This is a genomic window from Lactobacillus sp. UMNPBX12 (assembly GCF_002553955.1).
GTDB classification, from domain to species: Bacteria; Bacillota; Bacilli; order Lactobacillales; family Lactobacillaceae; genus Lactobacillus; species Lactobacillus crispatus.
This window is the reverse complement of the sequence record NZ_PCYY01000010.1, coordinates 1-57,671: the sequence shown is the minus strand read 5'-3', so window position 1 is coordinate 57,671 and position 57,671 is coordinate 1. Positions and strand designations below refer to the sequence as shown.

The following is a 57,671-nucleotide window of genomic DNA, read 5'->3' as shown; positions in this document are numbered from 1 at the left end:
ATCCATTGAACCATTGTTACCATGCATTTCAACTAACGGTTCGCGCATCTTCCAGTCTTGTGATAAGTGCACTAAAGCCCCATAGATTGAGCTGTCACCGTGAGGGTGAAAGTTACCCATGATATTACCGACAGCCTTAGCAGCCTTTTTAAATGGTTTATCATAAGTATTACTATCTTGATACATTGCATAAAGGATACGCCGCTGAACTGGCTTTAAGCCATCTCGAATATCAGGCAAAGCACGTTCTTGAATAATATATTTTGAATATCGTCCAAAACGTTCACCCATTACTTGTTCAAGTGGCATTTCTCGAATTCGTTCTTTTGTGGCCATTAAATTTAAAACCTTCTTTTATTCATCTTCGGATTCTAGAATTGAGCCGTCTTCGCCCATTCTGAATTTAACATTTTCTTCAATCCACTTTCTTCTTGCGGCTACTTTATCACCCATTAAGGTAGTAACTCGTCTCTCAGCAAGAGCAGCATCGTCAATTTTAACTCTGATTAACATTCTCGATTGAGGATCCATAGTAGTAGCCCATAGCTGTTCCGCGTTCATTTCACCTAAACCTTTGAATCGCTGCAGCGAATAGCCACGTCCCATTTTCTTTTCATCATCAGCTAGTTCTTCATCAGTCCATGCATATTGAACTTGCGTCTTTTTACCTCGACCTTTTTGTAAGCGATAAAGCGGTGGCAGAGCAATATAAACTTTTCCGTGTTCAATCATCGGCCGCATATAACGATAAAAGAATGTTAATAGCAAGATCTGAATGTGAGCACCATCATCGTCGGCGTCAGTCATGATAATGACTTTATCATAATTAGAGTCATCAACATTAAACTCGGCTCCTACACCAGCACCAATGGTATAAATCATAGTATTAATTTCTTCGTTTTTAAAGATATCCTGCAATTTTGCCTTTTGAGTATTTAATACTTTACCACGAAGAGGCAAAATTGCTTGAAATCTTCTGTCTCTACCTTGCTTAGCAGATCCACCAGCTGAATCACCTTCGACCAAGAATAATTCATTCTTTTTAGGATTTCGTGATTGAGCTGGCGTTAATTTACCAGACAAAACTTCTTTTTTTCGTCTCTTTTTACCATTTCTGCTTTCATCACGTGCCTTTTTAGCTGCTTCACGTGCATCCCTAGCCCTTTGAGCCTTCTTAACTAGTTCCTGAGCCAGCTCACCATTTTCCATTAAATAGTAAGACATTTTCTCATAAACAAGTGAATCTACAGCAGAACGTGCTTGTGGAGTACCTAATTTGCCCTTAGTCTGTCCTTCAAATTCAAGTAATTCTTCAGGGATTTTAACAGATAAAACCGCGCTAAGCCCTTCACGATAATCAGAACCATCAATATTTTTATCTTTTTTACCTAGTAGACCCTGCTTTTTAGCATAATCGTTAAATGCACGTGTAAATCCACTACGAGCACCTGACTCATGGGTACCACCATCACCAGTTCTAACATTGTTAACAAATGAAACTAAATTTTCTGAATATCCATCACTATATTGACCTGAAAATTCAATTTCCATGCCATCTTGCTTGCCTTCAAAATAAAAGACATCACTAATTGTGCCTTTACCTTCGTTTAAATACTTAACAAACGATTTAATTCCATCATCATACTGAAAAACATCATGATGTTCTGGCTCACGCTCATCTGTTAAGACAAATTTAACCCCTTTAAGTAGAAAAGCAGATTCACGAATTCTCTCCTGAATTGTCTCATACTTATACTTCGTGGTTGAAAAGATAGTCTCATCTGGCTTAAACGTAATGGTAGTCCCTGTTGGCTCTTTTGTCTTTCCTACACACTTTAATGTACCTACCGGATGCCCACCATCTTTAAATTCTTCTTCATAAGCTTTACCATCGCGAACGACTCTAACCTTCATATAACTTGAAAGTGCATTAACAACGGATGAACCTACGCCATGCAACCCGCCTGAAGTTTTATAATTTTGTTCAGTAAACTTACCACCAGCATGTAATACAGTTAAAATAACTTCAATTGTGGGCTTACCCGATTTGTGCATTCCTGTCGGCATACCACGCCCAAAGTCTCTTACAGTAACACTATTATCTGAATGAATGGTTACATCAATTTCTTTACCAAAACCAGCCATGGCTTCGTCGACAGAGTTATCGACGATTTCATACACTAATTGATTAAGACCATGAATATCAGTTGAACCAATATACATACCAGGTCTTTTACGAACGGCTTCTAGGCCATGTAAAATTTGAATTGAAGAATCATCATAAGTATTAGCTTTTGCCACTAAAATTCCTCCACTTGTTCATTAATTTAACCAGCACCATATATTTAAAAGATAATCTTTGCTAAAATAGCGATAGATTAATAGGAGTGTTGTTAAATATGTTTGCATTAAAATTTGCATCGTTGTTTATTTTAGCATACTTGATTGGATCATTCCCAACAGGTGTGTTAGTGGGTAATATCTTTTTTCATAAAGATATTAGGAAATACGGATCAGGAAATATCGGAACGACTAATACCTTTAGAGTATTAGGACCAGCTGCTGGAATCATTGTCTTTATAGTAGATTTTCTCAAAGGAACTTTTGCTACAGTATTACCAATAATTTTTAAACTAGGACCACATTATCTTTGCTTGATTTTTGGCTTAGCTGCAATTTTAGGCCATGCTTTTCCTGTCTTTTTAAAGTTCAAAGGAGGCAAGGCAGTAGCAACTTCCGCTGGATTTTTACTAGGATATAATGTCCATTTTTTCTTGATCTGTGCGTTAATCTTCTTCCCTATCTTATTTATTACAAGTATGGTTTCATTAACTAGTTTGATCTCAGTAGTTCTAATCTTTATTGCTTCATTCTTTTTCCACGATCTTGCCTTGAGCATTATCAGTGGATTGCTCGTAATCTTAATTTACTGGAGTCACCGAAGCAATATTATTCGAATCGAACATCACCAAGAGAATCTGGTTCCATTCGGTCTAGTGTATTGGTATAAAAAGAAACATACTAACTCAAACTAAAATTATAAAACCAGCAAGCATTTAGCTTGTTGGTTTTTGTTTACCTAAATATTATACTTTTGCAAACAATAGTTCGCAAGTGCAAACAAATATTTTTATTTTATTATAATGATCTATTTATTTCAAAATCTTAATTAAATCGTCTTTACTCATTGTTGCATCAGCAATCTGATCATTTTGCAAAATTATATCAGCTAATTCTGCTTTCTTTTGCTGTAAAGCAATGATTCTCTCTTCAATACTGTCTTCTGTAACCATCTTATAAATCTTAACAGAATGCTTTTGACCAATTCTATGAGCTCGATCCGTCGCCTGTTTTTCTGCGGCCAAGTTCCACCAAGGATCATAATGAATTACAACATCAGCACCAGTCAAGTTAATGCCTGTTCCGCCTGCTTTTAATGAAATCAAAAAGACCCCTGGTTGAGCCATTTGATTAAACTTTTGAACTTGTTCTTGACGCTTAGTTTTAGGTGTTGATCCAGTAATAGTAAATAAAGGTAGTCTTAATCTGGCAAGGTTTTCATACAAAATATCTAGCATAGCTGTGAACTGTGAAAACAATAAAATTTTATGTCCATTTGCTAGATTATTCTTAATCAACTCAATTGTAGCAATTAATTTATTAGACTTGCCATGATAGTTTTCATAAAGCAAATGAGGATCACAACAAATTTCACGTAATTTATTAATCTGAGCCAAAATTTGAAAACGCGATCTCTTAAAGTCTTCATCCCCCTGTCTATTTAATTGAGCGATAATCTTTTGCGTCTGCATATTATACAAATCAGCTTGTTTCTTATTCATTTTAACAGGCACAATTTCTTCATCTTTGTCGGGTAAGTCACGTAGCACATCTTTTTTTAGACGCCGCAAGATAAAGGGTATTACCATATTAGCTAATTGATCTTCGGCTTCTTTATCTTGCTCTTTAACAATCGGTAATTCATACTTTTTCCTAAAGTCAGGATATGAACCTAAAAAACCTGGCATTAAGTAATCAAAAACACTCCATAACTCGCTCAATTTATTTTCAATCGGTGTTCCTGTTAGAGCCAGTTTATGATGCGCTTTAATGACTTTGACTGTCTTGGCGGTAACTGATTGCTGATTCTTAATATTTTGTGCTTCATCAATTACTTCTACATCAAAAATTAGATTTTGATACGCTTCTAGATCTCGATTAAGCGATTGATATGAACTGATTAGCAGATCATACTTTTTAGCATCTAAAATCAATCTCTCTCGTTCTTTTTTAGTGCCATCTAATAGAGCCACATTAAGGCTAGGTGCGAACTTTTTAACTTCTGCCTGCCAATTATAGATAACAGAAGCAGGCGCAACGATTAAGCTAGGTAACTGATTTTGCATTTTTTCTTTGCGAGCTAAAAGAAGACTAATAATCTGCAAGGTTTTACCTAATCCCATCTCATCAGCAAGTAGCCCGCCAAATTTATAATTAACGATAGTGCTTAGCCAATTAAAACCTATCTTCTGATATGGACGCAAAATATTTTGCAAACTAACTGGTATTTGATTTTGCTTCAACTGATTCTTAGCTAAATCATTAATCAGAGTATTAAAGGATTCATTAGTTGAGAAATGCAGTGCATTAGCAGCTTTCATTTGCTTAGCAAAATAAAAGGCACGATATGCTGGTAAATGTAATTTACCGTGAATGAAATCCTTAAAACTAATACCTAAATCATGCAAAGTTTGTGCCAATTGTTCAATTGTCGGTTGTTCTGCCTTAGCTAGCATTCCATTTTTTAAAACAAAATATTTTCGCTTTTCTTGGTAGGCTTTCAAAGCCGCTTGAATGTCTTCCCAGCTCATCTTTTGATCAGCAAGATCGATATCTAATAATTCATTAGTCAGGTTGATACCTACTCCAACATCCAAATTAATCTTTATTCCCTTTAAAAGTGATCTAAAGTTAGCTGTAATTTGTACTTCGCCTAATCGTTTCAACTCATTGATACCATCATCTAGAAAAGCTTGTACGACATCCGATTCTTCATTGGATAAAACATACCGCCCATGCTGATAATCACTAAAATATGTATTAATGTGCTTCCATGCTGCGGTCTCTTTTTCAACATCGCGTCGGTCCTCTTCAGTATATCCTTGATTTAACTCGTATTGTGCATCCCCATACTGTACTCGAGCCATACATAAAATACTGCCTACACGATAATCTAATTTAAACAAAAAATGGGCCTCTGGTGGCAAAATAGCTTTCAATTCATCAGTACCAGACACTAATATAAACTTTGTTTGCTCAAATTTAGGCAAAATATTATGTGCAAACTTAGCAACGGTCTTTTTACTAAATTGCATTTCAGCACCAGGCTGCAATCCTAAATTATGCAAAGAAGCAGGCGTAAGACCTATATATTTGATCCATACATCTTTGTAATAGCCATAATACGCATGACTCCCAGTAATTATAGTAGAAACTGGAAGATCCTCTACACTAACTAAAGCAGATGACTTTTGAGTTTCAATTTTAATGTTTAAATCTAGTTGATCAGTTGTATATCCTATAGGCTGCTCATTTGAGTACAACTTTACGTCTTGATAAAGTAAATCATTAACTTCATCGGCCACAGAGTTCTCTAGTGTAATGCGACCAACCTGACTACTGTAATTATAATAAAATTCTTCGTTTAGATTACGAGCATCTATAATTTTTTCAATAAAAGATAACCAGTGTTGACTATCAATATCCATTTTAGCCTGATTTATAGGCTCGTTGAAAAATTTACCTAGCTTTAGAGAAGAGCTGTGTCGGGATGCATCTACTAGTTGATTAAGATCTTTAACTTTATAAAGATGCTTGTTCTTTCCTAATTTAAACGTCAAACTAGGGATGTTATTATACTTATCAATACTTGCCCGCAAAATAATCGGCTCATCATTTTGGGTAGAAGCGTCACTATAAAATTCAAGTAGATCTTCAGCGGCCTGGTTAGTTAAATCAAATGGATCGTCATCAAGATACTCATTAATAAAGTAAAACAGAGCTAATATTCTAACACTATCTTTTTCAATACGGGAAAAATCACTATCAAATTTAATTGATATAATTTGCCAGCGAGTAAATTGCACAGATAATGTAATTAACTCATTGTCCTCTGTTACTATCTCCCAAAAATATTCATATTTACGCATCTTATCATCAAAATGCCGACAACTACTAATCGACCAGTGATCATTAAGTTCCAGTGCCTGATCATAACTTTTTTTGGTAAATTTCATATTGCCAATCAAATTTAAGGGGTTAAGTACTGGGCTTTTATGTGCGATCATTTGCTTAAGATGTTCAGAAATTAAGTCAGCAAAAGGGACTTTAACGTTATGTTCATTTTCTTGTTCGTTTTCTACTGCAAGTAAAGCCGCAACCTCGTGTTTACAGTGAAAATAATATTGAATACAATCATAAATTGCAAAATTTCTTAAGTGTTCATTCAGAGCCTTATCCTGATGCGGATACATTAGTTATTTTCTTTACTAATACTAAATAAAAGACATTGGCCGTATTTACCAATGTCTTTTATCATTTTTCGTTTTCATTAATTCTTAAAGGATATAACCTATCATCATGTCCTGCAGGAGCATCTTCTTCGAATAACAAATCATGATTAACCAATTCTTTCTTTAGTCGTTTCACCGTATAAGAATTGCAATGCATGTCATCCATTAGCTCTTGATTAGAATAAATAATATACATATTACCGTCAGCATCTACCCATCCATTGGTTTGTGAATCAATCATTCTCATCGTAAATATCATGTATAGGTATCATGCATCGGGGCTTAACTTCTTATACTTGGGATTATGAAAAAATGCTTGTGGTAGCCCATTTTGCTGTTCCGGGTAGTTTCCGCCCTTTTTAAACTTACGAATATTTGTATACATTTTGACCTCTTTAGTAAATTATGCAGGCCATTAAATTAATCAGCAATATTCGCACCTAATGCATTTTTAAAGTGAGCCATTGCCCATTCATCGCCATTTGATGTAAAAGTAGCAACAGCAGAACGTGGAATTGTAATTTCATAGTCTAAATTATATGCCGCAATCGCTGTGTGCAATACACAAATATCAGTACAAACACCAGTTAGTGTCAGGTCATGAATATGGCGTTCACGTAAATAATTATCTAAATTAGTATTTTGAAAAGCTGAATAACGATTTTTATCCATTAATAAAACATGATCATTATCTTTGTTTTCTAAATACCATTTACCCGTTTGACCATATACTTCACGGCCAGCAGTTCCAATAATATTATGCGGTGGATATAATTTAGTTTCAGGGTGATATGGATCATTTTTTAAGTGCGCGTCCATCGGGAAAATCACACAATCTTTATTTTGTAGAAACTGTTTACACAGTTCTGTAATACGTTGATCAATTGCTTGAGCAGGCTTGCCACAAGTAAGAGCTCCATCATCAGCTACAAAGTCTTTACTATAGTCGATAACTAATAACGCTTTTGCCATTATTTTCTCCTTTATAAAATAATATTTAAAATATACATAATTAAATTAATTATTGCTAAAATTACTATTGATATAATGAATACCAAATAAATCCAGACAGTAATATTAACTAAAAACGGTAATAATGCAGCGTGAAAGCCTAGAAAAGAAACTAAGAGAAGCATGATAAAGGTTATACCAATTAATCCTAAAAAAGCATATTTGCCACTACTTATATCAGCCTCGCTTAAATCGAATCCACCAAAACATAGACTGATTACTAGCAATAAAGCAACAATTGAGTGCCATATTGAATCAAAATTAAGCTGAAATAATTCAAAAATATAAATCCAACTATGAGTTAAGAAATTCCAGTTAGGTGCATTACCATTACTTAATAACTGAGTAGTAAGCTGATTCTGAACCAATGAAATAGGTGCATTCAATGTACGCATGATTATGTAAATCAGCAAGGTGCATCCTAATACAGGTGCAATGCCAATAAAAGCATTACCCACCTTTTGATAAGTAGATGTAGGAGACCAAGTATGTTTAACATAGCCAAGTGACATATCATTGGTATTACTAGGGATGCGCAATAAACTAACCGCATTAATATGATGACCAAAAATTATAGCCATAATCAAATGACTAAGTTCATGAACAATAATTCCTAATCCGCCAGCAATAATTTGACTATTAAAACCAAATGTATTTACCAATTTTTGGTTAGCTTCATGGCTTAATTGTCGTAATGCTAATACAAATAAAGCCGGAACGAGTAACATGAAAAAAGTCCCATTAAGGGCATAAAGAATATGTTTCATCTCTGATTTAAATTTGTTTTACATATTGAGTCAATAATGTTAATGCCGCAAAAAGCTGATCAATTACGCCATCAGTTGCACTGAAATCAGTTTTAACAAACTGAATAACCCAATTATTTTTAATTGGAATTAAACGAACAACTTCATCTTGACCATAATTAAGCCGTAAACTATTGGCTAAAATCACTTCACGATAACGATGTCCATCACTTCCTAGCCACTGTGTTGTTTGATCAGTACTTTGCTTAATTAGGCTATAAGCTTTGGATATTTTTCGCAATTTATTGCGCAGATCAAACCAGGACTTTATTTCTACTAACTCACTATTTTTAACATATTCAGATAATTGCATGCCTTCTTGACTTTGCGCAATTCTTTCTAATGTAGTTAAGGCAATCGCCATAGATTTGAGCGAATTAATTGAAAGTTGCGGCATTAAAATTTGGATTAGCCAATTGTGACTGAATTCATCAGGTGGATACAGTCGACTAACTTCAAGATTATTTTCAAAAAATACACGATATGTATTCTTACTTAGGCTTTCATATTCTTTTTCACCATCTTGAGTGCGATACGTCAAAATGACATTATGTTTAATTTTTCGAATGGCAAAATTATCGTCTGATGAAAAAATTGTACTTTCAAATTCTGTAAAATCTGTCATTAAATTCTATCTTTCGTCTATAATTTTATTTATCGTGTTTACTAAAATATATTGCTCTACGCTTTTTTAAACTAGCAATAACCTTATCAATGTCTTCATCAGACATTCCCCTGCGTTTGGCATTGTTTCGCCATTGTAATTCACTGATTGGAACACAACTAAGAGTATTCAAATTCATCCATATCCAGAGCGATAACAAACTACCTGCAAGACCTACTAGCACAAATGTACCAGTAATAAAAGTTAAAGATCCTACGAAATGTGATACGCTCCAAAGCCAACCGAACAAGGTTATGATATATAAAATAGGCAAAATAGCTGGACGATGATTTTTTCCATATTCAGCATTCGGGCCAAAGAAAGTTTGCCAATAACGAGGTATTGAGCGATTAATTACTAAATTTGCTAATGCTAATAGTAAACAAATTAGTACAGAAACATTAGACTTAATTAATAAAATACTAATAGCTGACAGAATGATTACATAAAATGTAGCAAAATTAGTAGAAAAGAAAACCCAACGTCGAAATTTAGCACCATTGCCAATGATTATTGCTTGCTTAGGATTTAATGTTGTCTGGAAAAACATTTTATCAGTTGAGACAGTTTTTCGATTAAAGATATCAAAGTGCATCTAATTCTCCTTACAAGCTTAATTTTACTACATTTCTAGCTATGACTTAAATTTCAAAAATAAAAGCGGCTTACATCTCGTAAGTCACTTCCGTTAACTAATTTTCAAACCAATTCCAATCATCGCCAACCACGTCAACTTTAGCATCATCGGCAGCTGCTGATCTGATTTTTTCTGCTTGAGTTGGGCGTTCAATTGTGAAGCCATTGTTAGAATCTTTTTCAACCATGCCTTCAAATTCAACTACATCGCCCCTCTTCAAATCAAGGTCTTTGAAAGTTTTCAAGTAATGCAGTGCTAACTGCTTAACAATTGGATTGCCACCAGCACCTGCAATACGCAAATCCTTAAAAATAGCTAAGCGATCGTTTAATCTATCAAAAGTACCACTAAATTTATGACGCTTACCATCGTCGTATGGTTCAAGTTTTTCATTGTAAATATCTACAGACATATGTACATAATCTTCTTTCTACCTCTCTAATATAACATTGATTTTGATAAAATAAAGAGGCTAGATAAATAAAAATCACTCTTTAATCCGATTTTAACGTATACTTTTAACTGTAACTTAGGAGAGAAAATGAGCATTTATTATCAATTTGGAATTATTATAGGCTTGGTTCTGTTGGCTTTCGCCATTCACATCGCAATGAAACAACATAAAACTACCTTTCCATTCAACATTGTCAACTTAGGCATTGCATTCATAATCTCAACATTAGCAATTTATATTATTGTAGCCTGTCTAGGAGCAATTCAACCGCAAAACTGGTACACTAATAATGCATTATGGAAATTTTTAATAGCTAGTTAATCATAATTGAGAAAATCTAAAAAAGATTTTCTCTTTTTTATTAAAATACAATTTTATTTTTTTCGCCGATTGTAAAATCAAATTGAACACTTTAGAAAAATAAAAAGTCCATCTGGACCCGTTTGATAGAATGTAATTACCACAAAACATCTTGAAACGAGGTCACAAATGGACTCTTTACATTCTATCATGCCTAAGCACAAAAAAGGAAAACATTTGTCATTAGAAGAGCGAGTTATTATCCAAACTCGTATCAAAGATGGATTTTCTCTTAGAGCAATTGCTCGTGAGATTGGTTGTTCTCCTTCTACGATTAGCTATGAAATCAAACGTGGTACAGTTTTGCTTTATCACGGTAAACAAAAGCGGTACAAAGCAGAACGTGGAAATGAAGTTTATCAAGCTAACCGACGCCACTGTGGTCGCAAATCAGACTTCTTGAAGAAATCTGACTTTATCAAGTATGTCAATAAGCATTTCTTTGAAGACAATTGGTCACTTGATGTATGTGCCAATCGCTGCTTGGCTGTGGGTGAATTTAGCAGCGACCAGATAGTCTGCACTAGAACTCTATATAACTATGTAGATCAAGGCTTGTTGGCTATCAGAAACTCTGATTTGCCTGAGAAGTTAAAGCGTAATACTAAAATTCATCGTGTTCATAAGAACAAGAAGAAATTAGGTCGAAGCATTGAAGAACGCCCTAAAGAGATTAATGATCGAAAAGAGTTTGGTCACTGGGAATGCGACCTAGTCTTAGGACATAAGACTAGAGATGATCAAGTACTGCTAACTTTGTCTGAGCGAATGAGCCGTGAGTTTCTAATCTTGCGTATTCCAGACAAGACAGCTGCCAGTGTTATGAGCGCTTTTCAAACTCTACATAAGCAGTATAGTGAGCACTGGAATGAAATCTTCAAGACAATTACAACTGACAATGGTTCAGAGTTTGCGGATCTTTCCAATCTAGAGGAAGTATCTAATACCATAGTCTATTACGCCCATCCATATACTTCTTGCGATAAAGGCACTGTTGAAAGACATAATGGGCTCATTCGCAGATTCATTCCTAAGGGTGATTACATCAATAACTATTCTCTTCAGGAAATCATTGACATTGAAACCTGGTGCAATTCGCTACCAAGAAAAATATTGGCATATCATACACCAGATGAAATTTTTGAAAGAGAATTAGATCGCATCTATCAAGCAGCTTAAGTGTTCAATTTATTATTGCAATTTACGATTTTATTTTTTTATTAATTGATTAATCACTCTATCTTGTGTAATTTGATACAAGTTTAGTGTGATAAATATATTTCGTTTTTTCATATAAAAAAACAACCTCAGAGAAATTATATATCAAAAGGTTATACAAGATTGGTATAAATATAAAAGTAATCTAAATTGAAATGAATTCATATTATAATTTTCACAATCTTAGTCATTAAAAATAACATTATTCAGTTTAAAAACCTGAAGTATATGGACTTTTTGATAAAAGCTATTATCTATGCTTGACTTTACTTCACAAAGATAAGACAATGACTGTGCAGTATATGAAAGCGGATACACTATAAATGGTATATCTATTTTTGAAAGCATGGGGAAAATAATGGATAGTTTATTATTTACAACATATGACCAAAATAAAATTAATGAATTACAAGATAAACTTAACCAGCTTAGTCTTCCTATCAAAGTAGTTGGTTTAGCTGAAGTAGATTATGCACCACAAAAGTCATATTCTGAGGCAACATTTTTAAGTAATGCTAGAGCTACAGCACATCGTTTAGCTGAATTTACCAATTTGCCTACATTATCAGAAAGCTCAGGTCTAAGTGTTGATTATCTACTTAACTCTTTAGGAATCTTGCCTTACCACCATAATGGTCAAGATGATAAAGCTAAATTATTAGGCTATTTAGGTGGAGTTTCTAGTGAAAAAAGGACAGCTAGCTACTACACTACCTTTGTCTTTACTTGGCCAGGTCAAGAAAGCAATGATATTGTTAGTGCTGGTAGGATCAGTGGATTAATTGCTAAGTATCCACATGGTAGCAGTAACTATGGTTACGATGCTTTATTCGTAGTTCCAGAACTAGGAAAAACCTTTGCAGAAATGAATCTCAATGAGAGAAACTCAATTTCGCACCGCAATAATACATTAAATAAGTTATTGTGTGATTTACCCGATTGGTGGGATGCTCAAAAATCTGCTCAGGCAATTAATAACTAGCTCACTTTGAAAATTAAACTGGTTAAATAATATCTACTTACTTAATTCAATAACTTCTTAATACTCATAAATAAATCCTAAAAAAGGTAGGTCAAAATTGACCTACCTTTTTGTTTAAGCTTTACATAATTAAAAATATTTTTATAAATCTTGATCAGTCTTGGTCAAATCACTACGATCTGAAATCCAAACATATAGCGGCAAATTAATCTTACCTTTTTCATCGATTGCATCAACGACTTTTTCAATCAAAAATTCTTGCCATTTCTCTGCAGGTTGCATCCCTGGGTGACCCAATTGTGGTACCAACCATCCATTTGCTAATGGCTTACCTGTAGTCAAATCTACAATCATGCCGACAGTATAATTATAAAAATCAAAACTACCTTCAACTACAATCCAATTACTACTATTCATCAATTCAGATTGCAGCTTAGTTAACATTTCCGGCGGAATCTTTCCTTCTGTAACCATCATTCTGCCCTTAATTGGACCATTTTTCTTTTCGAAGTCTTGCAAAACACCTTTCATAAAAAGCTTTTGCCCTAATCGATCAAATTTTGTTTCATCTTTTAACATAATCATGTCCGCTTTCTTTAGAATCAGTATCCATTATACTAAAATTTGTTTAGTATCGTATCTTCACTTGTAAATTAGAGTGATCACTTGTGTCGTACAGCGTCTTTAGATATAACCGATACTCAGGATGGTGCTTAATCAAAACTTGATATTCTTTAGAAGCATGGATTTTATTCAACTCGCTAGCCTTTATATGATTATGACCATTAAAGAAATGATAGTTCATCCAGCCAAACAAATTCCCCATCGCCCTAACTAACTCGATGTCTTCGTGATACTGATTTAATTCACTTTGCATCATATCCGCAGAAATACTACCAAGCTGTAGATCTTTTAAATACTTATGATAATGAACTAAAGTATAATTTTCCTTTTCCTCATCCGTTAAATATCTTGTCATATCAAAATTACGCCGCACATATGTAATGTGCCGTGAATGAACTCGCACTACTCCATAGCCTTGATCATTAGAACAAAAACTTGATGTAACGATCTCAGTTGTAGGCGTCATGTCTTGTGGTCCCATAATATTTTGAGCATGAATATGACCAGAAAAAGCTAATTTCACGTTGTAACGCGCACACAAACGTCGTAGCTCAACAGCGTCATCAACTACATAGCCCTTGTTAACTGCTGGATTATGTGCATATAAATTATGATGCATAAATAAAACCGGACGTAACTGATGTTCCTGCGCATAACGAAATTGTTTTTCAATCCATTTTAATTGTACTTTTCCAATCTCGCCGTGAGTGTGCGGTGCTTCTGTTGTCTCTTCTTTTCCATAAATATTTGAATCCGCTAAAACTAAAAGATATTGCGGATTCAGTTGGACACTGTAAGCCAATGAATTATCGTCTTCATCTAAGGCCTCACGATATGATTTATCAAAGATCGAGCGCCAAAACATTGGGCTAATTTCACCAGCATAGAACTGTTTTTTACCACGAAATTCTCTAGCCCACCCATCAAAAATGTCGTGATTTCCAGGTAAAACTAACACTTTAGTTTCTTTCAACGGCTTAAAAATTTGGGCAAATTTCTCAGCAGAAACTCGTTCACCGTTAAATGTCACATCACCAGTTACAATAATTGCGGCAGGCTTTTTTCTTTGTGCCATTCGCATAAAAGCAGAAAGGGCTATTTCTTGATAATACAAATCCTTACCTTGACTAGTTTTTTGCATGCGTGAAAAGGCTTGTCCTTCATCATGTAAACTATCTGCGATTAGGTGCGTATCCGAGATCACCCAAAATTCTGTGTTAAGCTCTTTTGTAATCATTTCTTACCTTCTGTTAGCCCAATACTGATAGAAATCAACCCGCAAATTTCCGTTAAATAGTTTGCGCTTCTTAGTAGCTTTTGCACCAAAACATTTTTCAAAGTTAGGATCTGCAGTTAAGTAATACTGACTGAACGAACTAAGCGGTCTAAGTACTTCTCCCATTTGGCGATACAGCTCTTCTGCCGACTCACGATCCTTCAATCGCTTACCATAAGGTGGGTTCGCAATTATAATTCCATTTTCTAGATCAGTAGTAAAGTCTTTAACTGCGATTTGTTTAAAGCGAATATCTTGCAATACACCTGCATTGTGAGCATTTAATTTAGCTACTTCAAGAACAGACTGATCAATATCACTAGCCCAAATCGGTGCTTCAAGCGGCTTAACTTCACTCTTAGCCTTTGCCAATACTTCATTATGTAGTTTAGGGTTAAACCAGTCAAAACCATCAAAGGCAAATTTACGCCAGGTTCCTGGTGCTATATTTTTAGCAATTAATGCTGCCTCAATAGCTAAAGTTCCTGAACCAGTCATAGGATCAATTAAGGGGTGAGTACCATTATATGGAGTTAGTTTTAATAGCCCGGCCGCAAAGTTTTCTTTCATAGGGGCTCCACCATGCTCTACTCGATAGCCACGTTTAAACAAACTAGCGCCTGTAGTATCTAGCGAAATTCGAGCTACATTTTTATAAATATGAATATCTAAGGGATATTCATTACCAGTTTCTGGCAAAAAGCCACGACGATGGTACTGGTCAACCATCTTATTAACAATTGCCTTTTTTACAATTGACTGTACATCTGGTTCAGAGTGCAATTTGGATTTTACAGCTCTACCTTGAACAGGAAACTTAGCGTCAACAGGCAATAATTCAGCCCAATCAAAATCATAAATCTCATTAAATAAGGTATCAAAATCTGTTGCTCTAAACTCTTTTAGCAAAATTTTAATTCGATCAGCTGTTCTCAGCCAAAGATTAGTTCTAACTATATCTTCTTGACCACCCTTAAAAAAGACACGACCATTTTCAACACGGGTCTTATACCCCATAGACTGTAATTCTTTATTAACGACACTTTCAAAACCAGCGCCCATAGTTGCGTAAAGTTGGTATTCTTTCATTGTTACTCTTTCATTTTCAAAATAAAAAAGAGCTGGACCTAAAAGCCCAACTCTGCCTGTGTGAATTTCTATAAGCCACGTTTTGTTCCAATAATCTCTGGCAAAGATTACCTTCAGTAGTCATCTATCTTTACTGCTTAAAGCAATAATCCGACCTTTAGTTCATTTCCTTAGGCCGAAACTCCCCCACCAAATTTGGGTTTCACACTCGCAGGGTTTACCTCGTTCCACCAAAGTCATTTCTGACCTTGCTTCGTCACTGTGGCACTTTTCAGGATAGTAATGCATGTCCGAAGATTTAGCACTTTTTCCGCCGTGAAGACTAACGTCCCCCTCCAGCTTGTTAGGCTGAATACGATCACTACAAACATCGCAGTCTGTGTGTGCGTGGACTTTCCTCAGCTAACATAAGCTAGCCGCGCCTACTCAAAATTCACACTGTTAATCATTATAGCAAAAATTAATGCTTTAATCCATAAACGTGTTGTTCTAGATTATAAACTTTTCTTTCCAAAGTTGAAATCCGTTGAATAATAGCCATATTAGTCGAAATTTCACCTTGAGTATCATCTGCATCTTCTGCAAACTTCACAGGCGCACTTCTTCTATGCGTTGGCATATAAGTCTTAACCTTTTCTTCTTCAGCCTCAACTGTTTTCTTTGCTTTTTGCTTTTCATCCATTAATTGACGTTGGAGCGTACCGATCTGACCATACAAATCTTCGATAATTTGTTGAAAAGTAGTATAATCAGAAATTACTTCATCTAAGTATGCATCAACTTCATCGGGATCATATCCCTTTACTTTACTTTTGAATTGTTTCTTTAATATATCTTGTCCTGATAATTTTATATCATTTAAATTTGCCATCTTACTGACAACTCCTTTACATTCCACCCTATTTTAGCAAAAACAACGCTGACTGAAAATAAAGAAACAGACTTTAATAAAATTTTTACCATATTATTCAGAAAAATGATTTATTTGATGATTTTCTTGGTATTCTTCAGCTGCATCTTGTAAATCATAAAAATCAATTAAATCTAATGGATATTCTTTAGTTTCCTGGTATTTTTGGATTAAATTATAATCATATTTAGGTTTACCTGGGTGCTCTGAATCATAGATCATCAATGCTCGATCAGTATGCTGAATCATAAAATTTTGATAATTACGTAATTGAAGTGGACTTTGATAAGGGGTATTAGAAGTTGAAGCAAAAAAGTCCACTTTTTCCTTCAAATTTAAGAATTTAGCTTTGTTACTATCATTCCATCGATTAGCAAATTCTTCATATGGAATCATTATTGATGTTCTTACCGGATATTTTTCTCCTAATTCAAGTCCAACCTCAGCTGTCCACTGTTCGACACCGAGGTTAGCTCCAGTAATAATCCAGTCCAATTGCCCATCATCCAGTAGACTTGTCAGGTAATTTTTTAGGGCATATTTAATGACAGTTATCTTGGGATCACGATCGCCAAAAACATTTAATTCATAGCTGCGATAGCCAGTCACCCATAAACGCTGCATTTGTTTAAGCCCCCTTTATGTTCAAAAATGTAGTCTTTATTGCTATAATGCTAACAGGAGTGAGGACAATGGTCAAATATCCTAGCGGTAGTTTAGCCGCATTTAGAAAACCTGTAACTAAAAAAGATGAACATCCAGTTCACCGATCATATCATCATAAAAAAGGTGTTAACTTTTCTGATCGTGGGATGACACTTGAGCAACAAATCAATGAATCTAATAAATATTATTTAATGGAAGAAATTGCAGTTGTTCATAAAAAGCCAACCCCAATTCAAATTGTTAAAGTTGATTATCCCAAACGTTCTAAGGCGGTCATTCGTGAAGCTTACTTTAGGCAAGCTTCAACAACTGACTATAATGGTGTTTATAAAGGGTACTATCTCGATTTTGAGGCAAAAGAAACACGGAATAAAACTAACTTCCCATTAAAAAACTTTCATGAACACCAAATTTTTCACTTGGACGAATGCTTAAAACAACAAGGAATTTGTTTTACAATTATTAGGTTCGCTAGCTTAGAGCGCTACTTTGTTACTCCAGCTAGTTTTGTAATTCGAGCTTGGCGAAAAAAAGATAAAAGCTCAATGACTTTAAAAGAAATTGAAAACAATTCTTTTGAAATCAAAAGTGGCTTTCGTCCTACACTGCCTTATCTTAAGGCGGTAGATAAATTCATTGCAGATAGGAAAAGATAATCATGGCAGATAATAACAATAATATGAAACGAGAATCACGAAGAGACTATCATGGTCGAAGGCCAAGTAGTGGCCACTTATGGATTAGAATCATTAAATGGATCTTTTTGCTGATATTTTTAATAGTAATCTCTGGAATCGGGCTTTTTGCTTTTTATGCCAAAGATGCTCCTAACATTAGTCAGGACCAATTGCAGAGTGGTAAATCTTCAAGTCTATATACTAACAATGGTAAGTTTTTACTATCACTTGGTTCTGAAAAAAGAATTTATGTTAAAAATAAAGACATTCCTCAGCAATTAAAAGATGCTGTAGTTTCAGTAGAAGACAAACGTTTTTACAAAGATAAGTTAGGCGTTGACCCAATTAGAATTATTGGTTCTATGTTAACTAATGCCAAAAGTAATAGTATTGCTGCAGGTGGTTCTACTATAACCCAGCAGTTAGTTAAGCTAACGGTCTTCTCTACTGCCGCTTCTCAACGTACTCTGAAGAGAAAAGCTCAAGAAGCTTGGTTAGCTATGAAAGTCCAACATGAATTCAGTAAAGACCAAATCTTAGAATTTTATATTAATAAAGTCTTTATGAACTATGGAAATTATGGCATGGGTACTGCTTCTAACTACTACTATGGTAAGCCACTAAGTAAGTTAGATTTGGCACAAACTGCATTGATTGCAGGGATGCCGAATGCACCTGTTGCATATGATCCATATCTTTATCCGCAAAAGGCCAAATACCGGCGTGATATTGTTTTAAAGACTATGCTACAAAATGACAAAATTACTAAAGCTGAGTACAATCAAGCAGTTGCTGAACCAATTAGTAAGGGACTTAAATCACATCGAAATAATAACGAGTCTAAGCTTAGAAAAATTGATGATCCATACATTAAAGAGGTAATTTCTGAAGTTAAGAGCAAAGGCTTTGATCCATATCACGATAATTTAAAGATTACTATTAATATCGATCAAAAAGCTCAAAACAAGCTGTACGAGTTAGCTAACAACGGTTCTGTACCTTTTACAAACAATAAAATGCAAATTGGTGCAACTGTAGTTGATCCAAACAATGGTCATGTTGTTGCAATCTTAGGTGGACGTCACTTACCTTCTGTTCAATTAGGATTAGACCGGGCTGTTCAAACTGTACGCTCTACCGGTTCGTCAATTAAGCCAGTACTTGACTATGCACCTGCTATTCAATACTTGAATTGGTCAACAGCAAAAATGTTTGATGACAGTAAGTATGTTTATCCTGGTACCAATATCCAATTATATGACTGGGACAACAAATACGACGGGATGATGACTATGCGACATGCATTGGAGCAGTCACGTAATGTTCCAGCTGTTAAAACTCTTGCTGAAGTTGGAGTAAAACGGGCTTCAGCTTTTGCTCGCCGAATGGGCGTTAATGTTTCACCAAAATCTGGTTTATCAGTAGCAATTGGCGCTAATGCGTCTAGTTTACAAATGACTGGTGCTTATAGTGCTTTTGCCACCATGGGCGTATACCACAAGCCGCAATTTGTTTCTAAGATTGAAACACCAGATGGATTAACCAGAAATTATGATTCAAATGGTGTACGTGTAATGAAGAAATCAACTGCCTATATGATTACCGATATGCTTAAAGGCGTAATCAAACGAGGCTCTGGTACTAATGCAAAAATTGCAGATCTTTATCAAGCTGGTAAAACCGGTACTGTTAAATACTCTGATGAAGATCTAGCTAAGTACCCAAGCTATAATTCAACTCCAAAAGATTCATGGTTCGTTGGTTATACCAGATCATATGTTATGGGTGTTTGGACTGGTTACGATAATTTAAAGGACGGTACTATTTCTGGAATAGGTCAACAATCTGCACAGCTAATGTATAAGAGTATGATGACCTACCTAATGAACAATAAGCCTAACCTAGACTGGAAACAGCCTAGCTCAGTTGTAAGAGCGAAAATTGTAAATAACTCTAATCCTCCAGAATTAGCAACTAGTGGCGGCACTTGGCAATTATTTGTTCGAGGCCATGCCCCAGCCGGAATTGGTAATAGTGCAGCAAGTTATGATGAAGACGACGAAGAAACTGATACTTCAAGCGATAATACTGGAACTACTCCTTCATCTTCTAGAACTGCAGTTACTCAATCATCATCAAGTCGTGAAAATGGCTCATCATCTCAATCCAATAGCAGTCAGCGAGCCTCTTCCTCTCAAAGAAGAACACAATCTTCTTCAACACAACAAAGTTCATCAACGAGAAAACCTGAGGAAGAATCACATGAACGTAATGATGATTCGGATAATGACTAGGCAATAATTAAATATATTTATTAACAGATAGCGTTTTGTTATCTGTTTTTATTTTGGCCGAAACGTAGTTGAGGCCTGAAATTGTAAAATTAAAATTTAGTAACAACAGATTATATAAAATTATTCAATAAAAAAAGCCGAATTTATTTCGGCTTTACTTTTCGGAATTTAAATAAGAATACGGATCGCCTTTAGCTCGAGCTGGCATTGTATAACGACCAAATAGAATCATCGCATGGTGCGTTTTTATCCATTCACTTTTAGGTAAAATTGCTTCTAATCGCTTCTCTACTTCATGTGGAGTAGCTTTGTCATCTACAATATGGAACTTTTTAGAAATCCGTGACACATGAGTATCAACAGCAATAGCTGGCACACCATAGCCTTCAGCCAAAACAACGTTAGCAGTTTTCTCTCCCACCCCTGGTAAGGTCATCAATAACTTTTTATCCTTAGGAACCTGTCCATTATATTTGTCGACCAAAATTTGCGCAGTGGCCTTTAAATGTTTAGCTTTTGAACGAAATAGACCAATAGTTTTTATCTCATGCTCAATCTCTTCAATTGGAGCTTTTGCTACTACTTCTGGGGTTGGGAACATTTTACTAAAACTAGGCATAACACGATTAACCATCTTATCAGTCGTTTGTGCGCTCAACATAACCGCACAAAGTAAATGAAAGTTAGTATCCCATTGCAATTCACCTTGTGCGTCAGGATACAATGCTAAAATTTTTTTCAAAACTCTACGTGCTTCTTCATCACTCAATAAATCTTCTGTCATTTTTATCGATTCCTTTTCAAAAATCTCTCAACTTCATCAGTTGTTTTCAGACTATGCCTTTGCCAATTAAGTAAAACACGATCAATATACTTTAAAGAATATGCCTGAGACAATACAGCCTCTCGCAAAGCAAGTTCAATTAATTCAGGAGCATAGTGATCCACACTTAACCATTGCGCAATCTCTTCTCGTTCAATTGGACTCAGATAGCGACCAAATTCAACTTCTACTTTTCGTGACAAATAATTTAACGGATTATTTTCTAAATTATTAGCAACTGAAACAGTTTTATCTTTTTTCTTATCTTTGATCAAGACGTTTTGATCAATATAGTGATCAAGTGCATTATACAACTTATTGAGACTATATTTATTACCAATTTTATCCTGACTATCAGTCATTTGTTCAATAGTTAAATAATTTCGTTCAATTAGCCGCTGAATAAGATTACCCACATCACTAACCGATAAATTAGTATTAGCGGCAATCTTTTCATTAGATGGAAAACTCTCACCTCGTTGGCTAAATGCTTCCAATTGGATTATCAAAATTAGTTCAGCATCACTAATGCCTAATTGAGGGTAGTAAGCGATCAATCCATTTTGTAAGGTTGTAAAGCCTAATGCCCGATAATCATTAAATTCCAAAATAATTTCCTTTCAAAAACAAAAGTTGAACTAATAACTAGTCCAACTTTGTGTATCAATATTTAATTATTAACCAAATTAAGGTTGCATTCTGTTAATCAATCTTGGGAATGGAATTGCTTCACGAATGTGGTCAAGGTGACAAACCCAAGCAATAGTACGTTCAAAGCCCATACCGAAACCTGAGTGAGGAACTCCACCAAATTTACGTAAGTCAAGGTACCATTGGTAGTCCTCCAAATTCAAACCAGCGTCAAGAATTTGTTGCTTAAGGATTTCGTAATTTCCTTCACGTTCTGAGCCACCAAAAATTTCACCATAACCTTCTGGTGCAATTACATCAGCACATAAGTATTCCTTAGGATTATCAGGATTCTTCTTCATATAGAATGGCTTAATTGAGGTTGGATAGTTGACAATGAAGACTGGACGATCATATTGTTCTGAAATATAGCCTTCATCTGGAGCACCAAAGTCATCGCCCCACTTAATATCACGTCCAGCATCTTGAAGCATTTTAATTGCATCATCGTATGGAAGACGAACGAAGTTACCTTCAGTAGTTGGGCGAAGTTTTTCAGGATCTCTACCAAGAATCTTAAGTTCATATTCATTATTTTCTAGAACTTGCTTCACCATGTAGGCAAGATATCTTTCTTGAATATCTAACGATTCATCTTGATGCATCCAAGCCATTTCTGGTTCCATCATCCAGAATTCAGTCATGTGACGACGACCCTTTGATTCTTCAGCTCTAAAAGTTGGACCAAAAGTAAAGATCTTACCATAAGCCATAGCACCGGCTTCACCATACAATTGACCTGATTGTGAAAGATATGCATCGTGGTCAAAGTATTCTACATGGAATAATTGAGTAGTACCTTCTGGAGCTGAATGCATAAAGATAGGTGCATCAAATTTGATAAAGCCTTCTTTTTCAAAGAAATCTACAGTAGCCTTAAACATGGTATTTCTAATTTGCATAATAGCAAATGGTTTCTTTGATCTTAACCATAAGTGGCGGTGATCAAGTAAGAAGTCAACACCATGTTCCTTATTACCAATTGGGTAACCTTCATTGTTTGAAACCACTTTTAAATCAGTGATTTGAATTTCATAACCAAAGTGTGAACGTGCGTCTTCATGAACAGTACCAGTAATGTAAAAACTTGCTTCTTGTCTAAGTGACTTAGCAGCATCAAATACTTCTTCTGATACATCATTCTTACGTACTACCCCTTGGAAAAATGCAGTACCATCACGTAATTGCAAAAAGATAATCTTTCCGCTTGATCGTTTATCTGTTAACCAAACATGCATCTTGACTTCTTCATCAACATGTTTAGAAGAATCTTTAATTGAAATCAATTCTGTCATAAAATCCTATCCACCTTTTCATCAATTATACAGTTTCCATAATACCAAAGTTTCTATAAATTATCGACTTCTGAGATATCATTTCCATTTTTGAATTCATACAAAGTATAACCTAGATTGCCGTTTTGTTTTTTGTAGGCCACTTCCCAAACGGCCTCACCCTTATACCAACCAAGATTAATATTATTTATTGTAGCATCCGTATGGATAGATTTAAACTTATTTTTAATCTTAGATTCAGTGATTCCTTTGGCCGCAGGATATAGATATGCCTTTTTAGAATTTGGCAAATAAATAAAGTAATATTGTTTTCCCTTATTATTGGTGCCTGCTATAGCATAGCTGCTAGTGCCGCGATCTAAATGATAATAGTTTTGAATCTTTCTAATTGGTGTTTTACTAGTAGCCAATTGCGTAACTTTTTGATCATTGCCCCGACTTCTAGATCCAGCATAATAAAAGATAGCAATGCTGGCTAGAAAGGCAACTATTATCAAACCAATTACCCAACTCACAAACTTGATTGTTTGTCTTGTATCATCTTGTAACATAATTATTTATTTTCTAATTTCTTTTTTAATTCTTCTCTAGTAACCTTTTCAACTTTGACAGGAATCGTTTGAAGAAACTCTTGACCATAATCTTTAGTCCATAATCTTGGGTCTAAAATTACAAATTGACCATGATCCTGTTCTCCTCTAATTAAACGGCCCATTCCTTGTCTAAAACGAATGACAGCTCTTGGTAAACTATCTTTAGTAAAAGAATCGATTCCCTGATCTTCCAATTTCTTCTGCCTTAAACGAACTTCAGGTTGATCAGGAGATTCAAACGGGATTTTTGCCGCAAAAACAGTATCAATCCCACAATCATGAAAATCAATTCCCTCCCAAAAACTATCAGCACCAATTATAATTGACTTTTTAGCAATTACAAACCTCTTAGCAATTCGGTTATTGGAACCAGACAATCCCTGGGCCAAGATTTCAAAATCTTTTAGCTGTGGCTCATTCATAATCATGGTAAAAACAGTTTTAATTTTTTCTAAATTAGTCATCAAAACAAGTACATGGTGCTTATCTTGAATGTCACTAAGTAAAATTTGTGCAATAGTCTTTTCAAATTCTTCACTATCAGGGCTAGGCATATTATTAACTGCCAGTACCTGCAAATGCTTTTTTATATTAAAAGTACTTTTACCAATATATTCAACCGGATGTAATTCTGTTAAAGCTAACTGGTTGATTGCATATTCAAAATTTCGATTACTGGTTAAAGTAGCACTGACGAAGGCAATATGGTCAAAACGACTATAGATTTGTTTTAATACTTCACCAGCATCAAGCATTAACCAGTCTAAATTGGTACTTAGTGGATCATCAGGATTAGTAATCATCAAAATAAAGCCATCTTGCTCTAAACCTTTTTGATCAGAAAGCAAATCAGCCAATTGATAGCCCTTTTCAGAGTAATAATCTAGGCGATCAATTTGTTCCGTAATCTCATTAACTAATACCTCAACATTAGCCAGCATGCGTTCTTGTTCATTATATAATTCAAATAAAACCTGATTAGTTAAGTCCCTAACCTCTTCTAATTTTTGTTGGAACTTAGGTAAAATCGCTTTAAACTTGCTATTTCCGCCAAATAAACTTTTTCCTTGAAAACTAAGTTCTAGATTACCATTAGCTAAAACTGTCCGATTAACAGCATTATCTCTTTGAAAATAAAGTTGCTTTTGTAATTCATTAATTAACTGAATTAATTCCAAAATTTTAGGATCTATTTTCTTTAGTAAAAGGTTCAGCTGCACATCATCATTAAATTGCGCTTCAACACTTTCATCTGAGAAATAAAGCAAATTACGGAGATGACTTAAAACTCCCCACAAAGCTTCAAAACGCAAAGAATCATTACGCGAACTTACGACATTGTCTGTGAAACGATGAGCTTCATCAATGACTAAATACGGATTCTGACCCCAAATTGTATCCATATAGTGGTTAGCCAAATAAGCATGATTAGTCACCAATATATCCGCTTCTTCTTGTCGTTTACGCGCTAAATTCCAAAAATCGACCCCTGCAAAACGGCTACCTACTCTTGCATCCCCTGGATGTTGAATCTGTGCAAAGAGTGGTGCATTATAGTTAGTTAAATTTAATTCATCTAAATCACCAGTTTTAGTCTTAGTCAGCCAAACCAGTATCTGCATCTGTAATATCAAGGTTTGCTTATTCGGTGTACCTTGAAAAATCGTCTGTACAAATCCGTCAAGGTCAAGGTAACGACTACTTGACTTAACTACTTCTGCAGTCAAATCCAACTTAGTCACCTTAAATAACTGCGGAATTTCATGTTCAATCACTTGTTCTTGCAACACTTTAGTTGGTGTAGCTACAACTAATTTTCTACCAGAATAAAGCTGATAAGCATAAGCAAAAAGATAAGAAAAAGTTTTCCCAGTCCCGTTAGGTGCTTCAATTAGCATCGCTCTTTTATCTGGATCATTAATAAACTGATGCAAATGATTAATTAGGTCGACTTGAGCTCTACGAAAGTGTAAACGACCTTTAAATAGCTTTTGTTTCTCTGAGTCAGTCTTTGGGAATTTAGCATTCCCACCATGTGCTTCAGAATTATCATTTTGTTTTTGCAGAATAATATTACGCACTTGCATATATTCTTTACCTAAAGGCCGTTTTTCTTGACGTAAATTATCTGCAATCGTTGTAATCACCCAAGATGTATCCCGAATAAGCCCATGAGATAATGAACTGAGGGTATTCAGTGTAGCTTGAGGTAGACTTTCTAATTTATTAAAAATTTCAAGCAATAAAACTGCAGTCCCATAAGCATCAGAATCTGCCTTATGTGGATCTAAATGTTTAATCCCCAATTGTGTTGTCAAATCACTCAACTTATAAGATGGAAAAGTCGGAAAAGCAATCTTAGCCAGTTCTACAGTATCAATTGCTTTATTTGTAAGTGCCTCATAACCATGTTGCACTAGTTCATAATTCAAAAAAGGCAAATCAAAGTCAACATTATGAGCTACGAAAACAGTATTTTGCAAAATTTTAGTAATTTTGGGTGCATAATAATCAAAATCTCTTTGTTTTGCTACATCTTGATCATTAATTCCGGTTAAATTAACAACTGATTGTGGTATTTCACGATGCGGATTGATCAAAAATGAATAAGTTTTAACTACCTTGAGATTTTTAATAATAGCACACCCAAACTGAATAATATGATGCCCATTCTCACGTTGCGTTCCTGTAGTCTCTAGATCAACTACAGCAAATGTATCTTTAGTAAAACTTTTTGCCATAATTTCCTCCTTCCTCTATTTCACTTCAACCGCTTGTTTAGCATCAAGCAGAATTAAATATTTTCCAATAACTTTTTTTTGACTAAATTCATTGATAGCTTGTTCATATAGTCTAAGCTGACCTGTATATTTTTCTTTAATCAATTCAATTGATTCAGATAAATGCGATTGATCAACGTGGTCAGTTTTGTAGTCAAACAAAATAATACCATCATTTTTGACAAAATAGCCATCAATTGTACCATGAACCAAAATTTTGGCATTAGGATCTGAAAAGTTTTTAAACAAAGTTTTAGCGGAGATTAAACTAGAAAAATCTATTTCTCGCTTTAAATTCTCTGGCTTTTGCCAAAATTCCTCGGCAAAATTGCTATGAACAAACCACTCAATTTGGTCTTTCTTTAAACTAGAAACAATTTCTGGATTCAGTTTCTTTTGCTTAATCAATTCTTGAATTTCTACTTCTAGTTGATCTTCAGCACCATTGCCTTGATAATCATAATACTGCAAAATCATGTGTGTAGCAGTTCCAATTTCTGCACCAGTAAACTTAGTTTGATACAAGAAATTAGGTTTAGTATCAATCGGTTGTAAATAACGATTAGTCGATGTCAATAAGTGAGCATTCTCTAATTCGGTCTCGATCGGATCGTTGAATGCTTTTTTTATTTCAGATACCGCCTGATAAGCTGTAGTTTCACTAGCATCTTTAAACGGATAATTAAATTGATAAAGCCGTTTCGTGGTTTGATTTAAAAGGTTACTTTGCGTTTTATCATTACTTGTCTCCGCTTTCTGATAATCAGGTAGTTCACCGTTAGCATTTTCATAATTAATATACAAAAACGACTGACTCTTATCCAACGAATTAGTAATATCAGACATTTTCACAGCTAGGTGACGATCTAAAGCCAACGCAGGTCCCATAAAACTCAATGGACTAGTGGAAGATAACTTATCTGCTAATGATAATTGACCAATCTGATTTAGTTCAGTCGACCATTCTTTAACTCGTTTATCCAGATTAGGAACATCGCCAACCAAAATTAATTTCTGCTTAGCCCGCGTTAATGCTACATAAAGAATTCGCGCTTCTTCTTCTAATAATTGTCTTTTTTTAGTTACATTTCCCATCGCTTTAACTAAAGAGTCAATCCGATAATGTTCTTCACGGAGCGTAATTCCTATACTATCTGAGCTAATCACATAGTTACCTTTTAAATCACGCATTTGATATTTATGCTGCATCCCCACATAAAACACGATCGGAAATTCTAGTCCCTTAGAACCATGAATAGTCATTAATCTGACCGCATTACCAGCTTCTTTAGTTAATAAAGGCTGTGCCAAGTCCTTCTGACTTTGCCGCATCCGATTAATAAAATTGATAAATTGGTATAATCCCTTGAACCCTGCACTCTCATATGAAGCAGCACGTTCATATAAAGCTTCTAGATTAACTCGTCGCTGTTCACCATTAGGTAGTGCGGTCATTATCTCTAATAAATTTGTCCTAGCATAAATGCTCCAAATCAATTCAGAAATACGATGTGCCGTGGCAAACTTGCGCAAATCAGCTAGTTGATTTAAAAAATCTTTGATTCGAGTACTTAATTCATCTCCTACACCTACATAAGAAGTCAATGCACTATAGAAAGTAGAGTTCTTACTCTTGATACGAATTTTAGCTAAATCCTTTTCACCAAAATTAAACAAAGGCGAACGTAAAACTGAAACTAATGGAATATCCTGATCGGGATTATCAATGATCTTTAAGTAGTTCATCATAACAGTCAATTCAAAAGTTTGAAAATAATTCTTCGCATCAGTTACAAATAATGGTATATCCTGCTTAGCAAATTCCTGCATTATTTCCAAATTATCACTACGACTTCTAGTCAAGATAGCAATATCACTGTAACGTAACTCTCTCATTCCTGTTTTACTATCAAAGATTTGTACACGCTCTTCTTTTAGTTGCTTAATACGTGCTAAAACCATTTGAATTTCAGAAAAATCTATCTCATTTTCATCTTCATTACTGCTATTTTTCTTTTCATGAACAATTACTTCACTAGCTTTAGGAGTGTTTTCAGGATAATACTTAGCACCAAAAATCAATTGTCCTTCTTTTTGATAGTCAATCCCGCCAAAATCTGAACTTAGCACACTTTTAAATACTTGATTTACAATTTTGGTAACCGGCTCAGTAGAGCGGAAATTATCTGACAACAGAATTCTTTTGGTTTGTTTATTATCATCATTGGCAAAATCATGGTATTTTTTCAAAAATAAGCTTGGCTCTGCTTGTCTAAAGCCATAGATCGACTGCTTTACATCACCAACCATGAAAAGCGTATTTTTATCTTTATTTTTGATTTGCTGGATGATATTTTCTTGCAAAGCATTAATATCCTGATATTCATCAATCAAAATCTCTTTGAATTTATTTTGATAAAATTCACGAGCCATTTGAGAATTCGATGTATCTTGACTCAAAATCTGATAAGCCAATTGTTCCATATCACTATAGTCAAGCAAATTTTCACTGCGCTTCAGCTTATTAAACCGATCAATCAAGGCTAGCTCGGATTTAGCAATTGCAGCAACAATCTTTTGGCCGCGCTGCATGACTTTAATTTGTTCTTGTTCATCAACAGCAAAAAATGAAGTAAAAGTATCAAAAACAAAATTTTTTGCTTCATCTTTTAACTTTTGTAGGTCTTCATAAAAATTTAGAACATCTTCATCCCATTTACTTGACTTACGATAATTCACTGTAAAAACACACGAACGTAATAGTTCTCGTTGTTTATCGTAGTCTGCATCATTTTCTAAAGCAAAAACAAAATGATCTAAATTTTGTGCAAACAAGGTAAAAGCTTCCTTAGCCTTAGCTAGCTCTTTTGTTTCTATTACTGGATTTTCTAAATAATCATTAATTTTCCCTTGTAAGTCGCCAATACTAGTAAGCAAGTATGGCTTAATCTGTTTTTGCCACAAATCAGATTCCACGATACTGCCATTAACCACGTAAACATCAACCAATTTTTTTAACCATGAGCGATACTCAGGTTTGGCCATGGCAAAATCATACAAATCTAGCAACAAGTCGCGCGGGCTATCCGCATCTCGATCCCCTGCAAAGTTATCATAAAAATGCCTAAAATTTACGTCTTTCTCTTCTAGAAACTCCCCTTCAATTTCACGTAATGCACGTTCTTTTAACAATGCAGCTTGAGTATCATCAGTTAGAATACTAAAACTTGGATCTAAGTTTACAGAGTAATAAAAGCGATGGATTACTTCTAGACAAAATGCATCAATTGTAGAAATATTAGCAGTATCCACTTGATTTAGCTGCTCACGTAAATATCTGCGATTAGATCCCGGCTTTGCTAATTCAGCTGATAATGCCTGTTTAATTCTAGTTTTCATTTCTTCAGCTGCTGCTTTGGTAAATGTAATTACTAATAATTCATCAACTTGGGTTCCCGAAAGAATCTCCCTTAAAACGCGCTCAACAAGAACAGTTGTCTTACCACTACCTGCAGAAGCAGAAACCAGAATATCATGACCACGATCATCAATTGCTTGTTGTTGCTCTTTAGTAAATTGAGACAATTTTATTGTTCCTTTCCTAATTTCTCTTTGATCTTAAGAATTAATTCTTTTTTATTCAGATTGTTTATTTCATGATATTGATTTTGACGCAGCATCGCATCAAAAAAGAATACATCACGATAATCAGAATAAGTTAAGGCATTCTTCGCTTTGCCATAACGATATGGATTAAGTTCAATTTTTCCAGATAAAATTTGGCTTGATGCTTGTCGAATAAGATACTCATCGTATTCTAGCAGTAATTCAATTTCTTTCTCACTAAAGTTGCGGTCACGTGGCAAGCTAAAGCCACCTCTAGCCTTAGTTTTAACCCCAGTATACAGTTCAGAAGAATAGCTAGGATGATCATCAAGTAATGGCTCAGCTTCTACTAAGATTTCTGGATCATTGCTGATTAAGCCAGTATACATCAGCTTGGGTTTACTATCAGTTGCTCCCTTTTTCAAATTTAAACTACTATCAATTAGTTTATTGCTATTCAAACGTTCTAATTGTCTAGTAACAGTTTGATAAAAAGCACCCAATAATGAAAGACGATCTTTTCCAGCAAAAAATTGATCATTTTTAGTCAAAACATCCAAATAAGAAACCATCTGTAAAGCAATTCCGTTATAAAACATCCCAAGATCAAATTTTTTAGCTGATGACTTGTAATCAATAACCTGGGCTAAAACTTGATCCTTATCATTGAAATTGGCCAAATCAACCCGGTCCATTTTACCGCGCAAATCAACTTTATGTTGACCTGATATATCTGGCACTTCTAAGCTTAATCCTTTGATTTTTTCGCCTAACCCAAAACTTAATTCAGAATACTTAGCCCGTAACGGGGTTTCCTTCAAGGAGCGCCGCCAATTATGAGCTACCTTAGAAGTAGTATGGTCTAGACACTTGAAAAGATATTGATTAAAAGGATCATTCATTAATTGAGAATATTTTCCTTCATCCTTCATCACATTTCGCACCGAATTAAGCATTTGTTCCAGTTCTATGCTGCTTAAATCTGCTAAGTCGGTATGCTGCTTGTTTAGTTTTTTCACTAAACGGTCAAAAGTCTCGTGAAAATAGTTTCCAGCTTGAATAATATCAAATTCATTTTCAAACCGTCGCCGCAGCTTAAGCCCATAATTCAAGAAATATTCATATGAATTTTCATAAAAAGTTTCCAGTTGTGACACAGATGAATTCAAGTTTTGACCATACAATTGACTAGCCAAGTCCTGACCAATATTTTCTGGCTGGTTATCAAAATCACTTGCTTCAAGCACTGTCTTCGTTTTTTGAGGTAATTGCTCCTGTGTGATTTTTAATAACTCTTGCACAGCAAGACCTGAATTTATTGAATTCATATAGGTTAAATAGCCTAAACTTGCATCAGGGTTAGTAATGAAAGACAAAAGATCCTGCATCTTTTCTGGCAAATCATGTTGAACAAATTGCTGAGCACCATAATCCTTTAAACGTTGATAATAAATTGAAGGATCAAGTTCTTCATTTGAAGCATTAAGCACTGGATAAGATACATATACCCTATCTTGTGCTAAAGCTAGCGACAAACCAAACTGATAATTTTGGTCTAAGTTATTAAGCTGTTGACTATCTTCTAAGTAAGATTCTGAATTAAAACTATTTTGTAGCTGATTCAAGTTTTCAGTAGTTAAAAAACCTGGCATTTTCTGAATTTGGGGTAAATTACTAGCAGTAGCGCCAATGATAAACACTTGCTTATAGCCGCTAGTTTGTACCATCCCCATTTCAGAAAGGTTTACCGCATCAAGTGTTGAAGGAATTTGGGAAAAATTTGCTTCTCGGAAAGCACTAATTAACATATTAAAGAATTCATTTAAATCAAAAGTTTCAGGATTAATTGCTAAATAGTCTTGCAACAGCTGCATTAATAAATCCCATAATTGCTCTGGTTGCTGCGCCTGCTGTAAATCACCGGCTGCATTCGCCTCATCACGCCATTTTTCTAATCGGTCGGCAATTCCGTTCTTAGTTAAGAACTCAAAAAATATCGTTAACGCCTTTTGACTATCTTTTTCTTGCTCTATTATTTTGAAAAATGTTGAAATCTTATCAACCAAGTAGCTGCGCAAACGATCGATCTTAGCTACTTCATCATCCATTTTGTCTAAGCGGATCACTTCAGCATTCACAAAATTATCAAAGTGTTTTTTCCATAAATTATGATTAATACCATGAGCCAGAACAAAATTCTCTAGTTCATCAACATCATGAATATACTCCGCCTCTTCCTTATACCAAGAAGGTATTAACAAGTGTGTCTTTAGGATGGCTAGCATATTTTGTGTTTGAAACGGATTCTCATGTAAGTTAAATAAGCTTTCAATTAAAACAACCAGAGGATGATACTTCATTTCCTGTTGTAAATCATTAAAAAATGGAATCTGATTTTGACGTAAAATTGGCGTCAAATAAGTCTCGTATTCCTTTAAATTTGGAGCTAAAATCAAAAAATCATGATAGCGATAGTTGCTTAGTGCTACCTGTTGATAAATAGTCCGCGCTACAAAATAAGCCTCTGCATATCGAGAGTCTGCTTTAACTAATTGTACCTGCTTCAATTCGTCAACTTTAGGAATTGTCTCCGTCCAAAGACTATTTAATATTTCACGACCATTTGGTTGCGAATTAAGCGGAAAAGTTGCTGTCACGTAGTCCATTTTTCTCTCTTGTAAGAACAGCGTTAAGCGCTTAATAGTTTGCTGGATTACATAATCATAATCTCCTTCTTCCGCACTAGAATTAATTTCACCTAAGCGCGTTTTAAACGCAAGGATTACATCTTTTGCTTTACGCATCAAAATTTTAATCGTTAGTGTTTCCTGTAATGAAAAATGTGAAAAATCACAGAAATAAAAACTGGCTTGCTTTAAATTTTTACTTTTAGCTAAAATTTCATTTAGTTGCAGCTGAACCTCATTCTTAGTAGAGAATTTACCCGCAATTTCTTTAATAAAGGCATCATAGATAATCCGCAAATCATGTAATTTATTTTTAGTTTCTTGATCTAAATTATCCTCTGATATCTCGTCTAAATCTAAATTTCCGTCATAAACTTGCAAAATTGTCTGATAAAGCTGATTTACTAATCCAGAATTAACATTAACATTTTCAAAAATAGTCAATTCATCTTTTTTGTTCTCAATAATATGAGCTAAGAGCATTGCACTAGCTGCATCATCTAGTTGATTAGGCAATCCTTGTTCGGCATCTTTTAAGAAAAACCAAGCTAAACGCGAAAAAGACAAAACATGCAAATTTTTAACTGCAGTCTCAGTTTGTTGTTTGCTTGTTGCTAATTTGTTAATTGCCCTAACTTCTGTGGTAAACTTAATATGATTAGGAACGATGATAAAAGTTTCTTGTTCTGGGTGTTGCTGATAGTTTTCAACTGCTTCTTCCAGAATTTTTTCTTGTAATGGGTCGGTTTGTCGTCCTGTAAGAATTTTGATCATTTGTTCGCACTCCTTGCTTTTTATTTTATCATAGCAAGGGCAATCTTTTGTATAAATCTATTTTAAGGATGATTAAAAATGAAAAGCAGCTATTTAGCTCATGGCAAGGTAATTATTATTGGAGAGCATTCAGTAGTTTATGGATATGATGCTTTAGCTATGCCAATTAAGGCTTTACACATTAAAACTACTGTTGAATCTGCTTCTCAAATGTGGATGGATACCGCTCGCTACCACGGTCCATTATTTGAAGCACCGGCAGAATATGATGGCCTAAAATACGTAGTTAAACATATGCAAAAAAAGGCTGGCAATAACCATCCACTTAAAATTACATACACTGGTGAAATTCCAATGGAACGTGGTTTTGGTTCAAGCGCTACTGTTGCATTAGGTACCACTAAGGCAATGAACCAATTCTTTCAGCTGAATATGACTGAAAAAGAAATTATGACTGTAACTAATCATGCTGAAATGATCAATCATGGTAAAGCTTCTGGTCTTGATGCAGCCACTGTTAATTCAGATTATCTAGTTTTTTTTAATAAAAAAATGGGGCCTAAAATATTACAAACCAAATTAGGAGCTACCCTGTTAATCATGGATACTGGTCAACTAGGCAATACAAAGGAAGCTGTTTTTTTAGTTAAAAAAATGCTTGAAAAGTCCGACTATGCCAAGAAAAAAATAGCTCGCTTGGGTGAATTAGCGGATCTTACTAAAAAAGCTTGGATCAAGCACGATCGTCAAGCAGTTGGACAGATTTTTAATGAAGCACAAGAAATTTTGCACTCATTTGATCTTTCAACAAATAAAATTGACCAACTGCAAAAAATTGCCTTGTCAAATAACGCTTTAGGCTTTAAATTATCAGGCGGAGGTCTTGGCGGCATTACTATTTCCTTGTGCGATAACGAAACTGTCGCCCAAGAAATTGCCGCTAAATGTAAAGATTTAATTAGTGACTACTGGATTGAGGAGATTTAATGAATAGAACCGCACGAGCACATACAAATATTGCTTTAATCAAGTACTGGGGCAAAGCTGACGACAAATTACGTCTTCCTTTAATGTCCAGTTTATCAATGACTTTAGATGCTTTTTATACTGATACTAGCGTTGAAAAAACAGATGGTGAAAATCAATTTTTCTTAAATAATCAACAGCAAACTGCTGCAGCTAGTCAACGTGTTTTTGCTTATCTAAAAAAATTGCAGGCTCGTTTTCACGTCACTGGCAATTTAATCGTTAAATCTGTCAATCACGTCCCTACTTCTGCAGGATTAGCATCATCTAGTTCTGCTTTTGCGGCACTAGCTGCTGCTTTTTGTCAATGCTATGACATCAACATTGATCTAGAAGATTTATCTCGTTTAGCCAGGATTGGATCTGGTTCTGCCAGCCGCTCCGTTTATGGCGGTTTTGCTGTTTGGCAAAAAGGTAATAGCGACGAAACATCTTACGCATATGCACTAGATGAAACACCAACGATGGATCTTCACCTTTTAGCAGTTGAATTAAATACCAAACAAAAAAAGATTTCTTCGACTTATGGTATGAAAGATGCCCAATCTTCTCCATTTTTCAGGCCCTGGCTTGAACGCAACGATTCAGAATTAAATGAAATGATCAAAGCTATAAAAAGTAATGATTTCACTGCCCTAGGCCAGTTAGCTGAGTTAAATGCAAATGAAATGCATGCAATTAATTTAACTGCACAGCCTGAATTCACTTACTTTGAGCCGCAAACCATTCAAGCTATTAAATTAGTTGAACAACTTCGTACTGAAGGAATTGAATGTTACTATACAATTGATGCAGGACCAAATATTAAGGTACTTTGCCAATTAAGAAATAGCAAAGATATCATTCAACGCTTTTCGTCCGAATTTAATAATGTTAATATAGTGAATGCAAGTTTTGGTCCTGGAATTACTTATTTGGACTAGTTGTAATTAAAAAAGTTAATTAGATTCGAGGATTTAGTTCTTTTGATAACAGAAAAAGCGCCCGGAAAGTTATACATTGCCGGAGAATATGCAGTATTAGAGCAAGATTGTCCTGCTATTTTAGTAGCAGTTAACCAATTTGTACGTGTGTCAATCACTAAGAGTAAAGGGGCAACTGGCTTAATTCACTCCAAGCAATACTCACAGGATTCGATTCATTGGGTTCGTCAGGGCTCAAAAATGGTAATCGATAATCGTGACAACCCTTTTGAATATATTTTGTCAGCTATTTCATTTACTGAACAATATTGTATTGAGCAAAATATCAAGATGAAAGTCTATGATTTACACGTCAATTCAGACCTAGATTCTGCAGATGGTAAAAAATATGGTTTAGGTTCAAGTGCAGCCGTCACAGTAGCTACAGTTAAAGCTATCTTGCGTTTTTATGGCGTAAAAATGAGCAATGAACTGGTTTATAAATTATCGGCTATTTCACACTATTCAGTTCAAGGAAATGGCTCAGCTGGTGACATTGCAGCTAGTGTCTATGGCGGCTGGTTAGCTTACCAAACTTTTGACAAAAAATGGTTAAAGCAAGAATTAGCTAATAAGACTTTAGTTCAAGTCGTTAATGAAGCTTGGCCTGGCTTAAAAGTTGAATTACTAACTCCTCCTAAAGATATGAAACTGATGATTGGTTGGAGTCAAAAGCCAGCATCAACTTCACGCCTCGTTGATGAAACTAACGCTAATAAGGCGGCTTTGAATATGGAATATAAAAATTTCTTAGCAGCTTCTAGAGCTTGTGTTTTAAAGATGGTTCAAGGTTTCGAAGCAAACAATATTGCTTTAATCAAACAACAAATTCGGGCTAACCGTAAATTGTTGCAGCACTTTGCCAAAATTAACCAAATTGCCATTGAAATTCCACGTTTATCGCAATTAATCAAAATTGCAGAAAATTTTGGTGGAGCTGCTAAAACTTCTGGTGCTGGTAATGGTGACTGTGGCATTGTGATTACAGATGCTAATACCGATGTTGAAGCACTTGAAAGCGAATGGCGCCATAATGGAATTATGCCTCTTAATTTTAAGGTTCACCAGATTATCATGGCTCATTGATGGAGAGTTCTATGTCGATTAGATCTGAAAGAAAAGAAGAACATCTGAAGTTAGCTCAGATGTTTTTTAATAAAGAAAAATATAATAGTTTTGATCAACTGCATTTGTTGCGCCCTGCTCTGCCTGAAACAAAAGTCGATCCAACTATTCTGGGATCAGAAATGTTTGGCAAAAATGTTTCTGCGCCTTTTTTTATCAATGCTATGACTGGTGGCTCAGCTGCTTCTAAACAAATTAATCAAGCATTGGGACAGGTTGCCCAGCAGCAAAATATTGCCCTAGCTTTGGGATCTGCCAGCATTTTAGCTAAGGAAACTGATCAACTAGACAGTTTTATGGTTGCCAGAGCAGAAGATCCAGATGGTGTACTAATTGTTAATGTTAATCCAGAAACACCAATCTCTGCAATTAAACAAATTATCCAAGAATTAAATGCAGATGCGCTTCAGATCCATTTAAATACAATACAAGAAATTGCCATGCCTGAAGGTGATCGTGACTTTCGTTGGCTTGATTCAATTAAAGCAATTCGTACCGCTATCGATTTGCCCATTATTATTAAAGAAGTCGGTTTTGGATTGGATCAAACAAGCATTCATCTTTTAAAAGTAAATGGCATTGAATACTTCGATGTCGCCGGTTCTGGTGGCACAAACTTTGCCCAGATTGAGAATGCACGTAATGCCAGTGACGTTTCATACTTAGAAGATTTAGGTTTACCTACTGTGGTGACTGCTCTGATGGCATGGCAAGAGCAAGTTAAATTTTTTGTTTCTGGTGGAGTACGTAATCCCCTAGATATTTTAAAAGGTTTAGCTCTAGGAGGAAAATTTGTTGGTATTTCAAATGTTTTTTTACAAGAATACATCCAAAATGGTAGTACTGGATTAGAGCAATTAATTACTAATTGGAAAAATGAATTGGCTGCTTTAATTGCTGTTTACGGCAAAAAAGATTTAGCATCCCTGGTACAAATAAAAAAATACTATGATTTACCATTAAAGGCTCAAATCGATCAGTTACTGTAAAGTAAAAGCACTAGTTAATGATTACTAGTGCTTTTACTTTACATAATTTTCCTTATTTAATTTCAAGCAATTTGGCAATTTCTTTTTGAACAGCACTTTCATTACTTGAACCAATAATTTGCCCTGCAGCTTGTTTGGCTTCTGGCAACGCCGTTGCAGTAGCAAAACTACGGCCTACATATTTCAGCATTCCTACATCATTACCGCTATCGCCAAAAGCTATCATCTCATTTGATTTGATCCCTAATTTTTGACTCAAATATGCTAGACCTACTGCCTTATTCATTCCCTTAGTTTGCATATCAATCGAGTCTGCTGCACCAGAAACAAAACCAACCTCCGGATATTTTTCTTTTAATTCGCGCAAAATTTTAGACATTTTATCTTCTGGCACTGTCAGACTGACCTTGAAAATCTGATCATCAATTTCTCCAAAAGAATCTACTACAGTAATATGCTCCATGTATTTTTTCATTTCTTGTTTATAAGCTCGTCCACTGCTCTTTTTAACATAAGCACTTACTAGCCCCATCACTACAGCTGGATATGGATATTCAGTAGTTATTTTTAATAAAGTTTGATATATGTCATCACTTAACGAGTCAACATGCAAAATTTGTCTTCCTTGAGCAACTAATGCCCCATTTTCAGCTACAAAATAAATTTTATCCAAAACCTCAGGAAAACGAGTCATTAAGTTAGCATATTGATTGCCACTAGCAACTACAAATTTAATCCCCTGCTTTTGCATTTCCGCAAATTCACGCCAAAATAATTCTTTATCATAGTCTTTCTGGTCAGTTAACCAGGTTCCGTCCATATCTGTCGCAATTAGTTTTATCATTTTCTCAATCCCTTTGGGTAAAAGTTCTTCAATACTTGATTACCAGCGATTTTGCCAAAACTAAATATTAATTTTTGATAGCTGACTAACACAAAGCCCCGCAAATCACTGTCCACTTTAACGGTTTCACCGTGCAAATAATTTTGGTATTCTTCAATTGTCGGTAAATCATAAACCCGTTCTTGCTTTACCTTACCTAGCACTTCTGCCAATTGATGTCCTGGTTCAAAACGTTTTTTCTTTAATATACCCAACTCGACTCCATTATTAATTACATGAAGCTTACTTTTTTCAGGCAAACTGATTGCAGGAATATAGACATGTTCATTACGGACTTTTGCTTTATTACGCCAGTCACTTAAAGCAACTGGTAAATTAAACTGATCCATTACCTGACCAACTAGTTCCTGATCATTTTGGGTTAAGCGCCACGGATCACGCTTGGCTTTTTTGTTTTTGCTCTTTTTTTCAATTCTAGCTTTACCTACTTTTTGTAAAACTGCCACAAATTGTCCTTCACCTATACCATCTTGAGGCCAAAAGCGTAATGTTTTAGTCAAATCAGGATTTCCATCAGCCCACTCAGGCTGTCCAACATCAATCTTATTAGCTTGTATCCCTGTATCTAAAATTGTAAAACCATATTCTTTATTTAACCAGCTAACAATCTGCTCATCCTCTTCTGGCGCAAAGGTACAAGTTGAATAAATTAAGCGTCCGCCAGGTTGAAGCATCTTAACAGCTTCATTGAGGATCTCTTTTTGACGGTTCTGGCATGTTAAAACATAGTCTTGAGACCAATAACCAATTGCCTCCGGATTTTTTCTAAACATTCCTTCACCACTACATGGAGCATCGACTAAAATCACATCAAAAAATTCTGAAAAAATTGGAACTAACTTTTCTGGACTTTCATTAGTAATTAAGGCATTACTGATGCCCCAACGTTCAATATTTTCCCGTAGTGCCTTTACTCGTGTTGCAGAGATTTCATTAGCTACTAAAAGGCCCTCACCCTTCAATTGTTCTCCTAATGCTGTTGTTTTTCCTCCAGGCGCAGCACACAGATCTAGCACGCGCTCTCCTGGCCGAACACCACTAATTGCCGCAGGAAACATAGCCGCTGGATCTTGAGAATAAACACTACCGCTTACCCACTCAGGATCTTCCCCCGATACTTCACCATAATAGGCTGAATTTATTTGCGGTACTGAATCAGTAAGCTCATATGAAACCTTAGTAGGCTTCAATGTATTAATTCTAAAAGCTTTTTTGCTCTCTTCATTCATCGCCGCAAATAGTTCTTGTGCTTTTTTGGTACCTAATAATTTTTCATATTTAGTTTTAAATTCATTTGGTAGATTTAGCAATTTTCCTGTCCTTTCTCACTAAGTAATAGACCATCCCACAAAACGCCAATACAATTACAACCCAGGAAGCTATTAATGTAACTATTAAAGAACCATATGTTGAATAAAAGGCATGCCATCTTAAAAAGAAGTATGTAGCAAGGGCAAAAATAGCCTCTATTAAAAATAAACGTACGCTGCGGTTAATTACCCAATTGCGCAGCAAATCATCGTGTAGACGTGTTAAACGAGCCTGACGCTTAATTCCTATTGCAAGCAACATATTTGTGATCATTCCGACCAATAGGCAAACAACTAACATTAAAATATCCGGCACGACAGATAAACGATCACGATGATGCTCTTGAACAAAAGACGGAATATGCAAACTAGCATGATAATGCTTAGCAATCTTTTCAATCACTGCAGGTGTTGCATCTACTACAATTCGATAATTCTTGAGCTGGTCTTTAGCAGTTGGCTGATCAATTCCTGTACTTAGATAATATTTATCCATTTCTACCTGTGGATAGTCCTTAAATTCGCCTATAACAGAATAATAATTTTTGCCTAAAATAACATATTTATTATTCTGCACATCTAATAAATTAAGTTTAACTGTTGGCCCCAGCACCACAAAAGAAACCTGTCCTTTAAAATCATCAGGCGAAAAATAGCGACCACTCTCAGTTGGCAAGCCAGTAACGGCATGATTAGCCCAAACAAGCACTTGTTTTTTTTCATAATTATTATCTAAATGCAGTTGAATTTGATGATTCGCATAATTTTTGTCCAAATATTTTAGGAAAATACTAATCTTTTCATCACTATCTGTTCTAAAATAGCGGGTATTATTAGTTAAGCCGTGTGCTTCCAGCAATTCGTCAGCATAACTAGATTCAATATTGGAGAGCATTGTTCCAATTCCTAAAAAAGATAATAAAAGAATCAGTAACAAAAATATCTTTTTAAAATTCATTTTTTATTTCAAATACCTGTTCATTAATAAAATCGAAGCTTTGCAAGGAATGATTAATCTCGTCTAAAGCTGCACTATTTTTAAACCAATTTTGGTGCCAAAATTCTGGTGAATTAGTAGCACCATCTTTTTCACCAACAAAGAGCAAATGACAACTTGGATTATACTTATGCCAAGCTGCCACAGTTTCTAAATCTCCGTGACCGAAATTTGGTGACCACGAACATAGAACTAGATTAACTGTGTGATACTTCTTAATTGCTTGGTCAGCTGGTAAATCTTCTACTGGATAAAAAGGCTTAGCTCCAGTGGTCGACGTCTTGGCCCACTCTAATGAGTCTGTACTGTGAACTTTAATTCCAACCTGAGCCAAAGCTTGAGACCAATACGCGTTGCCTGCCATGATTTCTAACGCTGTTTGCACATGCAGCTTATTTTTAATTAACTGCGCAGTCTGAATATTAGGCAGAGACCAGATGCCATATATTAAAGAGAGATATTGCCGAAAATTATTAAGTAAATTATTTAAATCCCTTAAGGCCCCTTCTTTATCTGGTCCCACCTCAACTAAAACTTCTTCAAATTCATCTGGCAATAAACCTAATCTGCGTGGTGCCCGCTTCAATGGCTTACCTGCTTGTACATAACTATCAATTAATGCTATTTCTTCAACTTGTCGTTTAACCGCAGGATGATTTATCTCTTGCTCTAATTTTGTTAATTTCGTCAAAAATTTTGTCATACTTAAACACCTTAATATGATTTTACCATTCAACGGCGGAGAATTCAGTTATAATAAGACTAGCAAGCAAAGGAGATATTCTATGGTTGAAACCAAAAAGAGAAATGATGATGAAAGCATTGGCCGCTTTGTTTTAGACATAATTATTATGTTTGCAATTTTGATGGGAATTTACTACTTTATTTTTAGTTTTTTCCTATCAAATGAAACAGTATCTGGTCCATCAATGCAGCCCACATTTGAGAATGGCGATCGTTTGATTGCTGTACGTCATTTTACGCCTAAACGAAATGATATCGTCATTCTAAAAGCACCAGACCAAAAAGGTGCTCTGTATATCAAGCGAATTATTGGTACACCTGGTGATATGGTTACTTCTAAAAATGATAAGCTTTACATTAACGGCAAACAAATTGCAGAACCATATTTAAATAATGGCTACCAAAGAAAGTCACATAAATTAGGTGAACTCTATACTAACAATTTCACTTTAAAAAAGCGAGTACCTAAGGATAGTTACTTCGTCATGGGAGATCACCGTGACGTCTCAAAGGACTCCCGTTACTTTGGGTTTGTTAAACGAAGCGCGCTAGTTGGACGAGTCGTATTCAGGTATTGGCCGTTTACACAATGGAAAACATTTTAATTGAAAAATTACAAAAAATTTTATTTTTCGTCCTGATTTGATTAAAATTAAAGAGTAAGGAGAAATTATTATGAATGAGCAAGAAGAATTATCTGATGCAATTATTAATTTTCAAGTAAAACACCATGTTAATGACACTGATCTAGCATTTGCTAGTCACCTATCAGTTGAAAAAGTCCATGCTATGAAAACTGGTGATGGTCAATTTACAGCTGAAGAAGTAAATCAACTTTATGACTATATGTCAGCTAATGCTTAGTTAACTACAAAAAAGAGCTTCATTTCTTGATTGAAATGAAGCTCTTTTTTTGCATTAATTAATCTATTTTTGGTTCAAGATATATCTTCACGAATACTAGATTCAAAATACCGAAAACAAGGCTAACAATAAACAAGCATAAATCATCTAACCAGATTGGATCGGTTGCTTGTAAATTTGGACTCTTATCAACAAAGCCCTGTAACTTAGACATAAAGATCATGCCGCAGTAAGCTGCGACAATTACCAAAATTGCGATAATTAACAAGCGAGCCCAAACTGTACTCTTAAACGGCAAGAAATCAGTAATTACTCGCGAACTAAAATTGGCAAAGCTGACAAAGAAGTAAATGATTAAAATTATCAAAATGATAAACAACCAATGAAAAGCAAGCATTCGATTGCTAGTTATTTCAACGCCGGGAACTGTTTTAATTGGATACAGACCAAACTCACGAAATGCTTGAGCAAAACTGTCTGCCCCGCAACTAGGGATCAGCAACAGACTATTAACGATTTCTTGCAGCAAGAAGAAATAACCACATGCCAGCAAACTGCTAAATATATTAGCTAAGTATGTTTTTCGTTCATCGCTAGCTGCTAAATGCCAGGTTTGACTCAGATTAATTTTTTCATTTTGCCAACATGTAATCGCACAAAAGGCAAAATCAATGTATAAAGTCACATAGACAAAATTATTGCGCCAGAATTGCCCTAAATTTTTAGACGGCAGATTTGCTAGACCATTCCAATTTTTGAAAAGAAGAAAATAACCTGATAAAAATACTACAGCAAAGATATTAATTAAGAAAACCAAATAAATAAATTTTCTTTTTTGCGTCCACATTTGCCTAAACAAGGTCCAAAAATTCGTCACTATCTACCCCTCCCCTTCAATTAACGATTAATTATCTTAGGTTCGACAAATTTACTCATTAAGTAGCTGTCGATTGCTCCTAAAACAATTGCTCCTGCAAAGTACTCAACCACTGAAATACCCAATGGATCATATGCTGCTTCTTTGGCAAAACGATGCAAATACATAGCAGTAATTTGTTCGTTTAGCTGTTCAGCAATCAAGATTGCAATAATCACAATCACTGCCATCACAAATAACTTAATGACAATATTATTGTTAACTGGCAATTGATCAACAATTACTTTCGTCAAAAAATTAGCAAAACTGACAAAAGTCATAATAACTAAAACCGTTCCAGTTAAGAACAATAGAAATTCAATTAATAAACTAGCATCTGCCCAAGTAACTTTAGCATCAACTAAGTCATGAAGCAGTGAATAATGATGACTTAAATTATCAATCATAGCAGCAACGAAGCCTAAAATGACTTGAATTACAAAAATATAAATACATTCAACTAAACTAGAAAGCATATTAATCAGCCAGATTTTGACACTTGAAGCTGGAGCTAGCTGCCAAGTTTGACTGAGGTTGATTTTTTCATTTTGCCAGCAAAGCAGACCAACAAAAATCACATCGGCAATCGGCGTTTTGAGCATTCCTGCACTAAGCAAACGATCTAGCCAATTACTGTCCTTACTAATGTTGAGATAAGCTAAATTGCTTTTATCTAACAGAGCCATTACCAGCAAAAAAAGGACTGCAAAAACTTGTAATAACAAAACTAAGTTAGCGTAGCGCCTTTTTTGCACAAACATTTGCTTAAACAAGGTCTTAAAATTTGCCATAAAAAACTCCTAATTCTGTTTTGCTTCTACGAATTTATTCAAAAGCAAGATATCGATCAAAGTAATCACAACATCAAAGACCAAGAATTGAAGAATCGTAGTGGCATAGTTAATATCCTGGCTGTTGACCATAAAAGGACTAAACTTTCCTAAGACTGAAAAGATAATTGTTGCCGCATGGCCTAAAATCCAAATAATCGCAATAATTACAATTACTCTAATAATAAAGGTCCATACTTTACTTGAGCCACCTGGCAAAAAATCAATAATGCTGCGGCTTGCTAGGTTAAGCAAACTTACAATTGCGTACCAAGCATAGCCAATAAAAATGATTAGCAGCAAACTTTCGAGCATTGTTTGCCAGTCTCTTGCTGAAAGATGGATTCTAGCCTGACCTATTGCTTTGCGCACATCTTGATCAGACAACATCGGCAAAAGGGTAACGATTATCGTGACCGCTTCTAAAATTCCTAACCAAATATAAGTTAAAAATGCTGTCCCAAAATTGCTAAGCAAAAACTTAGTATCAGTTACCGGAATCAAGCGCCAAGTTTGACTGCGATTAATTTTTTCATTCTTGATTGAAGAAATAATCCAATAAACAAAATCAGCGATAAATGACGTTATCAGCATCATTACTGCAAATACAGCGAGAAAAGCAACAATCACATTGACAGAACTAGTATCTTTTCCATTAACAAATTCTGGTGTACCATTTTCCGAAACAAAACCAATAATTGTAAAACATAAACTAGCAAAGGCTTGAATTAAGAAGATTAAATAGACTGACTTGCTTTTTTCTTGAAACATTCGATTAAACAATGTGTTAAAACTAGTCATTATTCATCATCCTCATCTGCATAAAAACTTTCATAGTATTCTTCGATTGACTTATGCGTTTGACGAATATCATCTGCTGATTTATGTTCCAAAACCGTATGATTTTTCACAATTACTACTTCATCAAGTAAAGATGAAATTTCATTGACAAAGTGATCTGAGATTAAAATCGTTGCCTTTTCATCTTTCCACAAAATGATGGAATTAATAATTTTCTTTCGAGCCATTGCATCAATCCCACCAAAAGGTTCATCAAGTAAATACAAATCTGCTTTACGAGCAAATGTTAAAGCAATAATCAATTTTTCACGCATTCCTCGTGATAACTGACTCAACTTCATTTCAGGATCTAATTTCATAAACTTACGCAGCTCATCGAATTCATTCTCATCAAAATCTTGAAAAATCGTTGCGTAAAATTTAACCACTTCCTTCATCTTTGTTGAATCGCTGAAGCCAGTTAAACCATCAGTAAAAGACAACTTAGCCTTTCTTTCTGCCTCTTTTGTTGCCCCCTCTAAATTAATTTCGCCTTTGTAATTCTTAGCTACACCGGCAATAATTCGCATCAAAGTGGTCTTACCAGCACCATTTTCACCAAGTAAAGCAACAATCTTGCCAGGAGCTAAATTCAAGTTCACATCTTGCAATACTTGCTTCTGATTTTTCTTATAACTTACATCTTTAATAGCTAATAAATCATTCATTCTGATCCCCACCATTTTTTAAATAATTCTCTAACGTTGAAACTAACTCGTTTCTTCCTATTCCAAACTTTTCCATATTTTGAACAAACTGTTCTAATTCATTATTAATTAATGACTGCTTGGTTTCGGATAATAGTTTAGTATCTTCAGTAACAAAATTACCTTCGCCACGTTTAGTATAAAGAATACCTTGACTGTTCATCTGTTGTAGTGCTCTTTGCACGGTATTAACATTAACGGTTAATTCTAGAGCAAGTTTTCTAACAGAAGGAATCTTCTCACCAGCTGTTAACTTGCCTAAAGCAATTTGACGATACAAGTATTGTTCAATCTGAAGATAAATAGGAATATTATCTTTAAATTCCATTTACTTAGCTCCTATTTTACACTGTATTATTAATCTATTACACTAACTATAATACTCACTTTAGTCACTTTTTGCAAGGGCTAAGTTTAATCACTTTGTTTCACAAGTTCATAAAAGTTAAAAGTACAACAAAAAGATAGTCTATAATCCTATAATGACGGTAATTATAAACTATCTTTTATTTTTAATAGTATTAGTGCATAATTTTTATTTATTAACTATGTTTACCCTATTTCCTAATCTATCAATAATCTCATATTAGATCAGAAATAGAATTATTGATATTTTTAGTCAAAAATGTTTCACTTACTTAGCTCTTTCAGCGTTTAATTCAGCCATTTTAATCATGACATCGACCGCTTTCCACATAGACTCAAGAACTGTGTATTCATAACGACCATGCATGTTTTCTTCTCCGGCAAAAATATTAGGACATGGTAAGCCCATATAAGTCAATTGTGAGCCATCTGTACCACCACGAACCGGGTCTTCGTTAATTTCAAGACCTTCTGCTTTATAAGCATCGCGCGCTAAGTCAACGATGTCCATATGTTTCTTTAATTCATCGGCCATGTTGTAATATTGGTCCCACATTTTAAGTGTAATTCGTTCAGTACCGAATTCATCATTCATTTTCTTAACGATTGACTTAACCAAATTCTTCCGCTCTTCAAGCCCATCACGTTCAAAATCACGAATAATATAATCTAAGTGAGCATTATCAACAGTACCAGCAAAATTCATTAGATGGAAGAAACCTTCGCGTCCATCGGTATGTTCTGGGCGATCGTGTTCTGGCAGTTGATTATGAAAGTCAATTCCAACTTGAATTGCATTAATCATTTGCCCCTTAGCAACAGCTGGGTGAACATTAACTCCCTGAATATCAAGACTAAATTGTGCCGCAGAGAATGTACCCCAATCTAACTTACCAGGAGCTTCACCATCAACAGTAAAAGCAAAGTCAGCACCAAAGTCTTCAACATCAAAGTGTTCAGCACCAGTACCAATTTCTTCATCGGGAGTAAAGGCCAATCGAATCTTACCATGCTTAATCTCTGGATGATTCATTAAGTATTCCGCAAAGGTCATTAATTCAGAAACACCACACTTGTCGTCCCCACCAAGCAAGGTATCGCCTGAGGCAGTAATTATAGTTTGACCCTTGTAATTCTTCAAGTGTGGAAAGACCTTTGGATCAAGGTAAAATTCTGAATCGCCTAATTGAATTTTGCTTTCACCATCGTAGTTCTTATGAATTTGTGGTTTAACATTTTCTGAATTAAAGTCAGCTGTATCACTATGTGCTAAAAAGCCCATTACCGGAACATCATAGTCAACGTTTGAAGGAATTTCAGCAATTACACTACCTGCTTTTTGGTTGTAATGAATGTCACTTAAACCTAAGTCTTCAAGATCCTTCATAATGACATTCTTTTGGAAGTTTTCTTCTCTTTCAGTTGATGGAAAGCGATCTGAGTGTTCGTCAGAACGCGAATTAACTTTAACGTACTTTAAAAATCTAGGTAACAAATTAGGATATTCCATATATAACTCTCTTTCTAATTAAAATAAGTCTTGAAATGGATTGGTAGAAACCTCGGAAAGCTCAATTCCAACATTCCAGTTATTTTCTTCATTCCACTTTTTAAGTCGATCATAGACCTTGTACTTAAATAGTTTTTCAGTATAATGACCAGGATCAACAACAGTTAAACCAGATGAAATCATATCATGGCCTACATGATAATAAACATCCCCAGTAATAAAAGCATCTAAATGGTCATCTAAGGCTCTAGTCCAATATTTACCACCATCTCCGCAAATAAATCCTACACTGGTAATTGGCTTTTCATTGTTTGCAGTAATCAGACGTGCCATTTTAATTTGCATTTTTTCTTTAACATAATAGGCAAAATCATAAGCAGTCATTGTTCTAGGTAACTTTCCTTTTCTACCCATAGCAATTCCATCATCATCCAGACAAAATGGTTCAACATCTTGCAGACCTAATTCCTCTGCTTGCCAATCAGCAGATCCATCTTGGGCTTTATCTGAATTAGTATGAATTGAATAAACAGTAATTCCATTCTTGATAATATTGCCATACATTGCGTTTTGTGCATTCGCAAAATCCAAATTTTGTGCTGGTCTAAACATTACAGGATGGTGACTAACGATGAAATCAACCCCTTTTTCAACAGCTTCTTCAACTACCTGGGGACGTACATCTAAAGTAGTCATTACTTTGGTAACATCAGCCTCCATTGATCCAATTTGCATACCAACAGGATCACCTTGTGAAGCAATGTTTTCCGGAAAATCTTGTCGCAAGCGCGCAACAATGTCTTTTACTTTGGTCATTTCTCCAATTCCTCCTTGATTAATTTAATATCATGATCTACTTCATTGATTCGATCTTCGTCTTTTTTTCTTGCTTTATTCAAATTAACCAGCAATCTTTGATAATAAGCGAGTTGGCCTTCCCATTTCTGATAAAAAACTGGATTCTTTTCTTGTACAATAAAGGGGCCAAAAAAGATTTCCTTTTCAGTCATCTCATGCTTTTCTTCAGTTAAGCTAGCCTTAATTAATTCATAAGTATGCCCAGCCTCTGCAATTAATTTTTCTGAGATAATCTTATAATTATGCATCATCAGCCAATTACGTACCCCTGCTTCGCCTATATTAGGTTCTAGTACCAGAGTTTTAAATTGTGCATCTTTGCTCCAAGCTCTATCAAGAATATCAGTCATTAACTTGCCGCCCATTCCGGCAATCACAACTGTATCAATCTGATCAGCATGAGTAACGGTTTCTAACCCACTACCTAAGCGAGTTTCAATTTGCTCGGTTAACCCAGCTGCTGCAATATCATTTTTAGCATTTTCAAGAGGGCCCTCTGCAACGTCACTAGCAATTGCATAATCAATTTTGCCATTTTTTACTAATTCAATTGGCAAGTATGCATGATCAGTTCCAATATCAGCCACTCGACTGCCAGGATCTACCATCTTTGCCAACGTATTTAATCTTAAATTCATGTTTCCTCCATAAAAGATATGGTTAAACAAATTTTAGCATATTTCATAGTCTTATTTTGCTACTATTTGATATAATCGTCACAGAAAGCGGGTTTTTTACATGAGTAGAACAGAAAATGTCACATTAACTAATATGTGCATGGTTAAAAACAAAGATCAGGTTTTAGTTCTTGATCGCAACGATCCGGTCTGGCCAGGACTTACTTTTCCTGGTGGTCATGTTGAATCGCATGAATCTTTTCATGATTCTGTCGTCAGGGAAGTCAAAGAAGAAACTGGATTAACGATTAGTCATCCTCAATTAGTTGGTGTTAAACAATTTTATGATCACAATGATGAACGTTATTTAGTATTTTTCTACATAGCTGAACAATTTTCGGGTACCGTTAAAGAATCAGACGAAGGTAAACTAACCTGGATGAGTGCTAAAGAATTGAAAAAGCAAAAGTTAGCTTACAATTTTGATCATGATTTACCAGTATTTTTTGAACAAACAATTAGTGAACATATGCTTGACGGAAAGCGAGATGAGCTATTTTAATGAAAAAAACTGAAAGTAAGTTTGCACTTTTAGCTGCTTTAATTGCTATTTTAGCTTTTGCCTCTATTCCCTTATGGCAAAACAATCTGAATAGTTTACGACCACAAACTCACACGGTTAAGAAAAAGAAGACTGCTAAAAAGAAAAAAGTCGTTCATGTTACTTGGGGTTACCCTTTTAAGAAGCTCTATGAAAAGAAAATCAAATTTAAATCTGGACAAAAGTTTGGTGAAACTGACGTCATTCGTCGAGTCTATCCTAGCAAGAGTTATTTTCATGATGGCTATGACTTCGGATTTAGTGAAGTTGGACATTCTTCCGTATATGCTGTGCATGCAGGAACTGTCCATCGTGTTAAATACGCCCCAGGTTTAGGACTTTATATTTGGATTATTTCCGATGATGGCTATGTTGAAGTTTACCAGGAAGGCTTCCTCAGTATTACTGATATTTATGTTAAAAAAGGTCAAAAAGTCAAGTTGGGACAAAAAATTGGTAAACTGACCGGCTCTCACATTCATTTAGGAGTTACTAAGACAGATAAAGATTACATTGATAAAAAGCATGATAATACGCCATGCAAATACTATTGGAAAGATAATGGCACTTGGTTAAATCCAATGAAAATCATTGAAGATAATCTAAGGGCAGCAGGTAAAGATCCAGTCCAATAAAAAAGAGCTAAGTAAAACTTAGCTCTTTTAATATAGATAATTATAATTAATCCATGAAATCACGTAATTGATTTGAGCGACTTGGATGACGCAACTTACGTAATGCCTTAGCTTCAATCTGACGAATACGTTCTCTGGTAACACCAAATACCTTACCTACTTCTTCCAAAGTACGGGTACGACCATCATCAAGACCAAAACGCAAACGCAAAACATTTTCCTCACGATCAGTTAAAGTCTCAAGTACTTGTTCAAGTTGTTCCTTCAACATTTCGTAAGAAGCGTGTTGTTCTGGACTAGTTGCATCCTTATCCTCAATAAAGTCGCCTAAGTGTGAATCATCCTCTTCGCCAATAGGCGTTTCTAATGAAACAGGTTCTTGAGCAATTTTTAGAATATCACGTACTTTATTGGTTGGCATATTCATTTCTGCACCAATTTCTTCTGGTGTAGGTTCACGGCCTAAGTCCTGTAACAATTGACGTTGTATCCTGATCAATTTATTAATTGTTTCGACCATGTGAACAGGAATTCTAATTGTACGTGCTTGGTCAGCGATCGCACGAGTAATTGCCTGTCTAATCCACCAAGTTGCGTAGGTTGAGAACTTAAAGCCTAGACGATAATCAAACTTATCAACGGCTTTCATTAGTCCCATATTACCTTCTTGAATCAAATCAAGGAATGACATACCACGTCCTACATAACGCTTAGCAATAGAAACTACCAAACGAAGGTTGGCTTCGGCTAATTCTTGCTTTGCCTCTTCATCCCCGGATTCAATTCTTTTGGCAAGAGCAATTTCTTGATCAGCAGTAAGAAGTGGTACACGACCAATTTCCTTCAAATACATCCGCACTGGATCATTCATGCGTACGCTTGATGGAGCAGACATATCCTTTAATTCAGCCTTTTCAACATCCTTTTGTTTCTTTAAGGCTAACTTTGAAGGATCACCGTTTTCATCAACAATGCTAATACCATTATCTTCAAACTCTTGTACTAGTTGATCTACAGCCTTGCCTTGTAAGTTATAAGGCTTAATCAAACGAGCAGTGAAATCTTCTTCAGTGATCGACTTATCTTTCTTTACGTCTTTTACGACTTGCTTAACCATCTTATCCAAAGATAGTTTTTGTGTAGTTTCTTTTTCTGCCACTAAAAAGCCTCCTTATTAACCTAAGATCCGTTTTAATCCAATAATCTCCTGAGTGATTGCAATAATTCCTTGTGCATCATTTTTGCGCTTAGCATCCTGTAATTGAGCTTGAAGCTCATTCAGCCTGGAATAGATGTTGCGTCTTTTTAATGCTAGAACCAAAGCATCAACTTCTTGAATTGTAGAATCTTTTGGCATCTGTGCCATTTCAGCATCTACTATTATACCTTGAAGTTGCTCAGGAATAAAATCTAAGAACCCATCAATTTGTGGATTTTCATGAGTTTCCGCATATTTTAACCAATCCTGTGCCAGAGTTTCAAAATCCTGATTAGGAAAATGAAATTGCCCTTCTAACATATATTTTTGAGCATCAGTTGAATGAATAAATAAATACAAGAGTCTGGTCTGACTAGGATTTTTTTCAACTACTGACTGCTCTGTAGGCACGTCTTCATCACCAGGTAAAGGTACGTCTATCGGATAATCAGGTGAATTTCTTTGAGAATTACGTACATGATTGCGTGCCCGATTATTTCGCCGTCTTTCTTTAGCAAGATTTGCCTTTAACGAAGCAATAGAAACCCCACTAGACTTCGCCAATTTTTCAGTATACATATCTTGCTCAACTGGATTGCGCACTTGTGCAATTTCTTTTACGGCCTCACCTAAATAAGCAATCTTTTCACGGTCATTATCTAAGTTATATTTTTGTTCCAACCGTTTTAAGAAAAAGTCAGTCGGCGTTAAGGCACCTTTGACTTCTTCCAGATACTTCTCAGCGCCATATTTTTTGACGTATTCATCAGGATCTAGTTTTTCTGGTAAAACTACAATTCCTAAATTAAAATTGCCATCTTTATTAAACATACGTGCAGCACGTTCTTCGGCATGGACTCCTGGATCATCTCCATCATAATTAATAATGATATTAGGAGTAATACGTCTCAACAAATATATTTGGTCATCTGTTAAACTAGTTCCCATTGAGGCAATTCCCGATTTCACCCCTGCTTTATATGCTGCAATTACATCCATATAACCTTCATATAGAACTAAGTGACCTTCACCACGAGCTGCTTTCTTTGCTTCTGCAAAGTGGAATAATACCTTTGACTTGGTAAAAATCTCCGTTTCAGGACTATTCATATACTTAGCTTCGGTCTTATCATCAGAAATTCGTCTACCAGAAAAGCCTATCGTTCTCCCATTTTCATTATCCAATGGAAACATCAAACGGTCACGAAAACGGTCGTATAACTGCCCATCCCTAGCTTGAACAAATAAGCCACTTTGTGCTAGATCATCATCTTGATAACCTTTACTACGTAAATAAGTAATCAAAACATTATCAGCCTTAGGTGCATAGCCTATCTTAAAATGATCTAATATTTCTTGATCTAGTTCTCGCTTTTGAGCATACTGCATCCCCCGTTCACCGGCTTTAGTAGTCAAAAGCACACGATGATAAAAATCAACGGCATCCTGATGCATTTGCATAAGTGGATTTAATTTTGTTCCACTATTATGACCATATCCATTAGGCATAGCAATATGGGCAAACTCAGCTACTCGCTCGACGCTTTCGGGAAAAGTTAAATCATCCTTATACATCAAGAATTTAAAAACATTTCCACCCTTACCACAACCAAAGCACTTAAAAAACTGCTTATCAGCATTTACAGTAAACGACGGAGTTTTTTCTTGATGAAAAGGGCAAAGACCAATATAGTCTTTGCCTTTTTTCTCAAGCGAAACGTACTGACTGATAACATCAACAATATTGACGTTACTGCGAACCTCTGAAATAAAATCTTCAGGAATCCGTCCAGCCATATGAATCACCCTTTTTCTATCTAAATTAACTACTTAATAACTAACTTGCTTAAGTCACCTAAACGATCTGCTAATTCATTAACTGCATATAATTGTGCTAAGCGGTTATTCTTGACCTTTTCGTCCTTAGCCATGATCATATTAGTTTCAAAGTATTGATCAATCACTGGTTGCAGTTGAACAAAACCTTGGTAGAGATCAGCCAAACTTTCAATATCTTGCAAGTTTTGAACGCCAGCGTAAAGTTCTTTTTCACTGTTATCATCAAAGAGACTTTCATCAACAGCAGTATTACTCTTAAATTTAGCCTTCTTTAAGATGTTATCAATTCTAGTCAAACTCTCAACTACTGGCTTGAATTCTTCATCATCATGGTGAAGTTGCAATACAGTAGCTGCTGCTAAAATTTGACTTGGATCTTGTTGACTTGAAGCAAGAACAGCATCAATAATATCATACTTGAAGTCATTCTTTTGTAAGTATTGCTTGACACGATCACGAATGAAGTCTGCAATTTCCTGGTCAGCATCACTCTTAGGTAGCTTAGCTGGAGTTACACCATTAAGCATACTAATGATTTCTGGTAAAACTTCGTTAAATGGTAATGACCACTTCTCATTAAGTAAGATTCTTACAATACCATATGCATAACGACGAAGTGCGTATGGGTCATTAGATGATGTAGGAATCATTCCTGCACCAAAGAAGGTTACAATTGTATCAATTTTATCAGCAATTGATAATAATGAACCAACCGTAGTTTCAGGAAGTGGACCTTCAGCAGTGGCAGGCATGTAGTGTTCCTTGATTGCAACTGAAACTTCTTCGTCCTCACCTGCAAGACGAGCATAATGCATGCCCATTACACCTTGAAGTTCTGCAAACTCACCAACCATTTGGGTAACTAAGTCAAACTTGTAAAGTTCACTAGCACGGTCGAAATCCTTGACTACATTCTCTGGTAAATCCCAACGCTTAGCTAAGTAATCACCAATCATGCGAACACGTTGCATCTTTTCAGCCATTGAACCAATCTTATCGTGGAATGAAACATTCTTAAGACGATCAACAAAATGACTAAGTGGATACTTGCGGTCTTCATCATAGAAGAATTGAGCATCGTCCAAACGAGCAACTAAAACTTTTTCATTACCTGAAATAACATTATCAAGGTAATCTTTATTTCCGTTACGAACAGCAATAAAGTGATTAATTAACTTACCATTTTCATCATAGACTTCAAAGTATCTTTGATTGTCTTTCATTGAAGTAATCAGCACTTCATCAGGAATCTTCAAATACTTTTCATCAAATGAACCAGCAAATACAGTCGGATATTCTACTAAATAAGTAACTTCTTCGAGTAAATCACGATCTGGTTTAACTTGCCAGTTGTTCTTCTTAACTAATTCATTCATTTGACGAACGATCATATCTTTACGTTCATCTGCATCAGCAATTACAAATTGATCTTTTAATGCATCTTCATAGTCATCAGCATTAGCCAAAACAACTGAATCGCCTAAGAAACGATGGCCTTGAGTTTTACGACCTGCAGTAATATCCAAAATCTTAACGGGAATTACATCACTGCCAAATAATGAAACAAGCCAGTGAATTGGACGAACAAACTCAAAATCATTTGAATCCCACCGCATCTTAGTAGGGAAAGTCATCGCCTTAATGATATCGCTCATACCAAGTAAGATATCACTAGCTTTCTTACCTTCCTTTTGAACGTGAACATAAGCGTATTCAGTACCCTTAAGTTCTTCAAAATAGATATCGTCTGTAGTCATTCCTTGGCCACGAGCAAATCCTTGAGCAGCCTTAGTCCAATTACCATCTTGATCTTGAGCAATCTTCTTAGCTGGACCTTTTTTAACTTCATCAATATCGTCTTGCTTTTCAGCCAAATCTTCAACCAAAATAGTCAAACGACGTGGAGTTGAAAAAGTCTTAATATCTTTAAATTTCAAGCCATTTTCTTTTAAAAATTTTCTTGTTCTGTCAGCTAATTGCTTAACGCTGCGTGGTACAACGTGAGCTGGCATTTCTTCAGTACCAATTTCAAATAAATAATCTTTAGCCATTTTCTACCCCCGCCTTTTTGTCTTCTGCACTTTTAAGCAATGGGAAGCCACGTTTTTCACGTTCTTCGACAAATTTGACAGCAACTTCATGCGCAAGATTTCTAATTCTTGATAAATAACCAGCACGTTCAGTAACTGAAACAGCACCACGAGCATCAAGCAAGTTAAAAGTATGTGAACACTTCAAAATATAATCGTATGCTGGGTGAACCAAATTCTTATCTAATAAACGCTTAGCAGTTGCTTCATAAATATCAAAGAACTGAAGCAATTGTTCTTGATTTGATTCTTCAAATGCATATTTAGAATGTTCATATTCTGGTTGCTTGAAGATATCACGATAAAGAATGCCATTACCCCATTCAAGATCAAATACTGAGTTAACATCCTGAATATATGACGCAAGGCGTTCAACACCGTAAGTGATTTCACTCATAGTTGGCTTAACATCTAATTCACCAACAACTTGGAAGTATGTGAATTGGCTAACTTCCATACCGTCAAGCCATACTTCCCAACCAACACCAGCACAACCCATAGATGGGTTAGCCCAGTTATCTTCAACGAAACGAATATCGTGTTCCAAAGGATCGATACCTAAAACTTTCAAACTGTCTAGGTAATATTGTTGAATATCCTTAGGAGCTGGCTTAATAACAACTTGGAATTGGTGGTGTTGGAATAACCGATTAGGGTTTTCACCATAACGACCATCTGCAGGTCTTCTAGAAGGCTCTACATAACAAGCTGCCCATGGTTCTGGACCAACTGCACGAAGAAAAGTGTAAGGACTCATTGTACCCGCACCCTTTTCAACATCGTATGAAGGCATAATCATACAACCTTTGGAGGACCAGAATTGTTCCAGCTTAAAGATCATATTCTGAATATTTAATTTCTTATCTGCCATTTCCTTTAATCTCCTCCTGCGCTAGGCCATAAAAAAAGCCTATGCAAAATTTTGCATAGGGACGAAATATTATCGCGGTTCCACCCTAATTCAGGAAGTATCCTTCCTGCTCTTAATTGAACAATATGACTAGAGGTGCCTTTTCCTAGATGTCCTCACACCGACCGACATTCGCTGAACTAGTACTTTTCTTAAATCCTCATCATCGTCAAATACGTTTTTATTTTAACACATGGGTCATGGTAAAACCAGATTTTTACTAACTAAAAAGTTTTAATTCATCTAAAAATTTCTTAGTCTTTAAATTTAGGCCTATCGTTTCATGGTAAATACGATCAATCGCTTTTCTAGTAGCCCTCTTCGTTTCTTCATTAATTTTAATATCGCCTAATCGCTCAATCGGTAATAAGCCAATTGTTCTAATTACAGCAGTTTCTTTTGGCTTTAAATGCATTCGGCTAGTGACTGTACTAAAATGATCGCTACAAATAACTCCACCCATTTTAATCGAATAATCAAAAACGCCTTTTTCCTTACCACAAATAACACAATGCTTTAGCTGTGGCTCAACACCATATGCTGCTAATATTTTCATCTGCACAATTTGTGTAATCATTTCTGCATCAACGCCACTATCTATTTTTTTTAAAGCAAATAAAGCTAAATCATAATATTTACCAATTGGCTGATATTCTACAAAGGCGTGATCAATTAAATCAAAAATAAAAGAAATATAAGCGTTCTTGGTTAAATCATTATATAAGCCATCAAACTGCCTTGCCTCTTTATATGTGCGTAAATTACTTAAGCCCTTTCCGCTCGTATAAATTACGTAAGTACCAATAGAAAAATTTAATGTTGCTGCACTTAATCTTGATTTAGGCCTCAGGGCTCCTTTAACAATCAGAGTCATAATTCCATCTTGTTTAGTCATAATTTTGGCTAATAAATCTGCTTCCTTATATTTCTGCCTTTTAAAGATAATACCCTGAACTTCTTTTAGTTCACGTGCCATATCATGACTCCTTTAGTATGTCAACTACCCTAGACTGAAGTCTAGGGCTTGGTGGCTCGTTAGCTTGCGCTAACCAGAACACCAACTTGCTTAGATACGGACTTGACTTACCAGCAGTAATCTTTTGACTATTGCCGATAGAGGTCGTCTAATTACCAAAGCCTTTTAAGTCCGCGAGTTGCCAGCGGACTGCAGCCTAGCTTAGGCTGCTTTTTTCTTTTGTTTTTGGACTCTGCTACTTGCCTAATCCTTTTTCTAAGATGTTCACTGCCGCATTCCAATCACGAATATGGTGCGTTCGACAGATTGGGCACGTCCATTCCCGATCCTTAAGGGTTAATTTCTTATAACCGTTTTGGCCCATAATAC

Annotated in this window: 52 protein-coding genes and 1 other RNA gene (1 of these 53 running past the window's edge); 13 read left to right on the top strand and 40 right to left on the bottom strand. The window is 35.3% G+C overall.

The genetic code is table 11. The features are described 5' to 3' along the window. Positions 1-336: the beginning of a DNA topoisomerase IV subunit A gene (gene parC / locus CP363_RS05680; protein ID WP_098035982.1), read on the bottom strand. Its footprint begins 2,121 nt before the window's first position; 336 of the gene's 2,457 nt are visible here — the first part of the coding sequence; its start codon is at positions 334-336; its stop codon lies off the left edge, out of view. 18 nt (positions 337-354) lie between these two features. Further along, complete coding sequence (gene parE, locus CP363_RS05675; RefSeq protein WP_098035981.1) at positions 355-2,301, bottom strand: DNA topoisomerase IV subunit B; 1,947 nt, start codon at positions 2,299-2,301, stop codon at positions 355-357. Positions 2,302-2,399: 98 nt separating this feature from the next. Here parE and plsY point away from each other — a divergent pair, with 98 nt between their 5' ends. Beyond that, on the top strand, positions 2,400-3,035 hold the full coding sequence (gene plsY / locus CP363_RS05670; protein WP_005719656.1) for a glycerol-3-phosphate 1-O-acyltransferase PlsY: 636 nt from the start codon (positions 2,400-2,402) through the stop codon (positions 3,033-3,035). Between the two features lie 117 nt (positions 3,036-3,152). Here plsY and CP363_RS05665 read toward each other — a convergent pair whose 3' ends face one another. The 7 genes from CP363_RS05665 to CP363_RS05635 all read right to left on the bottom strand — a co-directional run bounded on the left by CP363_RS05665 (position 3,153) and on the right by CP363_RS05635 (position 10,102). Further along, positions 3,153-6,533: a DEAD/DEAH box helicase gene (locus tag CP363_RS05665; protein WP_233187141.1), complete on the bottom strand. Its 3,381-nt coding sequence runs from the start codon at positions 6,531-6,533 to the stop codon at positions 3,153-3,155. A 61-nt stretch (positions 6,534-6,594) separates the two neighbouring features. After that, complete coding sequence (locus CP363_RS05660; RefSeq protein WP_098035980.1) at positions 6,595-6,831, bottom strand: replication initiator protein A; 237 nt, start codon at positions 6,829-6,831, stop codon at positions 6,595-6,597. Positions 6,832-6,992: 161 nt separating this feature from the next. Beyond that, positions 6,993-7,544 carry a cysteine hydrolase family protein gene (locus CP363_RS05655; RefSeq protein ID WP_065990337.1) on the bottom strand — a complete coding sequence of 184 codons (552 nt, stop codon included), beginning with the start codon at positions 7,542-7,544 and terminating at the stop codon, positions 6,993-6,995. An 11-nt stretch (positions 7,545-7,555) separates the two neighbouring features. Beyond that, on the bottom strand, positions 7,556-8,311 hold the full coding sequence (locus CP363_RS05650) for a hypothetical protein (RefSeq protein WP_065990339.1): 756 nt from the start codon (positions 8,309-8,311) through the stop codon (positions 7,556-7,558). A gap of 46 nt (positions 8,312-8,357) precedes the next feature. Then, positions 8,358-9,014: a hypothetical protein gene (locus CP363_RS05645; RefSeq protein WP_061204726.1), complete on the bottom strand. Its 657-nt coding sequence runs from the start codon at positions 9,012-9,014 to the stop codon at positions 8,358-8,360. 25 nt (positions 9,015-9,039) lie between these two features. Then, complete coding sequence (locus CP363_RS05640) at positions 9,040-9,648, bottom strand: hypothetical protein (RefSeq protein WP_061204727.1); 609 nt, start codon at positions 9,646-9,648, stop codon at positions 9,040-9,042. A 97-nt stretch (positions 9,649-9,745) separates the two neighbouring features. Further along, complete coding sequence (locus tag CP363_RS05635) at positions 9,746-10,102, bottom strand: hypothetical protein (protein WP_005719668.1); 357 nt, start codon at positions 10,100-10,102, stop codon at positions 9,746-9,748. A 531-nt stretch (positions 10,103-10,633) separates the two neighbouring features. Here CP363_RS05635 and CP363_RS05625 point away from each other — a divergent pair. Beyond that, complete coding sequence (locus CP363_RS05625) at positions 10,634-11,683, top strand: IS30 family transposase (protein ID WP_098035979.1); 1,050 nt, start codon at positions 10,634-10,636, stop codon at positions 11,681-11,683. 397 nt (positions 11,684-12,080) lie between these two features. Then, on the top strand, positions 12,081-12,704 hold the full coding sequence (locus tag CP363_RS05620; protein WP_005722384.1) for a non-canonical purine NTP pyrophosphatase: 624 nt from the start codon (positions 12,081-12,083) through the stop codon (positions 12,702-12,704). Between the two features lie 141 nt (positions 12,705-12,845). Here the strand turns inward: CP363_RS05620 and CP363_RS05615 are convergent, their stop codons facing one another. The 6 genes from CP363_RS05615 to CP363_RS05590 form a co-directional block, all read right to left on the bottom strand. Further along, positions 12,846-13,283: a hypothetical protein gene (locus tag CP363_RS05615; RefSeq protein WP_068813568.1), complete on the bottom strand. Its 438-nt coding sequence runs from the start codon at positions 13,281-13,283 to the stop codon at positions 12,846-12,848. Between the two features lie 49 nt (positions 13,284-13,332). Continuing rightward, positions 13,333-14,565, bottom strand: coding sequence for a metallophosphoesterase (locus tag CP363_RS05610; protein WP_005722382.1), 1,233 nt, complete (start codon positions 14,563-14,565; stop codon positions 13,333-13,335). A gap of 3 nt (positions 14,566-14,568) precedes the next feature. After that, complete coding sequence (locus CP363_RS05605; RefSeq protein ID WP_005719674.1) at positions 14,569-15,693, bottom strand: class I SAM-dependent RNA methyltransferase; 1,125 nt, start codon at positions 15,691-15,693, stop codon at positions 14,569-14,571. 66 nt (positions 15,694-15,759) lie between these two features. Beyond that, an RNA gene (gene rnpB / locus CP363_RS05600) (RNase P RNA component class B) lies at positions 15,760-16,127 on the bottom strand. A 26-nt stretch (positions 16,128-16,153) separates the two neighbouring features. Continuing rightward, entirely contained in the window at positions 16,154-16,564 is a 411-nt protein-coding gene (locus tag CP363_RS05595) for a DivIVA domain-containing protein (protein WP_005723079.1), read from the bottom strand. Positions 16,565-16,657: 93 nt separating this feature from the next. Continuing rightward, on the bottom strand, positions 16,658-17,227 hold the full coding sequence (locus CP363_RS05590) for a DUF1273 domain-containing protein (protein WP_005719679.1): 570 nt from the start codon (positions 17,225-17,227) through the stop codon (positions 16,658-16,660). 68 nt (positions 17,228-17,295) lie between these two features. Here CP363_RS05590 and recU point away from each other — a divergent pair, with 68 nt between their 5' ends. Both recU and CP363_RS05580 read left to right on the top strand, forming a co-directional pair. Continuing rightward, on the top strand, positions 17,296-17,925 hold the full coding sequence (gene recU / locus CP363_RS05585; protein ID WP_005723080.1) for a Holliday junction resolvase RecU: 630 nt from the start codon (positions 17,296-17,298) through the stop codon (positions 17,923-17,925). Positions 17,926-17,927: 2 nt separating this feature from the next. Further along, positions 17,928-20,240, top strand: coding sequence for a PBP1A family penicillin-binding protein (locus tag CP363_RS05580; RefSeq protein ID WP_089143301.1), 2,313 nt, complete (start codon positions 17,928-17,930; stop codon positions 20,238-20,240). A gap of 154 nt (positions 20,241-20,394) precedes the next feature. Here the strand turns inward: CP363_RS05580 and nth are convergent, their stop codons facing one another. From nth to rexB, 7 genes are all read right to left on the bottom strand, one after another. Beyond that, a complete protein-coding gene (gene nth, locus CP363_RS05575) occupies positions 20,395-21,024 on the bottom strand; it encodes an endonuclease III (protein WP_061204729.1) in 630 nt (209 codons plus the stop codon). Between the two features lie 2 nt (positions 21,025-21,026). After that, positions 21,027-21,671, bottom strand: a complete 645-nt coding sequence (locus CP363_RS05570; protein ID WP_005719684.1) for a DnaD domain protein — start codon at positions 21,669-21,671, stop codon at positions 21,027-21,029. A gap of 78 nt (positions 21,672-21,749) precedes the next feature. After that, on the bottom strand, positions 21,750-23,048 hold the full coding sequence (gene asnS, locus CP363_RS05565; protein ID WP_005723083.1) for an asparagine--tRNA ligase: 1,299 nt from the start codon (positions 23,046-23,048) through the stop codon (positions 21,750-21,752). Between the two features lie 53 nt (positions 23,049-23,101). Continuing rightward, the gene (locus CP363_RS05560) at positions 23,102-23,599 is read right to left on the bottom strand and encodes a hypothetical protein (protein ID WP_013086404.1); all 498 of its coding nucleotides are present in this window, start codon (positions 23,597-23,599) and stop codon (positions 23,102-23,104) included. A 2-nt stretch (positions 23,600-23,601) separates the two neighbouring features. Then, complete coding sequence (locus tag CP363_RS05555; protein ID WP_089145765.1) at positions 23,602-26,382, bottom strand: DnaQ family exonuclease/DinG family helicase; 2,781 nt, start codon at positions 26,380-26,382, stop codon at positions 23,602-23,604. A 15-nt stretch (positions 26,383-26,397) separates the two neighbouring features. Beyond that, a complete protein-coding gene (gene addA, locus CP363_RS05550) occupies positions 26,398-30,006 on the bottom strand; it encodes a helicase-exonuclease AddAB subunit AddA (protein ID WP_065990345.1) in 3,609 nt (1,202 codons plus the stop codon). Between the two features lie 2 nt (positions 30,007-30,008). Continuing rightward, positions 30,009-33,488 carry an ATP-dependent helicase/nuclease RexB gene (rexB, locus tag CP363_RS05545; protein ID WP_098035978.1) on the bottom strand — a complete coding sequence of 1,160 codons (3,480 nt, stop codon included), beginning with the start codon at positions 33,486-33,488 and terminating at the stop codon, positions 30,009-30,011. Positions 33,489-33,566: 78 nt separating this feature from the next. Here rexB and mvk point away from each other — a divergent pair, with 78 nt between their 5' ends. Genes mvk through fni form a run of 4 tightly spaced genes read left to right on the top strand, consistent with a single transcriptional unit; the run spans position 33,567 to position 37,590 of the window. Continuing rightward, complete coding sequence (gene mvk, locus CP363_RS05540) at positions 33,567-34,475, top strand: mevalonate kinase (RefSeq protein ID WP_089143296.1); 909 nt, start codon at positions 33,567-33,569, stop codon at positions 34,473-34,475. Beyond that, positions 34,475-35,437 carry a diphosphomevalonate decarboxylase gene (gene mvaD, locus CP363_RS05535; protein WP_013086410.1) on the top strand — a complete coding sequence of 321 codons (963 nt, stop codon included), beginning with the start codon at positions 34,475-34,477 and terminating at the stop codon, positions 35,435-35,437. Before mvk ends, mvaD begins: the two co-directional genes overlap by 1 nt. 42 nt (positions 35,438-35,479) lie before the next feature. Beyond that, complete coding sequence (locus CP363_RS05530; RefSeq protein WP_005719692.1) at positions 35,480-36,562, top strand: phosphomevalonate kinase; 1,083 nt, start codon at positions 35,480-35,482, stop codon at positions 36,560-36,562. 11 nt (positions 36,563-36,573) lie between these two features. Continuing rightward, positions 36,574-37,590, top strand: a complete 1,017-nt coding sequence (fni, locus tag CP363_RS05525; protein WP_057726665.1) for a type 2 isopentenyl-diphosphate Delta-isomerase — start codon at positions 36,574-36,576, stop codon at positions 37,588-37,590. A 52-nt stretch (positions 37,591-37,642) separates the two neighbouring features. Here fni and CP363_RS05520 read toward each other — a convergent pair whose 3' ends face one another. The 4 genes from CP363_RS05520 to CP363_RS05505 are packed head-to-tail and all read right to left on the bottom strand — an operon-like array spanning position 37,643 to position 41,504. After that, positions 37,643-38,434: a Cof-type HAD-IIB family hydrolase gene (locus CP363_RS05520; protein WP_098035977.1), complete on the bottom strand. Its 792-nt coding sequence runs from the start codon at positions 38,432-38,434 to the stop codon at positions 37,643-37,645. After that, entirely contained in the window at positions 38,431-39,804 is a 1,374-nt protein-coding gene (locus CP363_RS05515; RefSeq protein WP_089143295.1) for an RsmB/NOP family class I SAM-dependent RNA methyltransferase, read from the bottom strand. Before CP363_RS05515 ends, CP363_RS05520 begins: the two co-directional genes overlap by 4 nt. Next, the gene (locus CP363_RS05510; protein WP_083554561.1) at positions 39,785-40,762 is read right to left on the bottom strand and encodes a hypothetical protein; all 978 of its coding nucleotides are present in this window, start codon (positions 40,760-40,762) and stop codon (positions 39,785-39,787) included. Before CP363_RS05510 ends, CP363_RS05515 begins: the two co-directional genes overlap by 20 nt. Then, positions 40,752-41,504: a hypothetical protein gene (locus CP363_RS05505; protein WP_013086416.1), complete on the bottom strand. Its 753-nt coding sequence runs from the start codon at positions 41,502-41,504 to the stop codon at positions 40,752-40,754. The genes CP363_RS05510 and CP363_RS05505 overlap by 11 nt, the downstream gene beginning before the upstream one ends. Before the next feature lie 82 nt (positions 41,505-41,586). On the opposite strand from CP363_RS05505, the gene lepB reads away from it, so the two are divergent. Next, on the top strand, positions 41,587-42,150 hold the full coding sequence (gene lepB, locus CP363_RS05500) for a signal peptidase I (protein WP_005722374.1): 564 nt from the start codon (positions 41,587-41,589) through the stop codon (positions 42,148-42,150). 70 nt (positions 42,151-42,220) lie between these two features. Then, positions 42,221-42,409: an LBP_cg2779 family protein gene (locus tag CP363_RS05495; RefSeq protein WP_013086417.1), complete on the top strand. Its 189-nt coding sequence runs from the start codon at positions 42,221-42,223 to the stop codon at positions 42,407-42,409. 58 nt (positions 42,410-42,467) lie between these two features. Here the strand turns inward: CP363_RS05495 and CP363_RS05490 are convergent, their stop codons facing one another. The 8 genes from CP363_RS05490 to CP363_RS05455 all read right to left on the bottom strand — a co-directional run bounded on the left by CP363_RS05490 (position 42,468) and on the right by CP363_RS05455 (position 49,074). Then, positions 42,468-43,286: a hypothetical protein gene (locus CP363_RS05490; protein ID WP_098035976.1), complete on the bottom strand. Its 819-nt coding sequence runs from the start codon at positions 43,284-43,286 to the stop codon at positions 42,468-42,470. 20 nt (positions 43,287-43,306) lie between these two features. Next, on the bottom strand, positions 43,307-44,116 hold the full coding sequence (locus CP363_RS05485; RefSeq protein WP_013086419.1) for a hypothetical protein: 810 nt from the start codon (positions 44,114-44,116) through the stop codon (positions 43,307-43,309). Positions 44,117-44,125: 9 nt separating this feature from the next. Next, positions 44,126-44,956 carry an ABC transporter permease gene (locus CP363_RS05480; protein ID WP_089143294.1) on the bottom strand — a complete coding sequence of 277 codons (831 nt, stop codon included), beginning with the start codon at positions 44,954-44,956 and terminating at the stop codon, positions 44,126-44,128. After that, positions 44,956-45,663 carry an ATP-binding cassette domain-containing protein gene (locus CP363_RS05475; protein WP_098035975.1) on the bottom strand — a complete coding sequence of 236 codons (708 nt, stop codon included), beginning with the start codon at positions 45,661-45,663 and terminating at the stop codon, positions 44,956-44,958. Before CP363_RS05475 ends, CP363_RS05480 begins: the two co-directional genes overlap by 1 nt. Next, positions 45,656-46,030: a GntR family transcriptional regulator gene (locus CP363_RS05470; RefSeq protein ID WP_013086421.1), complete on the bottom strand. Its 375-nt coding sequence runs from the start codon at positions 46,028-46,030 to the stop codon at positions 45,656-45,658. Before CP363_RS05470 ends, CP363_RS05475 begins: the two co-directional genes overlap by 8 nt. Positions 46,031-46,336: 306 nt before the next feature. Then, positions 46,337-47,578: a peptidase T gene (pepT, locus tag CP363_RS05465; RefSeq protein WP_098035974.1), complete on the bottom strand. Its 1,242-nt coding sequence runs from the start codon at positions 47,576-47,578 to the stop codon at positions 46,337-46,339. 18 nt (positions 47,579-47,596) lie between these two features. Then, a complete protein-coding gene (locus CP363_RS05460; RefSeq protein ID WP_060462354.1) occupies positions 47,597-48,394 on the bottom strand; it encodes a Nif3-like dinuclear metal center hexameric protein in 798 nt (265 codons plus the stop codon). Beyond that, entirely contained in the window at positions 48,391-49,074 is a 684-nt protein-coding gene (locus CP363_RS05455) for a class I SAM-dependent methyltransferase (RefSeq protein ID WP_057726804.1), read from the bottom strand. The genes CP363_RS05460 and CP363_RS05455 overlap by 4 nt, the downstream gene beginning before the upstream one ends. Positions 49,075-49,174: 100 nt before the next feature. Here CP363_RS05455 and CP363_RS05450 point away from each other — a divergent pair, with 100 nt between their 5' ends. Beyond that, complete coding sequence (locus CP363_RS05450; protein ID WP_098035973.1) at positions 49,175-49,615, top strand: 8-oxo-dGTP diphosphatase; 441 nt, start codon at positions 49,175-49,177, stop codon at positions 49,613-49,615. Next, a complete protein-coding gene (locus tag CP363_RS05445; RefSeq protein WP_013086425.1) occupies positions 49,615-50,289 on the top strand; it encodes a M23 family metallopeptidase in 675 nt (224 codons plus the stop codon). The genes CP363_RS05450 and CP363_RS05445 overlap by 1 nt, the downstream gene beginning before the upstream one ends. 46 nt (positions 50,290-50,335) lie before the next feature. Here CP363_RS05445 and rpoD read toward each other — a convergent pair whose 3' ends face one another. From rpoD to CP363_RS05415, 6 genes are all read right to left on the bottom strand, one after another. Continuing rightward, positions 50,336-51,448: an RNA polymerase sigma factor RpoD gene (gene rpoD, locus CP363_RS05440; RefSeq protein WP_005719716.1), complete on the bottom strand. Its 1,113-nt coding sequence runs from the start codon at positions 51,446-51,448 to the stop codon at positions 50,336-50,338. Between the two features lie 15 nt (positions 51,449-51,463). Next, entirely contained in the window at positions 51,464-53,284 is a 1,821-nt protein-coding gene (gene dnaG / locus CP363_RS05435; RefSeq protein ID WP_013086426.1) for a DNA primase, read from the bottom strand. Between the two features lie 29 nt (positions 53,285-53,313). Further along, the gene (gene glyS / locus CP363_RS05430; RefSeq protein WP_068812882.1) at positions 53,314-55,377 is read right to left on the bottom strand and encodes a glycine--tRNA ligase subunit beta; all 2,064 of its coding nucleotides are present in this window, start codon (positions 55,375-55,377) and stop codon (positions 53,314-53,316) included. Then, the gene (glyQ, locus tag CP363_RS05425) at positions 55,370-56,287 is read right to left on the bottom strand and encodes a glycine--tRNA ligase subunit alpha (RefSeq protein WP_005719721.1); all 918 of its coding nucleotides are present in this window, start codon (positions 56,285-56,287) and stop codon (positions 55,370-55,372) included. The genes glyS and glyQ overlap by 8 nt, the downstream gene beginning before the upstream one ends. A gap of 259 nt (positions 56,288-56,546) precedes the next feature. Beyond that, on the bottom strand, positions 56,547-57,302 hold the full coding sequence (gene recO, locus CP363_RS05420) for a DNA repair protein RecO (protein WP_060462357.1): 756 nt from the start codon (positions 57,300-57,302) through the stop codon (positions 56,547-56,549). Between the two features lie 235 nt (positions 57,303-57,537). Further along, positions 57,538-57,671 (bottom strand): zinc ribbon domain-containing protein (locus CP363_RS05415; RefSeq protein ID WP_143468713.1); only part of this gene is annotated, 134 nt, incomplete at its 5' end.

Excerpts from the sequence above, each read along its gene's own strand:
- plsY (WP_005719656.1), top strand. The coding sequence starts at position 2,400 with ATGTTTGCATTAAAATTTGCATCGTTGTTTATTTTAGCATACTTGATT.
- CP363_RS05665 (WP_233187141.1), bottom strand. The coding sequence starts at position 6,533 with ATGTATCCGCATCAGGATAAGGCTCTGAATGAACACTTAAGAAATTTT.
- CP363_RS05660 (WP_098035980.1), bottom strand. The coding sequence starts at position 6,831 with ATGATATTTACGATGAGAATGATTGATTCACAAACCAATGGATGGGTA.
- CP363_RS05655 (WP_065990337.1), bottom strand. The coding sequence starts at position 7,544 with ATGGCAAAAGCGTTATTAGTTATCGACTATAGTAAAGACTTTGTAGCT.
- CP363_RS05650 (WP_065990339.1), bottom strand. The coding sequence starts at position 8,311 with ATGTTACTCGTTCCGGCTTTATTTGTATTAGCATTACGACAATTAAGC.
- CP363_RS05645 (WP_061204726.1), bottom strand. The coding sequence starts at position 9,014 with ATGACAGATTTTACAGAATTTGAAAGTACAATTTTTTCATCAGACGAT.
- CP363_RS05640 (WP_061204727.1), bottom strand. The coding sequence starts at position 9,648 with ATGCACTTTGATATCTTTAATCGAAAAACTGTCTCAACTGATAAAATG.
- CP363_RS05635 (WP_005719668.1), bottom strand. The coding sequence starts at position 10,102 with ATGTCTGTAGATATTTACAATGAAAAACTTGAACCATACGACGATGGT.
- CP363_RS05625 (WP_098035979.1), top strand. The coding sequence starts at position 10,634 with ATGGACTCTTTACATTCTATCATGCCTAAGCACAAAAAAGGAAAACAT.
- CP363_RS05620 (WP_005722384.1), top strand. The coding sequence starts at position 12,081 with ATGGATAGTTTATTATTTACAACATATGACCAAAATAAAATTAATGAA.
- CP363_RS05615 (WP_068813568.1), bottom strand. The coding sequence starts at position 13,283 with ATGTTAAAAGATGAAACAAAATTTGATCGATTAGGGCAAAAGCTTTTT.
- CP363_RS05610 (WP_005722382.1), bottom strand. The coding sequence starts at position 14,565 with ATGATTACAAAAGAGCTTAACACAGAATTTTGGGTGATCTCGGATACG.
- CP363_RS05605 (WP_005719674.1), bottom strand. The coding sequence starts at position 15,693 with ATGAAAGAATACCAACTTTACGCAACTATGGGCGCTGGTTTTGAAAGT.
- CP363_RS05595 (WP_005723079.1), bottom strand. The coding sequence starts at position 16,564 with ATGGCAAATTTAAATGATATAAAATTATCAGGACAAGATATATTAAAG.
- CP363_RS05590 (WP_005719679.1), bottom strand. The coding sequence starts at position 17,227 with ATGCAGCGTTTATGGGTGACTGGCTATCGCAGCTATGAATTAAATGTT.
- recU (WP_005723080.1), top strand. The coding sequence starts at position 17,296 with ATGGTCAAATATCCTAGCGGTAGTTTAGCCGCATTTAGAAAACCTGTA.
- CP363_RS05580 (WP_089143301.1), top strand. The coding sequence starts at position 17,928 with ATGGCAGATAATAACAATAATATGAAACGAGAATCACGAAGAGACTAT.
- nth (WP_061204729.1), bottom strand. The coding sequence starts at position 21,024 with ATGACAGAAGATTTATTGAGTGATGAAGAAGCACGTAGAGTTTTGAAA.
- asnS (WP_005723083.1), bottom strand. The coding sequence starts at position 23,048 with ATGACAGAATTGATTTCAATTAAAGATTCTTCTAAACATGTTGATGAA.
- CP363_RS05560 (WP_013086404.1), bottom strand. The coding sequence starts at position 23,599 with ATGTTACAAGATGATACAAGACAAACAATCAAGTTTGTGAGTTGGGTA.
- CP363_RS05555 (WP_089145765.1), bottom strand. The coding sequence starts at position 26,382 with ATGGCAAAAAGTTTTACTAAAGATACATTTGCTGTAGTTGATCTAGAG.
- rexB (WP_098035978.1), bottom strand. The coding sequence starts at position 33,488 with ATGATCAAAATTCTTACAGGACGACAAACCGACCCATTACAAGAAAAA.
- mvk (WP_089143296.1), top strand. The coding sequence starts at position 33,567 with ATGAAAAGCAGCTATTTAGCTCATGGCAAGGTAATTATTATTGGAGAG.
- mvaD (WP_013086410.1), top strand. The coding sequence starts at position 34,475 with ATGAATAGAACCGCACGAGCACATACAAATATTGCTTTAATCAAGTAC.
- fni (WP_057726665.1), top strand. The coding sequence starts at position 36,574 with ATGTCGATTAGATCTGAAAGAAAAGAAGAACATCTGAAGTTAGCTCAG.
- CP363_RS05520 (WP_098035977.1), bottom strand. The coding sequence starts at position 38,434 with ATGATAAAACTAATTGCGACAGATATGGACGGAACCTGGTTAACTGAC.
- CP363_RS05510 (WP_083554561.1), bottom strand. The coding sequence starts at position 40,762 with ATGAATTTTAAAAAGATATTTTTGTTACTGATTCTTTTATTATCTTTT.
- CP363_RS05505 (WP_013086416.1), bottom strand. The coding sequence starts at position 41,504 with ATGACAAAATTTTTGACGAAATTAACAAAATTAGAGCAAGAGATAAAT.
- lepB (WP_005722374.1), top strand. The coding sequence starts at position 41,587 with ATGGTTGAAACCAAAAAGAGAAATGATGATGAAAGCATTGGCCGCTTT.
- CP363_RS05495 (WP_013086417.1), top strand. The coding sequence starts at position 42,221 with ATGAATGAGCAAGAAGAATTATCTGATGCAATTATTAATTTTCAAGTA.
- CP363_RS05485 (WP_013086419.1), bottom strand. The coding sequence starts at position 44,116 with ATGGCAAATTTTAAGACCTTGTTTAAGCAAATGTTTGTGCAAAAAAGG.
- CP363_RS05480 (WP_089143294.1), bottom strand. The coding sequence starts at position 44,956 with ATGACTAGTTTTAACACATTGTTTAATCGAATGTTTCAAGAAAAAAGC.
- CP363_RS05475 (WP_098035975.1), bottom strand. The coding sequence starts at position 45,663 with ATGAATGATTTATTAGCTATTAAAGATGTAAGTTATAAGAAAAATCAG.
- CP363_RS05470 (WP_013086421.1), bottom strand. The coding sequence starts at position 46,030 with ATGGAATTTAAAGATAATATTCCTATTTATCTTCAGATTGAACAATAC.
- pepT (WP_098035974.1), bottom strand. The coding sequence starts at position 47,578 with ATGGAATATCCTAATTTGTTACCTAGATTTTTAAAGTACGTTAAAGTT.
- CP363_RS05460 (WP_060462354.1), bottom strand. The coding sequence starts at position 48,394 with ATGACCAAAGTAAAAGACATTGTTGCGCGCTTGCGACAAGATTTTCCG.
- CP363_RS05455 (WP_057726804.1), bottom strand. The coding sequence starts at position 49,074 with ATGAATTTAAGATTAAATACGTTGGCAAAGATGGTAGATCCTGGCAGT.
- CP363_RS05450 (WP_098035973.1), top strand. The coding sequence starts at position 49,175 with ATGAGTAGAACAGAAAATGTCACATTAACTAATATGTGCATGGTTAAA.
- CP363_RS05445 (WP_013086425.1), top strand. The coding sequence starts at position 49,615 with ATGAAAAAAACTGAAAGTAAGTTTGCACTTTTAGCTGCTTTAATTGCT.
- dnaG (WP_013086426.1), bottom strand. The coding sequence starts at position 53,284 with ATGGCTGGACGGATTCCTGAAGATTTTATTTCAGAGGTTCGCAGTAAC.
- glyS (WP_068812882.1), bottom strand. The coding sequence starts at position 55,377 with ATGGCTAAAGATTATTTATTTGAAATTGGTACTGAAGAAATGCCAGCT.
- glyQ (WP_005719721.1), bottom strand. The coding sequence starts at position 56,287 with ATGGCAGATAAGAAATTAAATATTCAGAATATGATCTTTAAGCTGGAA.
- recO (WP_060462357.1), bottom strand. The coding sequence starts at position 57,302 with ATGGCACGTGAACTAAAAGAAGTTCAGGGTATTATCTTTAAAAGGCAG.